Genomic DNA, 51510 nt, shown 5'->3' with positions numbered 1-51510 from the left:
GTAAGCCTGCTGTTTTTCTCGGTTAGAACGCAACATATTTAACACCCTTCCGAACGGTTTATTTACTAATATTATATAATATTAACGCGGTGTCGTGTTGAATTAAATATACAAAAAAATAGCTGTCGAGACTTTCTCGACAGCCTGAGGGACTCCTGAATCATCAGGAGTCCCTTTTTTTATACGTCATTCATGGTCGCCGCTATATCGCTTTATGTTTACTCCAAGCCATCCTGCCAATCTTGGAGCAGAGAGTTCGCATCGGTATTCAATACCGTTTTGGCTTGATCGCTGACGTTGCGTCCCATCGCCTCCTTATTCAGGTGCTTGGTGAAATTCTGCATATGCTTGACGGCATGATCCACTCTTCCCAGATCCAGTTGATGCTGTACCTGGTTAAGAACGTTGATCAGCTGAGGAATAAGCGCTCCGCTTACATCTCCTGAATCTGCGAATCGGGCGATTAATTGTTTCATGGAAGGCACGCTGGTGATGACCCGGAACTGGATTGTTTTCTGAAGTTTGTTACCGGAGCGGTCTTCAGTCGTAACCGTTGCAGTTATGTCGCCCAAATTCCCGGCCAAATCGATGTCGATAGCGTCCTTGGTCAATGGATCCAGCGTATATACTTTATCGCCGATGGTTATTTCGGCTAATTGGATGGCGGAAGTGTCGATAATTTTGAAGCTGAGAGCCATGTAATCCTCCAAAGCATCGCCATCTTCCAAGCTCTTGCCATTAACAGTCAAAGAGAAGGAAGGAGAATCGGTAACCTCGATGGTGACTCCCTGCGATACATTCCCGGACCGATCAATGGACCGGATGAAGAGCGAGTAGTCCTTGCCCGCTTCGATTCCCTGTATCACCGCTGTTTGAATTCCCCGATTTACCTCAATGACGTCGCCGACCTGCTGTCCATTAATCCGCAGCGTAATTTGCACTTTTTGAGCATCGATATCATAAGGACCATCCCAAGAGAGCGTTATGTTTCCTTCACCGCGCTTCACCTGCACGTTCTCTACCTCACCCGGGGCAACGTCATCCTCTTCGGGTATGGTAGGAGGAGCAGGCTCCGTAAATACGGCCGGATCGCCAAAAGTGAATTTATCAAAGTTGTATAACCAGTCTCCACCTTTGAAAGACATGAATACAATGTGTTTTCCCGTTACAGGGGTCGTTACATCCGTCGAGGAAACTTTGAAATTTTGCCAGCCCCCGGTTCCTGAGACGGTGGCTGTTGCAATGACCGGACCGCCCAGACTGTCCAGTCTGACCTCGATCGTCCCGCCAGCCGTGGCGCTGGCTGCGTTGACATGGAATTGGGTAGGGCTTTCGCTGCCAAAATCGACATAATTATACATAGCATAAGGGTTATTTGGACCAAACATCCCGGCTAAGTAAGTTTCCCCGCCGCCGGTTTCTCTGCCGAAACCTACCCCGTTTGTATAGTTTTCAGCTTCCAGCTTCTCGTAAGCATCTCTTGCTTTTCCTTTCATGGTGGTAAAGGTAAACCACTCCAGATTGAGAGGGTAGTCGCTGCCATTCGCTCCCTTGAAAACAAGATATACATCGTGAACGCCTACAGCGAGGGTGTCATCGATATTCGCCATGATATCGACCCAGTTATCCCAGCTTCCCAGCGCCGGAATTTGAACGACACCTGCGGTAGGCCCATCCAGACTGTCTAATTTAACCTCGATCGTGCCGCCTTGATTGCCGCTTGCCACATGCACAGTGATACCAGCCGCGCCAGTTCCGAAATCAATTCCTTCATAAGAGGCATAGGCATTGTGATGGATTGCGTCCAAATATCCAAACTCGGCATGTTTACTAAGTCCTTCGCTGCTGTCGTAATTTCCGGCCTTAAGCTTGGCATAGGCGTCGGTTTCCGTCGGGTCCGTCGTTGTGAATTTAACCCAGTTCAAATTGAATAAATAATCGTCGTTCGTCTTGGTGAAGACAAGATACACATCATGGACGCCGGTTATGGTGGTTGGCGCTCCCTGGTCATCTTTAAGGAGGGTGACGGCATCGATATATTGATTCCAGTCGCCCGTTCCCTCTACGTTCAAGGTCCCGACTTTGGGGCCATCCTTGGAATCAAGCCGGATCTCGATTTGACCTCCGCCCGTTCCGCTGGACGCTCTGGCAATGAACCCGATCGCACCGTCTGATCCGAAATCCACATTTTTGTAAGCGGCATAAGAGCCATGCTGTATTCCGCCTAATTGCAGCGAACCTTCGAACGCGCCTTCCAGAACGAAACCGGACCCGATATTGTAGCGTTCCGCTTCGATTTTATCGAAGGGGTTTTTAACGCCATAACGAATCTCCGCTTCCATCGGTTTGATACCGTTTAAAGCTTGAACGGCTGCGGCCGAGGACCAGGATTCATAGGTTCCGGACAGCAGTTGTCCCGCCCAGTTTCCATCCACGATATGATCCGGATTGCGGTGGCTCCAGGCCATTTCGACATTGAATGCAAGCCATTCGTCGAATTCAGCACTGAATTCGGGGTGCTGGCCGGTTTCATCCAGTGTCTTTTGCAGATGGGCCAGGTTGCGCATCAGGATCGTTTTGCCGCCTTTCAGATCCCCGTTGGGGCCTTCATAATTCAACACCCCGTTCGAATCCACCAGATGGTTTTTGGTGAATTTAGCGGCTTTGACCGCGTCATCGAGGTAAACGGCATTTCCGGTCGCTTTATACAATCCGACGGCCGACCCAATGTATGTACCCTGGTTGTAGTGAGTGGCATCCGGAACCGCGCCATGTTCGATTTCGATGCGGTCGAACACTTTTCCGTTTCCGTCCGTAAGCATCGTTTTGCCCCATCTGAATATTTTGGTTGCCGCGTTTAGATAATGCTCATCTTTCGTAATATCGTAAAGATAAAGTGCAGCTTCCGCTGCCGGGAAATTAATGCACGCATTCTTGGTATTATGGTCGCTGTTCAGCCACCAAATGCCGCCGCTCGCGAACTCTTCATCCCACTGTGTATCGTATACAAAATCGAAATGATCCTTTGCGGCCTCTAAATATCTTGGATTTCCGGTGATTTGATGGGCTCTGGCGCTTCCCATCGCCCACCACATAATATCGTCATTGAAGGGATTATTCGTCCAATCTTGGCCGTACTTGGCGACGGTGCCGTCATATACATCGTCGATCTGCGTTTTAAGCTCGGCTTTCAAGGCAGGATCGGATGTATGCTGATATGCATCCATGACCAATTCCCACAGCTCTGCCTCCACCCAGAAGTCTTGATGCTTTTCGCGCTTCGAGTCCTTCCAGAACATCTTGGCGTTCGGATCCCAGAATGTATCGTTAAATGCTCTCATCGCGGTATCCCCATCCGATGCGGTATAGGCGTAGGCTTTGGACGTTCCGAAGCCGGGCATGGAGCCGAGCATGAGCGCGATAGCCAGAGGCACCGCCAGAAACTTGAAAAGTTGACCTGATCTGAGTGACATGAATGTTCCTCCTTTATTTTCAAATCGAAGCCGATCCTTTCCATTCACGATCGGCTTCATAAGTTTAGCGATACCCGGGTACTACTTGCCGGTCGTAATCACTTTGTTGATTTTTTCGGCCATCACATCCAGTTCGGTGATCGGGGCTTTGCCCATCAGAATGTTTTTCCATGATGCTTCAATAAACGGGTACGCTTTGCCAGCCCATGTCGACAGGAAACGAACCGGCTGCGTATTCTGGGATTTCAGGATATGATCAAGTCCTTCGCCCACTTCAGGATGTCCGGCCGTTTTCAGCGCTTCGTAATAAGCTGCGGAAGAAGCTTGATAGGCTGCGGGAGCCACCGGGGTTGAAGGGAGGACTTCCTCGTACATTTTGGAATCCAGGTACTTGAGCACTTTCCATACGGCTTCCGGATTTTTGAGCGTTGCCGGACTGGACCAGCCGACAGCATCATAAATCTCGGTCTGGCTGTTTACCACCGGCATCGGCACGTAACCCCACTCCAATTCCTTCGGAGCCGTACGGATCAAGTCATCGGCTACCCATTGCCCCTGCAGGGTCATCGGGACTTTACCTTGCTTGAACGAACTCATGGCATTCGTTAAGTCAAAGGTAGGGGGATTCATGTAACCGTTTGCAATGGCGGATTTATATTTTTCGACTCCCTCTCTGAACGGGTCACTGATTTCCACCTTCGTTGGATTAATGATGGCATCAGCGAAGGGAGCGCCGCTTGCGGATACCGAATAGAGAGAGACGTGGAAGGGGTCAAGGGGAGCGTAATAACCAAATTGCTGCACGCCGCCCTGATTGCTCGAAAGTTTTTCCATCGCCGTGAAGAATTCATCATAGGTCCAGCCAATCTTCGGTTCCGGAAGGCCTGCATCCTGGAATGATTTTTTATTGTAAAAAATGGCGTATGTGTTCAAGAGGCCCGGCAATCCGACCAACTTGCCTTCATAGTACCAGCTGTCTACCACGCCGTCGTAAAAGCCCTCCATGAACGCTTTGTCCTGTGTTGCAAGCTCCGTCCAGTCATAGAGAAGTCCTTTGCCGGCATTATCGAGCAGCATGTCGTTGCCGGTCATGAAGATGTCGGGTGCTTTCTTCGCCGTGATCATTCCGTTAATCTTGACACCGTAATTGTCCAATGGTGTAGGGATGAGTTTCACTTTGATGTCGGGGTTTTCCTCTTCGAATTTTTTCATGGAAGTCATAATTTTTTCGTTCATGGCCGCCGACTCCCAAGTAATCATCGTGACTTCGACGGGTTTCTTGGACCCGGCGTTATCCTCTCCGGATGGCGTGTTCCCAGGGCTCGCCGAACCGGAGCCTCCGCCGCAAGCGGCTAGCAAACTTGAAAATAACAGTAAAGTGATGATTCCACTGGCCCACCTTCTAACACCCTGTCTCATTGAAAGACCTCCCCAATGGTAAATTTAATGAACTGAACATCACATGGTTTTTACTTCAGTCAAGTTAGGATCGGCATCACCTCCCATACGGTTGGAAGCTTTACTTTAAACCCGCGGAATTCATGGAGCCAAGCCCTTGCATAAAAAACTTCTGGCCAAAGAAGAAGAGCAGCAGCATCGGCAGGATATAAATTAAATCCGCGGCCATAAACAGATTCCAGGCTGTCGCATAGGTGCCCGTATAGGTTGCCATCGCCAGTGACAGCGTCCATTTGCTTGGGTCGATAATATAGAGCAGAGGTTCCAAATATTGATTCCATGCCCCTTGGAACGCAAAGATCACCATGGTCATGATGACCGGCATGGACATAGGCACCAGTACCTTGAGCAGCACATAAAGGTCCGATGCCCCGTCTATTTTGGCAGCCTCATCAAATGAAACGGAGATCGTTCTTATATACTGGACAAACAGGAACGAGAACGTGGCGTTTCCAAAAAAGGCGGGCACGATGATCGGCAGCCAGGAATCGTACCATCCGATACTGGTGTACAGGTTAAACATAGGGATCATGCCGACAAATCCGGGAAGCATAAGGCTCCCTACAAAAAGCGAGAACCACAGCTTTCGTCCCGGGAACTTTAGCCGTGCCAGCCCGTAGCCCACTAGAACTGAGCTTATAATCTGCCCGATCGTGCAGGTAATCGCGATAAACAGGGAGTTGCCAAACGTTTGCCAAAAGTTGATTTCCTTCGTACCGGTTACAAAATTGGACCAATGAAACTCCCGCGGAAACCATTCGGGCGGAATTTTGAACACGTCATTGTTGCTCTTCAGCGCAATGGTAACCATCCACAAGAGGGGGAACAGCATCGCAATGGCGCCGATAGCCAATAGGACAAAACGAAAGGCATCAATCCAATTAAACCGTACTCTTCGCTTAACGCGTATGTCCGCTGCATTCAGATTTCCTTTGGGCCGTACTTCCGTTTGCATCACTTCTTACCCCCTTATTTGTCGCTTTCGTAATAAACGAACCGGTTGGAGTACCGGTAAGAAATTACGGTAAAGATCATGATGATGACGAACAGTACCCACACTTCTGCGATGGCATAACCAAACATTCTTCCATTGAAGGCGTCGGTATAGATTTTGTAATTCAGCAGGGAGGTGGAAAAGTTCGGGCCGCCTCCGGTCAGCACCTGAACCTGGTTAAACGCCTGGAATGCGCCGATGATGCCGAGTATAAGCTGCAGGAACAGGATCGGGGTGATCATGGGCAGCGTAATGTTAAGCGACATCCGCCACCTGGAGGCGCCATCGACTTCCGCAGCTTCATACATTTCCTGGGGAACCGACTGCAGACCGCTCAGAAAAATGATGACACTGGATCCGACCTGCCATAAACCGATTAACACGATCGATGGAAGCGCTGTCGTTTCACTGGTCAACCAAGTGCCCGGTGGCAGTCCGAACTCTCTTAGCAGTGAATTTGCCAGACCGTATTGCGGCTCATAAATAAATTGCCACAACGTGAGCGTGGCGATGGAGGGAACGACAACGGGAAGATAAAAGATCGTACGGAACCATTTGATGCCTGCCAAGTTTTTGTTCAGCATCATGGCCAATAACAAGCCTAGAATCAGTGATAAAGGAACACTCAACATAACGAAGTAAAACGTTGCCCGGATCGAAGGCCAAAAAGCCGGATCCTCGGTGAACAGGTATCTAAAGTTCTCAAAGCCGACAAAACGGGGAGAATCGTAGCCGCTCCATTCTGTCATGGCGTAATACATGGAGGACAACAGGGGGTAGGCGACAAAAATGCTGAAGCCGATAATGGACGGTAAAATGAACAGATATCCGATGACCCAGCCGCGAAGCTTCCTAGTGGTTCCCATGGTGATTCCGATGACCTCCTCCGGTATCATTCGCTTTGACTCGAATGCCGCAGTAATCCATAATCAGCTCGCAAAACATCATGTTAGCCCAGGAAAACCATGGGCGGGTATACCGGGCAGGGTCGTCTACCAGAAATCCTTCATGCATCATGCCGGTGCCTGCATCGGTATCGGCCATTAGCCGCAGCAGTCGAAGTTTCTCTTCCCGATCCGTGGTCGTCAAGCCTTGAATCGCCAGCGCAATCGGCCATATATAACGATCCGGCGTGTGGGGGCTACCGACGCCTGCGGCGGCAGTGCCTTGATAATAGTACGGATTGGCGTGGCTCAGCACGAACCTACGGGTATTCTGGTAGACCGGGTCATCAGCGCTTGTATAACCCAAATACGGAATGGACAAAAGGCTGGGGACGTTGGCGTCATCCATCAGCAGATGGTTTCCCATCCCGTCTGTTTCATAGGCATATATTTTGCCATATTCGGGATGATCGAGAACGCCGTACGACTCAATGCCATGACGGATCTCAGCGGCAAGTTTCTCCGCCTCCGTTTCCAACTCGGAATCGCGCAGGACATCACGGCAAATCTTCGCCAGATAACCGAGCACAACGACGGCGAACATATTGGACGGAATGAGGTATCCGTAGACGCAGGCGTCGTCGCTCGGGCGGAAGCCGGACCAGGTCATTCCTGTGTAAGCCACTTCAGCCCCTTTTCCACCGCGCGGCAGCGTGTCGCTTGGAGGACAATCGAAGCGTTCGAAGTAATACGGCGAATCGGTTTCGTGATGCTGCTCGGTTCGCCAGATGTCCAGAATGACCCTGGCAGCTGAATGGAACTTGTGATCCAAATGCGAGGTCCTACCGGTTTCTTTCCATAACAAGTAAGCAAGCTGAAGGGGATAGCATAACGAATCGATCTCATATTTGCGCTCCCATAGCCATGGATTCATGGCGGTGCGGTCGTTCTGATGGCCTTGACCAGAAGGCGAATCATTGAATGCATTGGCGTATGGATCGAGCAGGATGAATGCCGTTTGTCTGCGTACGAGTCCCTCGATCAAATCGGCCAGCTTGTCGTCGTGGCCCGCTGGAACGAGGAAGGGCCGGATTTGCGCAGCCGAATCCCTAAGCCACATGGCTGGAATATCGCCGGTAATGACAAAGATGGTACCGTCGGGCTGTCGTTTAATGGTCGAACTCAGCGTGTTGTCCAGCATGCTCCTGAACATATGTCCGAGCTTCGGATAAGCTGAGGTGCCTTCGGTTATCGTGCGGTTCAAATCATGCAATACAGAAAAATAGTCCAATGTGTACATGGTAAGCTTCTCCCTTCCATTCTTCAGGGTGTTAATGGTTTTGTTAGGTCATTATATAAAACGCTTACATTTAATATAATTACATACCAATTTAATGTCAATATATTATATTAATAAAAATTATGGCTGTTATATTGTGTTGGTGTAATGAATGGCGTGTCGATCATTCTGTGGTCCGTCGTTTTTATATTTGCCAAAGATGCTGTCTCTCGTTATGGGGCCAGATATGTTGGATCTTGAATGATTGATTTGAGCAAAAAAGCTTGTCCTAGTTTAGGAATATACCGTTGCGACAACGCAATTTATCACTTATTACAGCTTGTATTTATAACATGATATATTGGTATGTGGTGAAAGAATGGCCTTGAGTTGCGGTTGTCCATTGCTTAGTTGAGGAACCACTAAAATATCAAATGGTGTATCATTGCGGGCCGTCTTTTATGAATGGTCGGACAGATATCGGGAATTTAACGTTTTTACGAATCACTTTCCCACGTACAGGCACTTCTGGGCCGTTGCCTACATAGAATGAGAAGACCGAGAGACCGAGCGCGATAAGGGCCGGTTGCATTGTAACTTCGCAGGAGGTGTCCTAAAGTGCCTGGATTGTTTACCGCAATTGCTTTGTTCATAAAAGAGTTGACCCTGCTCGTTTCGTACGTGAAAAACAACGCGTTTCCCCAGCCTCTGACCGAGGAAGAGGAAGCTAAACATCTGAAGCAAATGGCCGAAGGCGATCCTCAATCGCGTAATAAACTAATTGAGCATAATCTTCGGCTGGTTGCGCACATTGTCAAAAAGTTCGATAACACCGGCGAGGATTTGGAAGATTTGATTTCCATCGGGACGATAGGACTCATCAAGGCGATTGAAAGCTTCAGGCCGAATAAAGGCACGAAGCTGGCGACATTTGCTGCCCGTTGTATAGAAAATGAGATACTGATGCATCTTCGTTCCTTGAAGAAGACACGAAAAGACGTATCCCTCCATGATCCGATTGGAACGGACAAAGAGGGGAATGAAATTACATTAATTGACATTTTAGGAACGGAAGCGGATGATATCGTGGATGCCGTGCAGTTAAAGATTGAGAAGAGCAAGATCTACCGGAACCTCGATATATTGGACGACCGGGAGAAGGAAGTTGTTATTGGTCGTTTTGGACTGGAAGCTGGCGGAGAAGAACGAACGCAGCGTGAGATCGCCAAGGAACTCGGCATATCGCGCAGCTATGTATCGCGGATAGAGAAGCGGGCGCTGATGAAGCTGTATCATGAGTTTTACAAGCAGAAACGTTAGGAAGAAAACTGAAACTGTGTCAACCACTGATGACCGAAACGGGAATGTCGATATAGAGCCACTAAAGCCACTTCCTGTGATGGAAGTGGCTTTCGCTCGCTTGATTTATGTAGTGTTCAGCTCGCTCGGCTTGTTGAGTGCACGCAACCCAAACCGCATAGGACTCTCGAATTTATACTGCTGCCATTGCAGCACGCGGCGAATGGCCATCGGCGCTATGATGCTGCCAATCATGCCGAGCAGATCGGATTGAAGTGCTTTTTGAGCGATGATGAAACCGCAAGACCCGCCGATAAATTCAATGGACATGTAGCGCTTTACGCTGGATAACGTGACAACATAAATCACGAATTTATCCTGCTCCTTGATGATGGGCATGATGTACTCCCCCCACTCCTTCACGTCTCTGTAATTACGGACAACGGATTTCTACCTTTCTTGGAATCGTACGACTCTCTCGCAAGAAAACCTCCGCTAAAAGCGGTCTGTCTTCTGAGTACTACGGCGTTAGACGTTTTTCATATGCCATCTTATGTATTTTTATAGGCTATTATGCTTTCCGAGCGTGGATACAAGCCCTGTTACGACAAAAACCAACCGTCTTGGCCATAGAAAAACTGCACCTCCAAATGTTAGATGGTGTCTAACAAGTGGGGTGCAGTTCACGATGGTTGGTTTTTTAGTTCGGCTCTACTCAGGTTTCCTTTGTCCCGGGTCTGCTTGAATGCTCTCGTCTTCACCGGGATACTCCCGTTCGATGCCCATGTGCAGGTTGCGATCCTCATAATCAAACCGATTCGGAGGCCGCTGATCCATGCGCCATGGGGTGCTCTTGCCAAGGGAATCGCTGCGGAGATCGGAACCGTAAGGTCCCTCGGGAAATTCCTCGGCCACCAGATCGTTCTGCTGTGACTCAACGGTGGATAGGTCCGTAAAGTTATCCCTTTCTTCCTTCTCAAATCCGTTCATTCCTGAGACCTCCCAAAAAGGTACTTAAGCTACCGTTCCAGTGTTCCCTGAACAGATGGAATCATTCCGTTATGTGACGTGGCTTCCCCACCGCGTGACATGGAGAGTTTGCCGGTCCTGAGTATCTGCCAGTCAGTTAACCGCTCTCAGCATGCATGGAACCTCTACTATAATCCTGCAGCACCGAATACGCTGTCAAAGGCTCGCCGTGATTTAGCGATCAATTCCTCAGGAGTCCCGGTCGGCGTGGAAGGTGTCAATACTTCTTGTGTAACTGGGCCTGCATAGCCGATATCGTTCAGAGCCTGAAGGAACCCTGGAAGATTAATTACGCCTTCACCCGGATAAAGCCGATCATTATCGAGAACATCCCTCACGGGTATGTCCTTGGCATCGTTAATGTGGACATGAATGATTTGTTCGGCGCGCAGCTGCCGGATATCCGCGACCGTCATCTCATTGGTGTACCAGTGATAGGCATCATATAGCAGCCCGACATTCGGTTCCCCGATGGCATCGATCCAATCCAAAGTCTCTTGTACTGTCCAGATAAACGGGTTCTTCCATTGGGTGCGCAGATGATGCGGGCCTACGAACTCCAGGGCTAATCGAATTCCATATGCCCCCAAAATGTTGGCGCAAGCCCGCAGCCTTGTGGTGGCCAGAGCCATGAAATGAGCTGCGGGTGCATCGGTGGAAGGAAGAATGTATGTACAGCAGCGAGTGCAGCCGAGGGCCTTGGCAGCTGCCGCTGCAGCCGGCAGTTTCTCGAGTCCGCTTAGGAACTGCTCGTCCGATCCTCTCCATTCCACGGGAAGACCGATTGCCCCAACTTCCAGTTGGCGGGATTGCAGCATATCGGCTGCCGCTCCCACGCCTAGGCGATCTACAAGACCTTTGGCATCGATATCGACGCATTGGAAATCATATTTGGCCGCGAGTTCGATAAACTGTAAATCGCTTTCAAGTTTTCCGAGTCCTGCGCTTGTTAAACCTTGCAGCATATTCATCGTCTCCATTCGCTATGAGATGTCGTATTGCTAGAGGCGGGTGTTTTATATCAACCCTTTGGTTTTTCATAGTTTCTATTATGATATGTTCCACTCTATAAATCTATGATCGCTTATTATTTTTTTAGAGAAAGATAACGATTGGAGCTGCGGCCTAATCGTTAATATGAAAGGGATTTGTAATAAAGCGGCATGAATTCTACTCTTTCGAAGGGGATTACGGACGTTATGCCGAAATAACCATGTTACACGAACGTTCATTATACTCGCGAAAAGGAGATTTAACTCAGAATGAATACCATTGAGCTGCGTAAAAAAGAGCTTGGCAACTTGTATCCGGAACCCACAATCAACGAGGAGGTTTTGAATCAATTTTGGGAGGAAGTGTTGAGGGCGTATAACCAAAAGCCGCTTCACATCGTTAGTCTACTGGAAGCGACGCCATATCCTCATATGGAAGTATCCAAGGTCACCTATCATGGTTATGATGATACGCCCATCCATGCTTGGTATATAGCTCCAGCTAAACATTCTTCAGACGAAAAAAACCGACCGTGTATCGTAACCTTTCCGGGTTATTCGGGAGACCGTGGATTTCCAGAGCGGTATGCTCACTGGCTAATGCTGGGTTATGCGGTGTTTGCCGTGGATGTCAGGGGACAGGGCGGGGAGACGGGGAATCTGCTGCCGCTGGATAGCGGCGTGGTTAAGGGCTGGGTGACGCAGGGGATTACGGATATTCGTCGCTCCTATTACATGGCAGTTGTTATGGATGCTGTGCGAGCGGTGGATGCTGCATCGCAGCAGCCAGGAGTGGATCCGAAAAAAATTGCCGTGGTTGGCGGCAGTCAGGGTGGCGGACTGTCTCTGCTTGCAGGGGCCTTGAATCCGAAGGTTGCGGCCATTGTGGCCGACATTCCCAACATGTGCAGGATGGATTACGGGATTCTGCATTCGGTCAGCTCGCTGAACGAAATCGCCCAATACATCAAGCGCTACCCGGAGCAATTGGATCAAATCCTGGAGCATCTCTCGTATTTTGACATGCTGAATCTGGCGCCGCGAATCCAGGTGCCGGTCATGGTATCCGTCGGCTGGAAGGATACGGTCTGCATGCCTGAAACCATATATGCAGCATACAACCGAATGAAATCGGCAAAAGAAATAAGAGACTATCCGTTCTCCGGCCATGAAGTCAATGAGCACCAGAAGCGGGAGGGCGTCTTGTTCTTGGAACGGATTTTTAACGGGGAATAGAACAAGGTGATAGATTTAGGGCGTGGGCACGGGGCCCGACGCTCGCTCAGGATTACTCTTTATTTAGGAAGAGGGCAGAAGTAAACGGAACCACACTCAAAAAAATGTTATGTTAATGTTATATAAACTAACACCGATTAAGTGTTTGTTATCTTTTTTGACGTAAATGTATTGACAACTACCCGAAATCACCTATAATTATACCCAAGGACAGAAAAACTCGATAAACACCCTATACCTACCCCGGTAAATGTGATATTAATTCACACAAATGGATGTTGAACCATGATGACAGCAGGCGAACTCAAACAGGATCTTTTGAGGGTTTACAACGCGATAAATAAGAAAATATTTAACGTGGGTGTAAAGCAGCAAAAAGTCGATTTCGTTGGCAACAAAATCATCATTGTATCGAGAAATAGTAGAGTCCCCGTCCTCAAACTGCTGGATGAGAATTACCCCCTCTCTACCCGGCAGTTGGACCACCTTTTATTCCAGGTGTTCAAGCAGGAGATTAAAGCTTCCCTGGAACAGCAGTTTCAATTTAAAATCATCTCCATTCTTAAAGACTATGATGCAGAGACCGAGTTTTCCGGTACCATCGTGTTTTTGGAGAAAGATGTAGAAGCATATCTGAACGACATGCCGGAACTCTTGTAGTAAGGGTTCAAAAAGTCAGGTTTTCAGCACCGAAGCTTATGCTTCCGATGTGCGTTTTTTCAAAACGCTTTAGTTGGATGAAGCTAGGGACTGAGGAGCGGAGCGTAGGCAAAACCTACGTGAGCACCGGAAGGCCCGGCTGAATTCAAGATTCGATGTCGATTAAGCTTCATGTGCTGCTACGTGATCAAAAGATGACTTTTTGAACAACCTCGAGTAGAGAGCGGGCCGATCGTCAGTTTGGTACCAAGGCACATACATGTGTGCGACTTGGGGCTGGACTGGCGATTTTTTGTTACATCCGCTTTTGAAAATACATGTTTGATGTATCATGAAATCAAAAAAGAGGAGGAAGGGGCATGACTCACAAAATTGAAATTTCTGGCGTCAGCAAATGGTTCCGCAGAAACGGGGAAGAGATTGCGGTCATGCGGGAGACAAGCTTGGCGATCGAGGAGGGATCGAGACCCTGATCATGACGGGAGCAGCACCAATGTATGCGTGGAATCAACGGCCCGCGACGGGTTTATGCTGGATTATTATATCGTGCTTGTAGCGGATGCTTGCGCATCGTATTCGCAAGCGGGCTCATGACATGACGCTTGAGAATATTGAAGGCTATTTCGGGAAAGTTAGTGAAGTGGCGCAGATTATCGATATTTGGATGGATCAAATGCCTGAGGAACGGCTGCGGTCGATGTCGACCGCTCAGCCGGGGTCGATGTCGACCGCTCAGCCGGCTATCGGCTAGCTTGTCAGAACGTGGTTCAACCAGGGGAAGCTCTCCGCATGCGGGGGCTTTTTCTATGAACGGCACAGAAATTAATGAATAAAGCGGGTGAGTCCTGCATGAATAACAAATCAAGGATGATCGTCCAATATACCATTTGTTTAGGGGCATTTCTGTCCAATCTGTCGGCTGGCATGTTCAACATTGCGCTTGTTGATATAGCCAGAACATTCGATTCCACCATCCCTACGGCACAGTGGATTGTCACCGCCTATTTGCTCGTCATCTCCATACTACTTCCGGTCATGGGAAAGCTGGGGGATATGCTGGGCAGGCGGAAAATCCACAATATCGGCTATTTTGTGTTTATGGCAGGGGCGCTCTGCTGCGCCTTGTCACCTTCATTAAACGGACTGATATCTTCGCGAATTCTGCAAGGCGTAGGAGCGGCCATGTATCAAGCCACCAATATGGCGCTGATCGTCTCGGTATTTCCGAAGGAGCAGCGAGGTAAAGCGCTCGGGCTCATCAGCACGTTTGTCGCTGCAGGCTCGATGGTCGGACCGAGCCTTGGCGGAATACTGATTCAGTGGTTTTCGTGGCGGAGCAATTTCTGGCTGCTGACGGCCATTTCTCTTATTGCATGGTTGTTCGCTCAGCGATTCATTCCGAAGGACGAACCGGAAAAAGGCGTAAGCCGATTGGATGTGCCGGGGGCTGCCTTGTTTGCGATATCCCTAACCGGACTGGTTACGGCCGTGAATATGGGGGCTCAGTGGGGTTGGGGTTCCTGGCAAGTTACGCTGTTGTTCATCGTATTCGGAGCGGGAGCTGCTGCATTCATCAAGTGGTGTCTATCTTCGCGGTGGGAACGAGGAGGGAAGGGGAAACTCCCGTTTATGAAGGTGGATCTGTTTCGGGATGCAGGCGTTAGCGTGGGAATCATCATCACCATCATTACCTATATGGCGGCTTTCTCCGCTCAGCTTGTGCTGCCCGTGTTTTTGCTGAGCGAGCTGGGCGTTGAACCTGCCACGGCAGGGCTGATCATGATGGGATATCCGTTGTCGCTGATCATATTCTCGCCACTGAGCGGGAGCCTGTCGGACAAGTTGGGGACATTTCCGTTATTGTCAGCCGGGCTGCTACTCATGACAGCAGCGTTAATTGTGCTTGGTTTTGTATCGCCGGCATATCCGATCTTCTTCCTGATTCTGCTTATCGTCCTGCTCGGCGGTTCCATGGGCATCATTACGCCGCCGAACAATTCCCTCGTGATGGGCAGGACATCCAAAACGGACCTCGGCCTGATCAGCAGCATTTTGGCACTGTCACGAAATCTGGGGATGATGTTTGGTACGGCGGCGGGGGGTGTCATGCTGGCGCTCCCGAGCCAATTGGCAGGGGGGCTTTTAGGATTTCGCATGATATTTGTGCTGAATACGGTTCTGGTTGTTATTGTCTATTTAACGATGATCCTATCCTTTCGGTTCGCACGACATAAGGAGACATTATCTTCATAGGAATTAGCCGAAAAAAAGGGTATCCTACGGTCTTTTTGAGACCTGCAGGGTACCCTTTTCCTTCCTTATTAGCTTACGCCCGGTCCAGAATCGTCTGGAGTGTCGTGCGATCCAAACCTTTTACGAGCTTGATCAGAAGTTCTTTAGCAGCTTCATAGTCGTCCGTGTGGATGATGGACGAAGATGTGTGAATATAGCGGGAGCAAATCCCGATGATGGTGGACGGAACGCCGATGCCGCTAAGATGCACTTGGCCTGCGTCCGTGCCGCCCGGTGAGACAAAGTATTGGTATTTGATTTTGTTGGTCTCCGCCGTATCTTGAACGTATTCTACCATTCCGCGGTGAGTCAGCATCGTCGGATCGAAGATGCGAAGCAGTGCGCCTTGACCCAATTGGCCGAACTGGCTCTTGTCCCCCATCATGTCGTTCGCCGCGCTGGCATCCAATCCGAAGAAAATATCCGGTTGAATCAGGTTGGCCGAAGTACGTGCTCCACGCAGTCCGAGCTCTTCCTGGACGGTTGCACCGGCGTAAACGGTGTTAGGCAGCTTCTCGCCATGGAGCGCCTGGACTAGCTCGATCGCCAGGCCGACGCCATAGCGGTTATCCCATGCTTTGGCCATGATTTTTTTCGGATTGGCGAGCGGCGTAAATTCACAGATCGGAACCACCTGCAATCCGGGACGAATGCCGAACGCTTCGGCTTCCGCCTTGTTGTCGGCACCGATATCGATATACATGGTCTTGATGTCGACCGGCTTGCTGCGCTGCGCTTCATCCAGCAGGTGTGTAGGGATGGAGCCGACAACCCCGACGACAGGACCGTTGTCTGTAATAATTTGCAGGCGCTGAGCAAGCACGGCCTGACTCCACCAGCCGCCGAGCGGCTGGAAACGGACCATACCCGCTTCGGTAATGCCGGTTACCATGAATCCGACTTCATCCATGTGACCGGCCACCATGACTTTTGGACCTTCATCGTTACCGCGAAGAACGGCGAACAGACTGCCCAGCCGATCCTGCACGAACTCATCTGTATATGGAGAGAGGGTATTCTTCAACCAGGAACGAAGTTCCCTCTCAAAGCCCGGTGCAGCCGGGAATTCCGTCAAAGTACGAAATAATTCCAGTGTTGATTCATTCATTACGAAATCGCTCCTTTAGAAAAGGTATGTAAGAGTTTTTCCTTTTCTAGTATGCCCCTATATATCTGAAAAGTCTACAAACCCGTGCCGCTAAGGCTACGTGATTTAAAAGCAAATGGAACAAGCACCCTGCATCCGGGAAAGGAATACGATGTTGAAACGAAGTGGAATTTTTGTTGTCCGAGGGAAGGAGCAGAGTATGAAGCACCATGGGATTGAGGTAAACGTCTATCATGCCGAAGTCAGAGAACTTCTGCTCATTATGGTTCTGTTCATCCTCCTCGTCATTTTGCTGAAATACATTCTTATATAATGACCGGCTCCAGCAATGATGGCAGGCGAATCTTATTTCAGCTTTCAGGGATACTCCTGGAGGCTGATTTTCGTGTGGGGAAATCTTGACGTTAGGACAAGCTGTGATTGCAAGTAAGAAGGATGATTTTCCAAACATAAAGGGAGTTCAATCAAAGCATAATGATATCGAGTGATATCCATAGTGGCTCTTTAGCGTTTATAGAGGATTCCATACTTAAATAAAAGCGGAGGTGTATTGAAATGTCAGGCTCTAACCAAAAGCCTAAGTCTGATATCACCACAATGAGCTCAGGGGAATATCAGGCGATTGCCAAAAAGCATGAACCTCCCCGCCCCATACTTAAAAATTGCCTGCGTGCGTTTTTGGTGGGAGGTCTCATCTGTTTGATCGGCCAATGCATTCAGAAGTTTTTTATGTCCGTATTCGACATGAGCACCACCGAAGCGAGCAATCCGACGGTAGCCGTGCTGATTATACTCTCCGTCATTCTGACCAGCTTCGGCGTGTATGACAAAATCGCGCAATGGGCGGGAGCAGGCAGCGCCGTGCCGGTTACGGGGTTTGCGAATTCCATGTGCTCCGCAGCGCTCGAGCACCGCGCGGAGGGTTTGGTACTGGGGGTCGGGGCCAGCATGTTTAAGCTGGCAGGATCAGTCATTGTATTTGGTACCGTCGCTGCGTTTATCATCGGTATCATTTACGCTATTTTTGGCATCGAGGGGAGGTAACGAGAGATGAAGGTGATCGGCCAAACCTGGCAGTTCGAGAACAAACCCGTCATTATCGGCACGGGGACGATTGTAGGACCTGAGGAAGGCGAAGGGCCACTCGCCGATGATTTCGACTATGTCTACGACAATATTGAGATCAACGAAAAAACATGGGAAAAGGCGGAGCGAAAACTGCTGGAGGATGCTTCAAGTAAGGCGGTCGAAAAGGCTGGCATCAAGGAAGACCAGCTGCAGTTTTTTGTGGGCGGGGACTTGATGAACCAGATCATCAGCAGTTCCTTTGCTGCAAGACAGTTGGGTGTGCCTTACATCGGCGTATTCGGTGCCTGCTCTACTTCAATGGAGAGCCTCGCGGTGGCCTCCATGCTCGTGGATTCAGGAGGGGCCAAGTATGTCATGGCCGGTACAGCAAGCCATAACTGTACGGTCGAGAAGCAGTTTCGTTATCCTACGGAGTACGGATCGCAGAAACCGCCGTATGCACAATATACGATAACGGGAGCAGGCTGCTCCGTCATTTCGGACAAGGGAGACGGTCCTGCTGTCACGTATGCCACTATTGGCAAGGTGGTCGATCTGGGCATCAAGGACCCGTTCAATATGGGGACGGCGATGGCTCCGGCGGCAGCCGATACAATAACCCAGCACTTTAAAGACACAGGCCGGCAAGCGAAGGATTATGACCTGATCGTGACCGGTGACCTGGCCTCGGTTGGACTTCCGATCGCCAAGGATCTCTTGAAACAGAATGATGTCATCATGGACGGCACGGTATTTGCCGATTGCGGCTTAATGATCTACGACATGGAAAAGCAGAAATACGTCAATGCAGGGGGCAGCGGCTGCGGCTGCTCGGCTGTTGTCACTTATGGCCATATTTTGAAACGGATGCTTAAAGGCGAATTGAAAAAGGTGCTGGTCGTTGCTACCGGAGCCTTGCTTTCGCCTCTTTCTTACCAGCAGGGTGAGAGCATTCCGTGCATCGCTCACGCTGTAGCTTTAGAGATGGGAGGATAACGCAATGCAGTTTTTATGGGCGTTTATTATTGGCGGTCTGATTTGCGTCATTGGGCAAATTATGATGGACGTTATTAAATTGACACCGGCACATACGATGAGTACGTTAGTGGTCGCCGGAGCCATCGCCGACGGGTTCGGATTGTATGAGCCGCTGGTCAAATTCGCGGGAGCGGGAGCCTCGGTGCCGATCACCAGCTTTGGTAATTCGCTTGTGCACGGCGCCTTGACGGAGCTGGGGAGGGACGGCTGGATCGGGGTCGTGACGGGGATATTCGAAGTCACCAGTGCAGGGATATCCTCGGCCATCATTTTCTCGTTCCTGGCCGCTCTGTTTGTTCGTCCGAAGGGATAAAACTAAAATCATCAAGAAGGAGAGGATCCAGGCATCATGCCGGGGTCTTTTCCTGTTTATAGGGACGATAAGAAGGCGAATAGGCAAAATATCTCTTCGAATGTACTCCGGGACCTCGATCATGTACAATAGTACTAAAATAAGTATTTATTCCCTTACAGGAGGTTAGTCATACATGCCCGTAAGCCAAGAATCCATGAAAATCATTACCTCGGTGCGAACCAATCTGGAGTCGTGCCTATTAGGCAAAGAATTTGAGATCCAATTGCTCCTTACGGCGCTGCTCGCTGGCGGACATGTACTGATCGAGGATGTGCCCGGCACAGGAAAGACCCAACTGATCAAAGCATTAGCGAAATCCATGCAGGGAGACTACCGCCGCATTCAGTGTAACCCGGATATTCTCCCGAGTGATATAACGGGCGTTTCGGTATTCCACCCGAGAGACGAAATGTTTTACTTCCGTCCTGGCCCAGTCATGACCAACATTTTGCTGGCGGATGAAATCAATCGAGCGACAACCAAGACGCAATCGGCCCTGCTTGAGGTAATGGAGGAGCGCAGCGTAACAGTGGATGGAGCTACCCACGAGCTTCCGCATCCCTTCATGCTGTGCGCGACCCAGAACCCGATCGATTTTGAAGGCACCTATATGCTCCCGGAAGCACAGCTGGACCGGTTTATGCTGAAGCTGAGCCTGGGTTACCCTGATGCTGCTACGGAGAAGCAGTTGATGTACCGTTCGCGGGACGGACAACTGGCGGACAAGCTTCAGCCGGTGACGCATATGGATACCATTTCGGCTATTCAACGTGAGATTCGCGAGGTATTCATCGGTGACCCCGTCGCCGATTACTTGCTGAATATTACCCGGTCGACCCGCGAGCACCCTTCCGTTATGCTGGGCGCAAGTCCCCGGGCAACGCTGTCATTCATGAATGCTGTTAAAGCTTATGCCTTCTTGCAAGAGAGGGATTACGTCCTGCCAGATGATGTGAAGACGCTGGCTCCATACGTACTTTCGCACCGGATCATGCTGCGTCCGGAAGCAAGGCTCGACAATGCGAGTCCCGAATCGGTGCTCGAGTTTATACTGCGTCAGGTCAAAGTGCCTGTTCAGATGGGGAGATAGGCATGCGCCGCGCTGTTTCGTTATTTTTGAATGGCATGCAGCCGTCTAGACTGGCAGCGGTATTGGCGGTATGGTGCCTATGTCTTTTGTATGTATTATTTCAGGGGGGCAAAACCTCGCTCATGCTTTTCTCCATGGTCAGCCTTCTGACGATCTATTTGATCGGTGCAGGCTTTGGTGGGGTCAATCGTGTGAAAGCCCAGCGAAGAGTGCTGGGACGATCGGAGCAAGAAGGAGAACTTCTACATGCCGGTGAACAGGTTCGCGTGAAGTTGGAGGTCCATGTTCCGGGATTGCTTCCGATGCCCTATATGATCGTGCGTGAAGTATTGCAAAGGCACAACGGCGACTCCTGGTCTTTTGAAGATAGCGTCATTCCGAACCTCCGCGGAGCGGGCAAACTTGTATTTCAGACCCCTCCGCTTGAACGGGGGCGGTACGCTTTTTCAAAGACGGAATGTATTAGCGAGGATATTTTCGGATTAATGGAGCACAAGGGACGGATTGAAGTTCAGACCGATTTCCGCGTCCTGCCAAGAACTATATATATTCCTAAATGGCAGCGAAACATACGGAATTCAAGATTGGGCGGTACGCATACCACGGTTTCGGCTTCAAGACGGGAAACAACGCAGATTAACGGAGTTCGCGATTATGTATATGGCGACCGTATCTCCCGGATTCACTGGAATGCAACGGCGAAGACGGGCTCGTGGAAGTCGAAGGAATTTGAGCATGAATCGTTTCCCAGAACGATGATCGTGCTGGACTGCACTGCGGACGGATATGATCATGCCCAGCAATTCGAGCTCGCCGTATCGGCCGCCGCATCGCTGATCGAGTATGGGGCCAAGGAGCATGCGGGTACAGGCTTGTTCACGGCTACCCGAGAAGCTCAAATATTCGCTCCCGCCGATCACGCCGGAGAGCGGATGCGCATGATTCAGCATTTGGTTGACGTGGATTATAACCGCAAAACCAAATTGATTGCTTCCCTGGAGAAATCCTATCGCCATTTTCCAAAAGGAGCCCTGTTCCTGCTGATCAGCCCGATGAGCGGCAAGGACGCTTCAGAGATCATGCGCTGGGTAGAAACCAGGGGAATGAACCCTTGCTTCTTGCAAATAAACAATTCCAATGAAACAAAAAAACGCGATGAATCCATATCGCTTCTGCAATCCCGGGGGATTTCAAGCTATTCGGTTTCTTCCCTTGATGAGCTTCCGGCTGCGCTGGGAGGTGGTGCATGATGAAGTTATGGCTGGACAAACTATCTACTACCTTCTTTAGTACCTTAACGATGCTATGGATCTGGATCATCGGGATGCAGTGGGTCTCCTTTACGGAGACGATATGGCTCTCGGAAACGACAGCCATGGTTATCGCAGCATTAACCATTACGGCGGTTACCGAAGCGCTGCTGCCGATCAAGCAAGGTTACCGGGTGCTTATCCAGTTTGTTTTGATCTTGTATTGTGTGTACAGTTTGCTGAAAACTTACGGTAATCCGGTTCCCGCCTTCGGAGCTGAAGGCGTTCTGACCGAGGAAATCATGTATCTTTTTCCTTATTTGTGGTTTGCTATCGCCGCATGGGCCGCTTTCCTGTTCCTTACGCGGTGGGCCAAAACCAAGGGGCGCGTGCTTTTTGCAGTCGGGATCAACGTCATCGGTTTTGCCGTGCTGGATTCCTTTACGAAAATCGTGCTGTGGGATGAGATCGCCTGGGTGGTCGGTGCAGGGATGGGCTGGCTCGTATCCAGCCATTTTAACCGGTTCCGCAGGCGTTTTCCGCAGGGTTGGGTCAATTTATCGAAATATCCGTTTAAGATTATCGCCAACATTCTGGTCATCTTCTCTTTGATCATTGTGGCCGGCGTGAATATGCCGCATGTGAAGCCGACATTAACCGATCCTTACACGGCGTGGAGAGAGTGGAACGGAGTGCCGTTATCCGGCAGCAGTACAACCGGGACCGGAACCCTTATCGAGTCACCGTCTGAAAGCATGTCCGGGTATGGACGAGAGGATAATGACCTTGGCGGAGGTTTTAATTTTGACTATTCACCGGTGATGTCGATTACCTCGGATGAACGCAGCTATTGGCGAGGGGAGACCAGAGCCGTATACTCGGGAACTGGTTGGGCGGACGGAGCCAGCAGCCGGCGTTCCGGTACGGGCGTGGGCATCGGTGAGGAATTGCCGGGAGAAGCCAGTGCATCCGTACCTACCAAAACGCTGGAGCAATCGGTAACGATGCTGAGTGATACGGTGTATCCGGTATTGTTCGGTGCCTACACCGTTCGTCAGTTGGAGAATTTGGATGAGGATATCGATCCGGATCGGCTCAGCTGGGTGACCGAAGGCGCGGAGATGCATCTGGACGACGTTCGTAATGCGGACTACCCGAAGAGTTATACCTTAACGTCGCAAGTGCCGGTGATTCCAATCGATGAGCTGAGCACCAGGACTTATGATGAACTATATTCCAGCTCGATTGACGATGCTTATATCCAGATGCCGAGAAACTTTCCTGACCGCGTTTCCGATCTGGCCGAAGAAATTACCGCGGACGGAGATACGCCGTATGAGAAGGTCATGCTCTTGCAACAATATTTAACGAGCAACTTTACTTATACCAACACGCCGGATCTTACGCGCAAGAAGAGCGATGATTTTGTGGATGCGTTTCTGTTTGAAATCCAGGAAGGGTATTGTGATTATTTCTCTACATCCTTGGTGATGATGACACGGTCGCTGGATATCCCCGCGCGCTGGGTCAAAGGCTACGCGCCGGGAAGAATGACGGCTTCGGAGTACGTTCCGGCCGATGGTCAGACCACGATTGAACCCGGAAACTATACCGTTACGAATGCTGACGCTCATTCCTGGGTTGAAGTATACTTCGGTGAGTACGGCTGGGTTCCGATTGAAGCGACACCGGGCTTCAGCATGCCGATTCTGACGGCCGACACAGACGCTAAGCCTGTCATTGAGGAAGAAGTTGAAGAAGAAGAGAAGGCAGAGGACAAGGATACGCCAGCCGCAGCTTCTGATCATCAGCAACCTGTCTGGGTTAAAGTTGTTGTCACGGCAGCCGTGGTTGTTATCGTATTGTGGATTCTGTACATCGTGTGGAGAATGCGCATCAGCCTGCGTTTTGCCGGGGCACGCATTCGGGCGGGCAAGCCGCTGACGGCAGCGGATAAAGTCATTGCCGAAACCGAACGATGGATTCGTTCCGTGCAGCACCGAGGCTTAGTGAGGCAGGAACATGAAACTCTCCGTGAATCGGTTGGCCGCTGGGTAAGTGCACACCCTGAGCTTGGAGCGGAGCTGAGACCGCTGCTGCAGCAATTTGAAGCGGCTCGGTACAGTCCGGCTGAAGTGAAGGAGGAGCAATGGCGCTCAGTCCAACATGATGCTCAGAAGCTGAAGAAGTCCATCAAGAAGGTCCGCATTGTATCCGAGAAACGTCTATCAACCTAATCCAAGAAGACAGATTCGCGTGATGGGTGGTTGTTGTTGCGTGTATCAGGATAACTCGATATGAATACGTTCTGATATCCGGTCATTTCAAGACCGCCCGATCTGCTTCCAATTAGCCGCCGGGTGGTCTTTTGCTAGTAAAGTCAGCGGTGCGGTATAAGGGAAGAAAAAGGCTCGTGATTATTTTTACTAAGGAACCGGAATATGGTATAGTTTTTCGTATGAAATTGAGGTGACGAACTTGTTTGAAATGTTAATTCCAAAGCTCCGTGTCAATACGGTTTTTGATATTAACCTAGAGGAATTATATGAGCAGGGGTATCGGGGGATCATTACCGATTTAGATAATACTCTTGTAGGGGCGAAGGCACCGGTTGCCACGCCGGAACTGGTCGTTTGGTTCAAAAGGGTGAAGGAGATCGGTTTCCAGCTCATCATCGTCTCGAATAACCAGCTTGAACGCGTGTCTAAATTTGCGACGCCGCTGGATATCCAGTATGTGCATGAAGCCCGTAAACCAAGCAATACCCCGTTTCGCAAAGCGATGAAGATGATGGATCTTACGCCGGAGAAAACGGTAGTTGTCGGCGACCAGATGCTGACCGACGTATATGGCGGGAATCGGCTGGGTCTGTATACGGTACTGGTTATGCCCATCGCCATCAACGATGAGGGATGGTTTACGCGCCTGGTCAATCGCCGGGTGGAGCGCATCGCATTGACCCGTTTGCGCAAAAAAGGATTATGGATGGAGGAGGAACCGAAATCATGACGTTGCCTACTGGCGGAGAAGACATCAAGAAGTGCAGCGGCTGCGGCATACAGCTTCAGAGTGCAGCACAGGACAAGCCGGGCTATTTGCCGGACAAGGCTTGGGACCGCGATCCGGTTATTTGCCAACGATGTTTCCGGATTAAGAATTATAATGAAGCGTCCTCGGTTGCCGTAGACCAGGATGAGTTTTTACGGCTGCTGGGACAGATCGGCGGCAAGAATGCGCTTGTCATTCATATCGTGGATCTCTTCGATTTTGAAGGCAGCCTTATTTCGGGGCTGCAGCGGTTTGTGGGCAACAACCCGGTTATTCTGGCCGTTAACAAGACGGATCTTCTGCCGAAGGTCACCAATTGGAACAAGGTTCTCAATTGGGTACAGAAGCAGTGCAAGGAGCATGGTCTGAGAACCGAAGACATCGTGCTCTGCAGCGCGAAGAAGAATCAAGGCTTTGAGCGGTTGCTGGAGACGGTAGCGCATTACCGAGGCGACCGGGACGTCTACGTGGTTGGCGCCACGAATGTGGGTAAATCCAGCTTGATCAATCGCCTGATCCGCGACTATAGCGATTTAGATCAGGAGCTGACCGTTTCCCGTTATCCGGGAACGACGCTGGATATGGTCAATATTCCACTGGACGACGGCCGATATATTATTGATACGCCGGGCATCGTGTACCCTTGGCGCTACAGCGAGCTTGTGAGCCGTGAGGATTTGGGGACGGTTATGCCGGAAAATCCGCTGAAGCCGATGGTTTACCAGTTGAACGAAGGACAGACGCTATTCTTCGGAGGTTTCGGCCGTTTTGATTTTATCCAAGGAGAGCACCAATCCTTTACTTGCTTTATTAGCGGCAGATTAGGGATTCATCGGACCAAACTGGAGCGAGCGGATTCGTTATTTGCTGAGCATGCCGGAGAGCTGCTCTCACCGCCGACCAAAGAACGGATTGAAGAACTACCGGAATGGACAAGACATGAAATCCGTATTCCTAAGGGAACCCGCCAAGACGTGTTTATCTCAGGGCTCGGCTGGATCAAGATCAATGGTGAACAGGGAGCGCTTGTTGCGGTTCATGTCCCTAAAGGAATCAAAGTTCTGTCGCGTCCATCCTTGATATAATTGATGAATCGCTCTGGTATACCGTCCGGTTTATCATGGGAGAGATAGGGGAGAAATGAAAGTGAATCCAATGATCGAGCGTGATTATTTGCTCCTTGGCGTAATGGGGGACCCGATCGGTCACTCGAAATCACCGGCCATGCATCATGCGGCGATCACCGTCCTGGGATTGTCAGGGGCCTATGTGCCTCTTCATATACGTCCGGAAGGGCTTAGTGACGCCATCCAGGCTGTCAAAGCGCTGGAATTCCGGGGGGTGAACGTAACGATCCCGCACAAGGTGGAGGTTATGAAGTATCTGGATGTCGTCGATGAAGGGGCGCGGCGCATCGGTGCCGTGAATACCATCGTCAACGACAATGGCCATTTGACGGGTTATAATACGGATGGGATCGGATATGTTCGTTCATTAAAGGATGAAGCCTGTCCCGATCTTAAGGGGAAGCGCATCGTCGTCATCGGCGCTGGCGGAGCGGCCAGGGGGATCATCTATGCCCTTACCGGAGAAGGGCCTGAGAAGATATCCATTGTGAATCGGACATCCGCCAAAGCGCTGGCGTTGGCCGAGGAGTGGAGCTCGCTTGCCGACTTGAGGGGATACGGAGAGGATCATGCCAGAGAGGCGTTGTCGGATGCCGATGTTGTGATCAACACCACTTCGGTGGGCATGTTTCCCCGGGTTTCCGAGCTTCCCATTCCAATGGAGTATATACCGGAAGGGATCGTTGTCAGCGATCTGATCTATAATCCGTTGAAGACCGAGCTGTTACGGGTAAGTGAGCTTCGGCAATGCACGGTGCATGGCGGACTTGGGATGTTCATCAACCAAGGGGCGTATGCATTCGAGTATTGGACAGGTCTGACGGCGCCTGTACAGGCGATGAAGGAAGCGGTTCTGACCAGCTTCTAAGTCGAGGTTTAATATCTTGTTTATTGATTAATGCTTATGCAAAAGCTACAATATAGCTTTCGATAAGCAGCAAGCTTTAATAATTGAATATTTAAGGAGTAATGACCAAGCATGTTAACAGGAAAGCAAAAACGACATTTACGTTCGCTTGCGCATCATCTGGATCCGCTGTTCCAGGTAGGCAAGGGAGGCAGCAACGAGCATCTGATCCGGCATATTTCCGAGGCGATTGAGAAACGGGAACTCATGAAAGTATCCGTTCTCAACAACTGTCTTGAAGACCCGCGCGAAATCGCCGAGGAGCTTGCTGAAGGTGCCGGAGCCGAACTGGTACAGGTTATCGGCAAGACGATTGTGCTTTATAAAGAATCGAAAGACCACAAAACCATCGAATTGCCGTAAGGGAGCCCTAATAGCTCCAGTTTAGCGGATATAGAATAACTCTCTTATTAGGGGAGGTGAACCCGAATGAAGGTAGGGATAATGGGCGGAACCTTCGATCCCATTCATATCGGGCATATGCTAGCAGCCGAGTGCGCGCGGGACGCTTACGATCTGGAAGAAGTATGGTTTATGCCAAGCCATATCCCCCCGCACAAGGAAGATGCTGGCGTAACCGGTCTGATGAGGCTGGAGATGACCGCTGAGGCAGTAGCCGACCATCCATCTTTTCGTACATTGGATTGGGAAGTGAAGCGCGGCGGCGTATCCTATACGGTAGACACGGTTAGAGAACTGCGGGATACGTATCCCGAGCATGATTTCTCGTTCATTATCGGAGCGGATATGGTAGCGTATCTCCCCAAGTGGAATCGGATCGGGGAGCTGGCGGACATGCTGACGTTTATTGGGCTTAACCGTCCCGGATCCAAGCTATCGGTGGATGATCTGCCTGATTTCCTGCAAAAGGTGGTAGTGACAGCGGAGATGCCGTTGATCGAAATATCCTCCACCATGATTCGGAGCAGAGCCGCATCAGGTTCGTCCATCCGTTATATGGTGCCGGACCGTGTATACGATTATATTGTTAGGAGCGGTATTTATGGAGTACAGCCGTGATGAACTCATTGAAGCGGTATCCTCCCAGATGCCGGCCAAGCGCTGGGATCACACAAAAGGCGTAATGGAAACCGCGGTCATCCTTGCAAAGAGGTTCGGGGCCGATCCGGTTAAGGCGGAATTGGCTGCCATCCTGCATGATGTGGCCAAATACTGGCCCGTGCAAAAGCTTCATCAAATGATGGTGGAGCATGCGCTCTCCGAAGAGCTGCTCCATTACGACAAGCAGCTTTGGCATGCTGAGGTAGGCGCATTCGTAGCGGAGCAAGAGTATGGCGTGACGGATGCTGAGGTGCTTGACGCCATCCGCTACCATACGTCGGGGCGCATAGGCATGACGCTGCTTGACAAGGTGGTCTGTCTTGCGGATTATATGGAGCCGGGACGGGATTTCCCCGGCGTGAATAATATTCGCGAACTGGCCAACCATAGCCTTGAAGAGGCGCTTGCAGCCGGTTTTGATTCGACGATCGGACATCTGCTTTCGCGCAGACAAATCATTTTTCCGTTGACGGTACTAGCCCGCAACGATCTAATTAAGCAATTGGAGGCGAATTCATGACGTTGAAACCGAATGAATTATTAAATGTGGCAGTGACTGCCGCAGAAGATAAAAAAGCGATGGATATCGTGGTTCTGGATCTTAGAGGAATCTCCCTGATCGCAGACTATTTTGTCATTTGCCATGGTAACTCGGATACACAAGTGCAAGCGATCGCAACCGAAATTCGTAAACAGGCTCATGATGCAGGAGTGGCTTTGCGCGGACTGGAGGGAATGGATGCAGCCCGCTGGGTGCTGATGGATCTCGGAGACGTGATCGTTCATATCTTCCATCGCGATGAGCGCGAATATTACAACATCGAACGACTGTGGTCAGATGCTAAAGTGGTGGAGAACGTATGAGTCTGATTGCCGGCACATTAACGAAACTCGTCGTTTCCAGAGAAGTGTCCCCTTATGGTTATTTTCTGGATGGCGGAGATCGGGATGTGCTTCTTCATTATTCGGAGCTCACGGGTAAGATTGAGCCGGGGGATACGGTAGAGGTCTTTATATTCTTTGATACGGAAGACCGCCTGGCCGCTACGATGAAGAAGCCTTACCTTACGTTGGGTGAAACCGCTAAGCTTGAGGTGGCGGACGTCCATCCGCGCCTCGGCTGTTTCCTCGAGATGGGGCTTGGCAGGCAACTTCTGCTTCCAATCCGAGAATTGCCGGAGTTGCGGGAGCTTCACCCCCAAGTGGGAGATCATGTGTTTGTCATCATGGAGCATGATAAGCAAGGACGACTTCGCGCGAAACTCGCCGGAGAACAAGAGCTTGCTCCGCTTGCGTTCCATGCGCCTGAATCGTGGAAGGGCCAATGGTTCACTGCTCTGGTGTACAAGCCGCTCCAGATGGGCACGTTTGTCATCATCGATGGCGGTGTGATCGGTTTCGGCGCGATCGGTATGATCCATTCCTCGGAACGGACGCGTATGCTGCGGCTTGGTGAAGAGGTGAAGGTCCGGGTCAGCCATATTCGGGAAGATGGCAGGGTCAACCTGTCCATGGTTCCGCAAAAAGAGATCGGCCGGACGGATGATGCAGACCGGCTGCTTGCTTTTCTGAAGGAGCGTCCGGGCCATGGGATGCCGTATTCGGATGAAACGCCGCCCGACATCATTAAGCAGCGGTTCGGCATTAGCAAATCCGCCTTTAAACGCGCGCTTGGCAAGCTGATGAAGGACGGTTTGGTTACGCAAAAGGACAGCTGGACGTATATGGTCAATCAAGAGGAGAACTCCGGATCAAACGAATAACCCGGCAAGGTAGGGGAAGCTTCTAAGGAAAGTGGTGTCATCATGTTGTCTTACCGCAAGTTTGCTTACGTATATGATCAACTCATGGAAGACATGCCGTACCCGGATTGGATTCGTTTTGCAAGAACCGCCTGGGATAAGCACGGAATGCCAAAAAGCGTCGTTGAGCTCGGGTGCGGGACAGGCAGCATTACCATTCCGCTCGTGAACTCCGGTTTCGAGGTAACAGGAATTGATCTGTCGGCAGATATGCTCTCAGTTGCTAGACGCAAGCTGGAGGGTACACCCCAGGGGCATCGATTGTTCCGGGAAGGCAGCGTCCGCTGGGTACAACAGGACATGCGTTCGTGGGAGCTGCCCGAGCAGGTGGATTCCGTCATTTCATTTTGTGATTGTGTGAACTACCTGCTGGAGGAAAAGGACATCCGCTCTGCATTTACAAGGACCTACAACGGTCTCAAGGAAGGCGGCACGTTCCTGTTTGATGTGCATCACCCGAACACACTGCTTCGATACGACGAAGAACAGCCCTTTGTGCTGGACGAACGGGAAGTGTCCTACATTTGGACATGCGACCTGGATGAACGACGGATGGAGATTGAGCATCATCTCTCCATCTTTGCACGTGACGGCCAAGACCCTACGGTCTACCGTCGCTTTGAGGAAACGCATGTGCAGCGGGGATATGACCCCGAATGGATGAAGGTCGAGCTGATTAAGGCCGGATTCCGGGATGTGAAATGTTATGCCGATTTTGAGTGGATGGAAGCGGGCCAGGATGCATCCCGGCTGTTCTACGTTGCCGTAAAATAAACGAAAAAATCCTTTTATGAGAAGCACTTCTCTCGTCTGTAGCGACGAAAGAAAGTGCTTCTTTTTTCGTTATGCATGGATTCATTATATTCAAAGACATTTCTTTTCCGCTTTATTTGACTGTAGTTAAGGTTCGGTAGCAGGGATATGGGTTTGCTTCCGGGACTGTGCTACGATGAGGGGTAGATAGGATGAACAGAAATGAGAGCGCTATCTCAAGAGATGTTTCAATGCATCCGATGTGCTCTGAATGACCGTATTTGAGTTCAATGATGATCAAATGATGCATAAGCTAATCTATTGGGTCTAGAGAGGATGAATGAGCATGAAACTGTCCGTATTTACAGTCGCAACTCCTGACTTACAGCCTGAGGAGTTGGCAAAAGCCGCGGCGGATGCCGGTATTGAAGGAATCGAATGGCGTTTCAAGGAGATTCCGGAAGAAGCTGCGGGGGAGAAGCCCTCCTTCTGGCGGCATAATCGCTGCTCCATGGATCCAAACGGCACGCAGGAGGATTGGCTCAGGTTTCAGCAAGCAGCCAACAAGCATGGCCGGCGGAGTCTTGCGGTCGTCCCTTATCTGACATGCGGCGACGTGGAAGCAACGGAGAAGGTCATGCAAGCGGCCAAGCTGATCGGAGCCTCCTTTATTCGCGTGGGTATTCCGGGATATGACAGAAAGCGAAATTACAATGAACTGTACGACCAGGCGGTCCGTTATCTGCATGAGGTACAGGATCTCGCTGCGGCATACGGGGTCAAGGGAGTAGTGGAAACACATCATCTTACGATCACTCCGAGCGCGGGATTGACGCACCGGCTTGTATCTCACTTCAATCCGCAGCATATCGGCGTGCTGTATGATCCGGGCAACATGGTCCATGAAGGTTACGAGAACTACCGGATGGGCTTGGAGCTTCTTGGTCCCTTCCTGGCTCATGTCCATGTGAAAAACGGAGGCTACCGCAAAACGCCTTCCGAGGATGGCACCTCGGCGACGTGGTCTGGGGAATGGGTCCCGCTTGCCCAGGGGGCCGTGCCATGGAAGCAGGTTATACAGGATCTGCAGTCGGTTGGTTACGAAGGCTATTACGGGATCGAGGATTTTAGCGGAACGTTCCAGTCCAGGGAATTGCTTGTTCGTTTTGCCGAGCAGATGAAGTTGTGGTCAGATCAGAAACAAAACGCGTAGGTCACTTTTGAAGGAGGCTATAGATATGGAACAGGTAAGAGTAGGGGTAATCGGACTGGGGATGGGTTTTTCGCATGCCAGATCGCTGGCGTCCGGGCGGATCAAAGGCGCGCGGCTTAGCGCTATATGCGATCTGAATCCAGCCAAGCAGGAAGAAGCGAGGGCAACGCTGCCTTCGGACGTAAAAATTTGGAGTGATACGGACGCTATGATCTCATCGGGGGAGATAGATGCGGTAATTATTGCTACGCCCCATTATGCCCATCCTCAAGTGGCGATCGAGTGCCTGAATCATGGACTCCATGTCCTGATCGAGAAACCGGCAGGCGTTTACACGAAGCAGGTACGGGAAATGAATCGCGCGGCAGAAGCCAGTGACAAAGTGTTCTCAATTATGTACAACCAGCGCTGTAATCCGCTATATAAGAAGCTGAGAGAGCTTATTGCCGACGGCGAACTCGGCGAAGTCCGGAGGATGAACTGGATCGTAACGAATTGGTACCGGTCCCAGAGCTATTATGATTCAGGCGGATGGCGAGCTACCTGGGCAGGAGAAGGCGGAGGGGTGCTGATTAACCAGTCCCCGCATCAGCTGGACCTCTGGCAGTGGACGACCGGCATGATGCCAAAGAGAATTCGTGCATTTTGCGCTTTCGGTAAGTACCGGAACATCGAAGTCGAAGATGACGTGACGGCTTATGCGGAATACGAGAATGGTGCTACGGCCGTCTTTATTACGACAACGGGTGAAGCCCCGGGCACTAACCGATATGAAGTGACGGGAGACCGCGGAAAAATTGTTATCGAGGACGGCAAGCTCACCTTCTGGCGCCTCCGTGTGCCAGAGCCGGAATTCAATCGGGAGTATACCGGGGGCTTCGGCGAACCGGAATGCTGGAAATGCGAGGTGCCGATCTCGGGGGATAATCCGCAGCATAGCGGCATTATCCAGAACTTTGCGGATGCTATTTTGCATGGAACGCCATTGATTGCCCCGGGTGAAGAGGGAATTCATGGATTGACGCTGTCCAATGCCATGCATCTGTCCACCTGGACCGACAATTGGGTTGATCTGCCTCTTAACGAAGAGCTGTATTACGAAATGCTGCAGGAACGGATCACACATTCTTCCGCTCAGAAAACGGTCAAGGAGATCGGGTCGGTGGATATGAGCAAGACGTTTGGAACCTATTAAATCACAATCAGGAGGCACGTGGTATGGACCGCAGTAATGGAATGCTCTACGCGCCGGTGGGCAAGGCCCAGCCGGTGTGCAAGCCCGGAGAGTTTATGTTTGCTGCCATGTCGCTGGAGCATGGGCATATATACGGCATGTGTAACGGATTGATCGAGGCCGGGGCGACGCTGAAGTGGGTGTATGACCCAGACCCCGCGAAGGTTGCGGCTTTTTGCAAGGCTTATCCAAGTGTAACCGTCGCTTCGTCGGAGGCACAGGTGCTAGAGGATGCGGAGGTTCATCTGGTAGCGGCTGCGGCCATCCCTTCGGAACGATGCGAACTTGGCCTGAAGGTCATGTCGCATGGGAAGGATTATTTTACGGATAAGACGCCTTTCACCACGCTGGAGCAGGTGAACGCTGCTCGCGCGAAGGCGGCGGAGACAGGCAGGAAGTACATGGTCTATTACAGTGAACGGCTGCATGTGGAGAGTGCCGTCCATGCAGGAAGGCTGATCCAGGACGGAGCGATAGGGCGAGTGGTGCAAGTGATGGGAACAGGTCCGCACCGTTTAAATGCGCCTTCCCGTCCGGACTGGTTTTTCCGTCATCAACAGTATGGTGGCATTCTGTGTGATATCGGCTCCCACCAGATTGAACAATTTTTGTTTTTTGCGGGCTGCCGCGATGCCAAAGTGCTCAGCAGCAAGGTGGGAAATTATGCGAATCCGGATTATCCGGAGCTGGAGGATTTTGGAGATGCAACGCTTGTAGGAGACAACGGGGCCACGAATTATTTCCGTGTCGACTGGCTGACACCTGGAGGCCTTGGCACCTGGGGCGACGGAAGAACCTTTATTCTGGGGACGGAAGGATACATCGAGCTTCGCAAATACATCGATATCGCAAGGCATCCGCAAGGCGATCATCTGTACCTGGTTAATGGCGAGGGAGAGTTTCATATGGAGCTTCAAGGCAAGGTGGGCTATCCATTCTTCGGGGAACTTATCCTGGATTGTCTGGAACGTACGGAGCATGCCATGTCCCAGGAGCACGCCTTCAAAGCCGGAGAATTGTGCGTCATCGCCCAAAATGAGGCCGTGCGCATTCCATAAAATCATTTATAATAGAGAAAACCCCGTTTTGTTGAGGGTTGAGGATTAGACAACTCCAAAATCGCTAAAGGGGCGATTCTCTAGATGACCTCATCTGCCGATATGATGCCCGGCTTTGACCGCATGCAGCTGCAGGCGCCGTTCGATCTGACCTATTACAATGAACAGCCGTTGTCCGGAGGACAGTTTCACTCGCATGCTTTTTATGAAATTTATTATTTCCATGAAGGACGCTGCACTTATTTGATCGGCGATTCCGTTTTCACGCTGAAGCCGGGGGATCTGCTCTTGATGAACGGGCTTACGCTTCACTGTCCGAATGTAGAGCCTGATTCCAGATATGTCAGAAGCATTCTGCATTTTGATCCGGCCTGGATTTGCAAGGGGCTTTCGGAGACGGCCAGATCGATACTGCTGGACCCCTTCGAAACGCTGCGAAATCATCGCATGACACTGACAGGGGCGAACCGGGACGAATTTGAAGGCATGCTGGCCGATATGCATCGCCTCTCGGTATCCACGGCCGGTTTTCGTCAGGAACGGATGACCTTGCGTATTCAAGAGATGATGTACGTCATCGCGGACTGGTGCCAGGGTGCTGTGCAGGATCAGGACTCCATCTCCGAGAAAGAACGGCATGTCCAGCATGTCGTGTCGTTTGTCGAGGAAAATTATATGCAGGATCTGACGCTGGAGCAAATCGCCCGCGATATGCATATTACGAAGCACTATTTATCCTCCTTGTTTAAGGAGGTTACTGGAACGACGGTGTTTAAATATTTGTATCACCGGCGGATTAACCAAGCTAAAATTTTGCTCAGGCTGCATCCTCATCTCAGCATCACGGAGATCAGCCAGGCGGCAGGCTTCAAGCATTTGGCTCATTTCAGCAGGATGTTCAAGGCCATGGTCGGGACGACACCGGAATATTATCGCAGAAGCGGAGAAGAGCTTTCGTTGACTTGATCGGACTTTTTGGGTATAATAGCCACATTAAAACGGTAATATGAACGCGATGATGAGGATCAATCGTTCCACTTTCGATCATGCAGAGAGCCGGTGTCTGGTGAAAACCGGTTGACGATAGGAATGAACTCGCCTCGGAGCAATGGTGTTAACCCGGCCGTCGGAGGGCTGTATTCCGGCAGATTCGGCCGCTGAAGCATCGTCGTCTCATCCGCGATAAGGATGCAAAGGGAGTGAAAGGCAAAGCATGCCTTTGGCTAACTAGGGTGGTACCACGGGAATCAAACCTCTCGTCCCTAGCGATCAGCGCTATGGATGATGAGGTTTTTTTGTTTTTTTGGGCAATGGCATAGGCCTTGTCTCTCGACTGTGAAGGAGGAGCAATGAAGTATGACGGACAATCAACCAACGGGCCACGGCTATCAGCCGCAGGCCATCGAACCGAAGTGGCAGCAATACTGGGATGAGAATAAAACCTTTAAAACGGAAGATACCTCATCCAAACCGAAATTTTATGCGCTGGATATGTTTCCATATCCATCAGGCGCAGGCTTGCACGTAGGGCATCCGGAGGGGTACACGGCGACTGACATCGTGTCCCGTTACAAGCGGATGCGCGGATACAATGTGCTTCATCCTATGGGATGGGATGCCTTCGGTCTGCCAGCGGAGCAGTATGCAATGGACACAGGCAAACATCCTCGCGAGTTTACCGTGCAAAATATTGATACATTCCGCCGCCAGATCAAATCTCTCGGCTTCTCGTATGACTGGGACCGCGAGATCAGCACCACCGATCCGGAATATTATAAATGGACCCAGTGGATCTTTATCCAGCTCTATAAGCGCGGCCTCGCCTATGTGGCTGAAGTACCGGTGAACTGGTGCGAAGCGCTCGGTACCGTGCTTGCGAACGAAGAGGTCATCGACGGCAAGAGTGAACGCGGAGGCCATCCGGTCGTACGTAAACCGATGCGCCAATGGATTCTGCGTATTACCGAATATGCGGATCGTCTGCTTGAGGATCTGGATGAATTGGACTGGAGCGAGAGCCTGAAGGATATGCAGCGCAACTGGATTGGCAAATCCACAGGCGCTGAGGTTCGTTTTGACATCGAAGGGTACGATGGTCATCTGGAGGTGTTCACAACCCGTCCAGATACGCTGTTCGGGGCAAGCTACTGTGTCCTGGCGCCGGAGCATGACCTCGTGGATAAGATTACGTCAGCCGATCAGCGTGAAGCCATCAAGGCTTATCAAGATCAAGCAGCTCGTAAAAGCGACCTGGAGCGGACGGATCTGGCCAAGGATAAAACTGGTGTATTTACGGGTGCGTACGCTATCAATCCGGTAAACGGCGCTAAAGTGCCGATCTGGATCGCGGATTACGTGCTTGCTGGCTATGGAACGGGAGCCATTATGGCGGTTCCGGGTCATGACAGCCGCGACTGGGAGTTTGCGAAGCAATTCGGTCTTCCGATTATTGAAGTTGTTCAGGGTGGAAATGTCGAGGAGGAAGCATACAGCGGCAGTGGCGCGCATGTGAATTCCGGCTTCCTGAATGGGTTGGATAATGAAGAGGCTATCCAGGCGATGAATGAATGGCTGGAGCAAGAGGGCAAGGGCAAGAAGAAGGTAACTTACCGTCTGCGCGACTGGCTGTTCAGCCGCCAACGCTATTGGGGTGAGCCGATTCCGATTCTGCATCTGGAAGACGGAACGATGAAGACCGTGCCGGAGGATCAGCTTCCATTGCTGCTGCCGGATGTGGATCAGATTAAACCGTCCGGTACCGGCGAATCGCCGCTGGCTAACGTTACGGAGTGGGTGGAAACGGTAGATCCCGAAACGGGCATGAAAGCCCGCCGCGAGACCAATACGATGCCGCAATGGGCTGGCAGCTGCTGGTACTACCTGCGTTATATCGATCCGCGTAATAATGAGGAATTGTGCTCCAAGGAGAAGCAGAAGGAATGGCTGCCGGTTGACCTGTACATCGGTGGTGTGGAGCATGCGGTGCTTCATTTGCTGTATGCACGCTTCTGGCACAAAGTATTGTATGACCTGGGTGTTGTCGATACGAAGGAGCCTTTCCAGAAACTGGTCAATCAGGGTATGATCCTGGGCAACAATAATGAAAAAATGAGTAAATCCCGCGGCAATGTCATCAATCCGGATGATATTGTTAACGAATACGGTGCCGACACGCTGCGCGTGTACGAGATGTTCATGGGGCCGCTGGAAGCGACCAAGCCATGGAACACCAACGGGGTTGAAGGAACGCATCGTTTCCTCTCCCGCGTGTGGCGCCTGTTCATCGGAGACGACGGTCAATTGAACCCTAAAATCGCGGAAGGCGAGGGTGCGGACGAATTCAAACGTACGCTGCACAAAACGATTAAGAAAGTAACCGAAGACTTTGAACATATGCGCTTTAACACAGCGATCAGCCAGCTGATGGTATTCATCAACGAGGGATACAAGACGGAAAAGCTTCCGCGCAAAGCGATGGAGAACTTCGTTCAGCTGCTTTCCCCGCTGGCCCCTCACCTGGCTGAAGAGCTGTGGAGCCGTTTAGGCTACACGGAGAGCGTAACCTACGTGCCATGGCCGGAGTATGATGAGGCTTGGACTGTAGAGGCCGAAGTTGAGATTGTTGTTCAAGTTAACGGCAAAATCGTAGAACGTGCCAAAATCTCGAAAGACATGGACCAAGAAGCCATGCAACAACATAGCCTCTCCCTTCCGAATGTCAAGCAGGCGCTGGAAGGAAAGAGTATTCGCAAAATTATTGCCGTACCGGGTAAACTGGTCAATATCGTGGCCGGTTAATCGTAAAACCGAAGGCAGCATCCAGTTTGGCCAAATCCTCCTCATACTTGTCGTGTGTGGTTTTGATCAATTGGTAGAACAATCCGTTCAGGTTTGAATCGAGCAGTGCCAAAGCCTGAGCTGTGATGCCTCCGGGAACCGCAACCCGCTCTTGCAGCTGTTCGGGGGAGAAGCCCTCCTCCGTTAGCAGCTTGCCGGTGCCAAGCAGCATTTCACCGGCTAATGCATTAAGGGTACTGCGGTCGATTCCGGTCATTTCAACGGCAGCGTCGATCCATTTTTCCATGAATAAACTTAAAAAAGCAGGTCCGCAGCTGGAGAAATCGGAAGTGATTCGTGTGTGCGATTCCAGTATCTCGAGCGGCCTGCTGATATAAGACAGGAGGCTTTCTATAAGCTGCCTGTCTTCTTCTTTTATTCGGGAACCATACATGCATAACGATGCTCCGCCTCCGGTTAAGTTGGTGATGCTCGGTATGATTTTCGCCACCTTGCAGGGCAGCGTTGATTCCAGATGGATCAATTGGACCGGGCTCGTGATAGATATCGCGATTTGCCGGGCTTCAAGCCTGTCTTTGATTTCGCTGATGACCGATTTGAATTCAAGCGGCTTGATACATAGGAATAGCAGGTCGCTCTGAGAAGCCGTCTCCATGTTACAGTTGCATACCGTCAGACCGGGATGACGTTTTGCCAGCTGCAGCGGCTTTTCAGGGCTTCGGTTGCTGACCCGAATCTGCTCAGGCAGGAGTGCGCCCGATTGAATGAAGGCATCGATCAACAGACTACCCATGCTGCCCGTACCGATAAAACCGACCTTCATGTGTATGTTCCCTCCTTTCGCGCTTTACGGCAGAAATGTACCGTCCTTACGTTTAATGTATGCGGGGAAGATGCCGATTCATGACGGTTTTTCATGCGATTTCGGTAGGGAAACCGAAGAATATTCATGGGTTTGTACCAAATGAACTTTGATGTTAAGGAGAGATCATAGATGAGACGAGTATCTTTAGGTTGGAGTCTTGCCGCAACGATTGCGGGCTGCGGGTTCATCTTGTTTGCTGGCGGTACGAATCAGGGGATCGAGGGCTGGCAGCCGCTAAACGATCAGCTGGAGCAGGTGGTTGCTGCCGAAGAGAATGCGGGTGTGAAGACATCTGGGGCTGATTCCCGGCATAAGGACGTGGAACCGGCTCGAGCATCTGCTGAGCCCGAAGCGGACGTGAAAAATGCTGCAAAGACCGCTCAGGCTGGGCAGATCGAGCCTGCACATAACGCGAAGGAGCCCATGCCAAACCAAGACCAAGGAGCGGCAGAGAGCAGTACAGCAGATTATATGGCCCCATCTTCAACCTCTGGCCAATCTACTTCGGCCTCGGTTCCGCCTCAGGCTGAAGTTGTCGGTCAGCAGTTACAGCAGCAAGCCCCTGTTAACAGTGTAGCGCAGCAACCAGCAGCTCCGGATTCATCCGGGTTGATTAATGTCAACACGGCGGATGCCGCAACGCTCATGGAGCTGCCTGGCATTGGCGAGGCGAAGGCCAAGGCGATTATCGATTATCGAAATCAGTTTGGTCCATTTCGAAGTCAGGCGGACTTGATGAACGTAAAGGGCATCGGTCCCAAAATGCTGGAGAAGATGAAGCCTTACGTTGGACTTTAGCTATGTGCTACAATAAAGGGGATATTGATAAGGAACAGGTGACAGATGATGAGTGCAGATCAACGTAAAGATTGGGATACTTATTTCATGGATATTGCCTTTATGGTTTCTACCCGCTCTCAATGCCCGCGGCGTCATGTCGGAGCGGTGCTGGTGCAGGGGAAGAAGCTGCTCGGAACGGCATATAACGGCGCGCCGATGGGAGTGCCTGATTGCTCGGAAGCTGGCTGTATGATCGCTGAGGATTATGAATTGGTCGTACAGGACGGCAAGGAGAGCATGGTGAAGAAACAGCGCTGCATCCGGACGATTCATGCTGAGCAGAATCTGCTGTTATTCACGGACCGGATTGATCGTGAAGGCAGCACGGTGTACGTGACGGATGAGCCCTGCTGGACCTGTGCGAATATGCTTGCCAACAGCGGCATTGTCGAGGTTGTGTTCCACCGTCCTTATCCGAAGGATTCGGGCAAGGTGTCCCGCATGATGGAACAGAAGGGTATTTTGTTCCGGCAGCTTGAAGTGTATGAGCCGCCGCGCGAAACCTTGATGACGGTAGCGGAATGATTTATGAATATGGTTGCTGAAGAATGTAAATAGGAAGACACAGAGGAAGGACCTTTGACTGCGATCTGCAGGCGAGGGTTCTTTTTTTATTTAATGATGAAGGGATTGTTCAAATCATGAGGCGAAGGCCGTTACTTGTGTTTACCGTGTTATGGGTAATCGGCAGCAGTGCTGCATGCCTGTACGATGGATGGGGGCTGGCTTTGATTGCAGCCGGGCTGATTCTCATACTGCTTGCTGTATGTCATTGGGCGGGGGCAGGGCGTCTTTTTACACTCTGCATGTTGTTCTCCTTGTGCGTGTCGGGCACTTACTGGGAATGGCATGATGGGGCAAATGTAAGTGATTTCGAGTCGTTTCTCTCCGGGGAGTCATCGACGGACACCGTTCCGGTTACAGCGTTTGGTGTAATCACATCCCCTATAGAAGTGGACGGTGACCGCGCGGATTTTAATGTTGTCCTGCATGAAGCTGATCTCACGCTAGCAAAGCCTCCAGCGCCTCAAAAACAAGCGAATCCGGATAACGGGACCATGCTGAAGACAGATGATATCGTTAGGGTTCAAGTAAAACTGCTGGACAAAAGGGAGTTGGAGAGGGTTAACCGATGGCAGCGCGGGGACCGCATACAACTGAAGGGAGAGTTGCAAAAACCTGGAGAAGCCCGTAATTTTGACGGATTTGATTATGCTCAATATTTGCGAACCCAGAAAATTCATTGGATGATTAAAGTGAAAGGTTCTGAACAAGCGGGGGTCACTCCGCCTGACAGCTGGAATTTAAGTCATATTCTAAGATGGACGGATGCCGTTCGCCATAAGCTTGGGGGCAAGCTGGATGAATTGTACGGCGGAATCCACGCGGGTTATATGAAGGGACTTGTCATTGGCAATCGGGATGATCTGGATCCCGATACATTTATGGAGTTCTCGCGGCTGGGATTGACTCATATTCTTGCGATATCGGGCATGCATGTGGCTGTTGTCGTAGGATGTCTTTTATTCATATGCAACACCCTTCGAATGACGAGGGAGACCTCGCTGACGGTGGTCATGTGGCTGATTCCCGTCTACGTCCTGCTTACCGGGGCAAGCCCTTCTATCGTCCGTGCCGGCATCATGGGGATGATCGGTTTGTATGCCGCACGGCGTCGGCTTTTGAAGGATGGACTGCATATTCTGAGTGTTGCCGTGCTCGCCATGCTGCTGTGGAACCCGTATTTTCTCGTTAACGTCAGCTTTCAATTGTCATTCATCGTGACTGCGGGCTTGATGATATTCGTGCCGAAGCTGATGCCGCTGCTGACATTTTTGCCCCGCTGGCTTGCGGGAACCGTTGGAGTCACGGTCGTAGCGCAGCTGATCTCCTTTCCTCTTACCATTTATTATTTCAACCAGGTGTCGCTGATTTCTGTTTTCGCCAACATGCTCCTGGTTCCAGTCATTAGCCTTGTCGTTCTTCCGCTAGGAATGGTGTCTTTGCTGATGGGGTGGGTGTGGATGCGAGGAGCCGGCTGGCTGGCAGCTGTAACGGAATGGTTAAACCAAATGACGTTCCGAATCGTTGAATGGATGAATGGTTCATCCGTGTTTATGACATTGTGGCCATCCCCGTCGATAGCCTGGATTCTGTGTTATTTTGTTCTTCTGTATGCATTGCTGTCCATTTTGAAAAAGAGTTCCGAAAATCGCGAAGGAGAGCGAAGCGGGTCCGATGATACAGTTCCGTTGGAAGGACGGATACCCTTGGATCGTAGAGGAAGCTCGTCTAGAGCGACCGGCATGTTTCCGCTTGTGGATCGATGGGCCGGTGCGTTACGATGGAGAGGTTTTCTTCGCGCCAGTGATTATATCGAACGCTATGCAACGAGATCCGCGACCGTCCTGCTGTCTGGGGCTTTGGGTCTTTTACTGTACGGCGGCTATCAATCTCCGTCCATGCACGGAGCGGGACTGGTGCAATTCCTGGATGTAGGACAAGGAGATTCGATACTGGTAACAACACCTGAGGGCAAGCATATTCTCATTGACGGTGGTGGCACGGTGAATTTTCGTAAGGAAAAGGATACTTGGAAAGAACGAAAGTCTCCGTATGAGGTGGGAGCGAAAGTGGTGGTTCCATTGCTGAAAAAACGGGGCGTGCACCAGCTTGAGGCTGTCATCATGTCCCATGGAGACCAGGATCATATCGGCGGCTTCCAGGCTGTTTTGCAGGAAATCCCCGTAAAATCGGTTGTATTCAACGGGACCTTGACCGACTCCGCTTCCTTCCGGAAACTGATGTTAACCGCCGTTCAGCAGCGCATTCCCATTTACGAGGCTGGAGTGGATCGGGAAGTATGGAAGCTTGACAGTCATACGCAAATCCAATTTTTAGCGCCTATCTTCCCAGAAAGTGGAGAAATCATAAAACCATTACCGTTGATTAAGGAGCAGAATCATGCTTCACTAGTATTTGTCCTTCAGATGAACGGCAGCCGGTTCTTATTTACGGGTGACACGGACCAAGCTGCCGAACATAATATATTGCTGCACCTGGAGGAACGTTCTTCACAGGATGATTTCGTTTCACGGAGCGCTGCTGCCGAAAACCGGATCGATGTCATGAAAGTTGCCCATCATGGAAGCAAAACCTCGACATCCGCGCTATGGCTGAATGCATGGAAGCCGAAGGCAGCGGTTATTTCCGCTGGCGTCAACAATATGTACGGCCACCCTCATCCGGATGTGGTCGGACGGTTGGAACGTTCCTCGACGCTCATCTATCAGACCAACCTTCACGGTGAAATCCAGATGAGGATCAAGGATGGACATATTGAAACGCGTACGAAGCTTCCATGAAAAAACAGCCAGCTGTCCTTTGGACATAGATTCGTAGTATGATCTTTTATAGGAAAATGCAGCGGTGACTATAATCTTTATATTTGGTATAGTTAGATGAAGTTTCCTAAAAAAATAATAGGTTACATACTGCAACATTTTTTTAATTCTATCCGTCTGTATGTATGCAGGGAGAGGGGGATCCACTGTGGTGGAGCAGGGACTCATAAGAGCCGCTCAATCGGGCGATCGCGACGCTCTAATCACCCTATTGCGAGAAATTGAGCAACATGTTTACCGAACTGCTTATTACATTTTAAACAATGAACAGGATGCTATGGATGCAGCCCAGGAAGCACTTATACGTGTATATACGAAGATTAACTCCTACGAGGAGAAGGCTCAGTTCAAAACTTGGGTCCAGCGGATTGTCACCAACATATGCATTGATAAATTCCGCAGGACCAAGCCGACGGTTTCCATCGATGAACATGATCTGGTGTTTCGGGATAATCTCGATGTAGAACGGGAAGTGATGTCGGGATATCTGGCTCAGGATATTCAGGAAGCCATTAATCAACTGCCGGATCATCATCGCACGGTCATTGTCTTAAGGTATTTGCAGGATCTATCCTACAACGAAATTGCTGATTGTCTGAACCTCCCGCTCAATACGGTGAAATCCTATTTGTTCAGGGCCAGGCAGCAGCTGCAGAATATGCTCCAAGAGCATCAGAAAGGTGGTGTATCAGGATGAATTGCCAAGAGGTGGTGGAACGTATGCACCGGTATTTGGACCGGGATCTCACTTCGGAGGAGACGGCCGAAATGTATCAGCATATTGCCGTGTGCCCCATGTGTGCGGAGACCTTTAATATATTGAAATCATTGAACAGAGAGCTTGAGGATCTCCCGGCCGTAACCCCGCCTGTCAGTCTGGTAGACGCTATCATGCCTAGACTGGATGCCATTGACCGTGAACGCCAGAACCTTGTCGTACCTCCAGCCGTGAAAAGCCAGGAGCCCGCCGAAATGATGCCGGAAATGCGGCGTCCGCGACGTGCGGGAAGCTGGTGGAGCACGGTTGGCGGAAGAACGGCTATCGGTGCCGCTGCCGCTGTACTTATTTTTAGCGTAGCTATTTTAAATAATGAACCGAAGATGCTATCCGATGCGGAGATTCCATACGAAGAGGCAAGCACGACCAGTGCCGGGGCGAATGACGACTCGGCAGCAACGCAGAGTCAGGAAATCGCTCAGCCGTTTGCCGCCGAAGGCGGCACGGAGACGGGTGGCGCATCGGATGAGGGAAGCGATCCATCCGCAAATCTGCGGAGTTCGCCTTCGGAATCGTCATCGGAAGCCAATTCTAAGTCTGCTCCGAATGAAACGAAGGCAACGCCGGAACCATCGGATGGGGCTAACGGCACCAAGAAAGATGTTACAGCACCCGATAATTCGGTCCAGAAGAAGGATGAAGGGGAACCTCAAACATCAGACCAACCTGCAAAGAGCAACAATGAGGGATCAAACAACGATACTATAAGTCCGTCTGACCCTCCGGCCAGTGAACCTGAGCAGAAATCCGAAACCATGGATATCCAGACTTCACCTACGGATTCGGCGGATGCCACGTCAGAGATGCTGCCTCCAATTAGCGATCCTTCCGGTGATGCAGGCACGGGAAGCACCGAATCATCCGACAGGTCAACCGGATCGTACCAAGGACTGGTGAAGGTACCGGAACAGTGGTCGTCCCCGGACGGCCTCTACCGAGCTTCGCTGGAGGCCGACCATCTGATTATCTATCGCCTGCCATCGGGAAGCCAAACCTCGCCTGAGGCGGTTGAAACGGTTGAGACGATTCCGCTCGGCGGAAGCTGGGTATCCGGTCAATGGTCAGAGGACGGCTTAACGTTTAAGTACAAGGTGCAGACGAATAACGAATTGGTTGAATCCGTCTATTCCATTGAGAAGTCTCAGCCTCCGGCGACTACGGGGCAGAAGCAGCCTAAACAATAGAAATATTCAGAGATATATACAATCGGTGCACCAATGCCGGGAGATATGAATACACTATATATTAGAGAGAGCATTATACCAACTACCGTCGTATGACCGACGGCGAGGTGTTTCTAGAGCATACTTGCCGGCGTTTATATAGATGTGTTGGGACGAAGGGACCTTGCCGCTGCCAAGCCGAGGTCTCTTTGTTTTCGTGTGGATGATTTCATTTTTATGCTTGTCGTCTATCGCATTCAGGCACTCTTTTTTGGTATAGTGTACAGAGTAGAAAGGGGGGACGCCGATGGATGCCAAAGCGGCGGCCAAGGCGGTTAAGCAGGGAGATGTGTCTGCCGTCTATTTGTTGTATGGCAGCGAGAAATTTCAAATGAAGGAATTCGCTGAATTTCTGGAAGCCCAGCTGATCCCAAAAGAAGACCGTGATTTTGCGCTTGTTCATATGGATTTAGGGGAGGTTCCGATTCAAACCGTCATTGAAGAAGCGGAGACGGTTCCATTTATGGTTCAGAAAAAATTGATCATGGTCAGGGACACGGCTTTTTTTACCGCAGCAAAAGATAACGGGAAAGTGGATCATCGTCCAGAGGCTTTGCTGGATTATTTGACCAATCCCGCTGATTATAGTGTGATTGTCTTTATGGTTGGACAAGAAAAGCTGGATGAACGCAAAAAGGTAGTCAGGGCAGTTAAGAAATCAGGGGTTGCCTTGTCCTTTATGCCTTTGGGCGGGGAGGATCTGCTTCGCTGGGTGGACAAGCAGGTGAAGAACGGAAACTGCACGCTGCGAGAAGGTGCGGCGGAAGCGATCGTGCGAAATGCGGGAACCAGTCTTCAGGCATTATCAGGTGAGATCGAAAAGCTGTGTTTATATGCTGGTGCCGGCGGAGTGATTGATGTCGCAACCGTGGATATGCTGGTGGCGCGCAGCACGGAACAGAATGTGTTTGCGCTTGTAGAGGATATTGCGAATCTCCGATTGGACAAGGCGCTCGGAATCTATTATGAGCTGCTGAAGCAGCGCGAGGAGCCGATCAAGATTGCGGCGCTCATCACCAGACAGTTCCGGATTATTCTGCAGGTGAAGACTCTATCTACCCAGAGCTACTCGCAGCAGCAAATTGCTTCCCAGATCGGATTGCATCCCTATGCGGTGAAGATTGCGGGCGAGCAAGCCCGCAAGTTTGAGACAGCACGCCTTGAAGGCATTCTGAACCATCTGGCGAATCTGGATTACCAGATGAAGACCGGGGCCGTGGATAAGGTGCTCGGCATCGAATTGTTTTTGCTGCGGCTTGGGGCTTAACACACCCGCAACAAGTTAAGAGCGTACGGCCGCGGGAGCAGTCGTACGCTCTTTTTGTTTAGAGATCAGAAAGCATGAACTTCAGAGGCTTACCCACCTGATCTTGCAAAAAAAAATCCGTTATATGTGGTTGACTGCCGAGAAGAGCACGTTGATCAACGTGCTACAAAAAGCCCTGAGCAGTGTGAACTGTTCAGGGCTTTTTCCATGTCGTATTCAACAAACGTTACTTACGCTTGCGACGTAAGAGCGTTCAGTCTTTTCGCCAGACGGGACTTCTTGCGGGCAGCTGCGTTCTTATGGATCAGGCCCTTTGTTACAGCTTTATCAAGCTTCTTGGAAGCAGCCTGGAAAGCAACTTTAGCAGCTTCGATTTCTGTACCGTTCAACGCTATGTCAGCAGTTTTAACAGCTGTGCGAAGCGCGGATTTTTGAGAAATGTTAAGCGCGTGGCGTTTATCATTTGTCTTTACACGTTTAATCGCGGATTTAATGTTTGGCATTACATTCACCTCCTGTAAGGCATTTCAATAGAGCGAAATGATTCACAACTTAAAATATTTTAGCATGGGGGTGGACAAAAAGCAATACTCATTCGGACTTCTGCATAATCTCTCCCATACTCTCGCACACTACTAGCAATATGAGGAGGAGTGTGAATTTCTATGGATCTGGATCTGCAAAAATACTCGGTCCGAACGGACCTGGCGGTGGAATCAAGAGAACTGGCGGGAGGCAAAGGGGGCGCGCCCATTCCTGGTGTGATGGAGGATGTGGTGCAGGAGGACGGAATCAAGATTACAAGGCTGGACGTGGAGAACGATGCAGCCTCTAAGCAAATTGGAAGAGTACAGGGCCATTACGTCACGTTGGAGGTACCCGATCTTCGCAAGGGGGATACGGGGCTTCAGGATCAAGTATCTGTTGTCTTCGCTCGTGAGTTTGAGGCATTCATGTCCCGGATCGGGATCGGACCCAATGCAAGCGTGCTCATTGTCGGGCTCGGCAACTGGAACGTGACGCCGGATTCCCTGGGACCGCTGGTGGTGGAGAACGTGATGGTAACCCGACAGTTTTTCGAGCTTATGCCGGATCGGGTGGCGCCAGGCTATCGACAGGTTAGTGCCGTAGCGCCAGGCGTTCTCGGTCTGACAGGCATTGAATCGAGCGAAACGGTTCAGGGCATCGTGGAGCAAACCCGTCCCGAACTGATCATCGCTATTGACGCTCTGGCTTCGCGCTCGCTGGAACGGGTGAATACGACCATCCAGATTGCGGATATCGGAATCCACCCCGGTTCTGGCGTTGGCAATAAGCGCAAGGGATTGACGCAGGAAATTCTCGGGGTCCCCTGCATTGCGATCGGAGTTCCGACCGTCTGCTATGCTTCCACCATCGTTAATAACGCCATTGAGCTCATGAAATCTCATTTTGGCGAAGGTGCGCCGGAGACGGGCAAAATTATGGGCATGCTCCATGATATACCCGAAGGTGATCGCCTCGCACTGGTGAAGGAGGTTCTGGAGCCGCTGGGCCATGACCTTATCGTAACGCCCAAGGAGATTGACGAATTTATAGAGGACATCGCCAATATCGTGGCAACCGGCCTGAACGCAGCGCTGCATGAGGCTGTGGATCCCGGCAATGTAGGTGCGTACACGCACTAACCCAGCATGAAAGCTCCGAATCTATCGGAGCTTTTATATTTTTCATGGATCTAGTTCTATCGATTCTCCCCGGTTCATAGATTTGAAATATAAGAGATTACACAAGTCGCGGGAACGGCGGAATGATGGCCGAAATAGCTCCCGGCGAACCGAGGAGGGCATCGTTATGAACAATCGCAAGTTTCGCATCTGGAATATTGCCAGACTGAAACGGAAGGTTATGGAAGGTCTGAGCATGGGTCGAACGCTCATTATACTAATGCTAGGTTCTCTTATATTTTTTATTTTACTAGGGCTCGGAGGGATGGCGGAACAGCGGATGAATTCCTCGCCCGTATCATCAATGAAAGGATTGGCCGCTTCGTTATCCAGCCATTTTTTCATTGATATGATCGGCATGGAGATGCCGCATATGACGGCTTCCAAAGAGACCTCAAGCTTCTCCGGCGAGAAAATGTCGACCTTCGTCTTTGAACTGCTGACGAGTGTGAACCCGAGGGATCCAAAAAGCCTTCTTGCAGGGGAACTGCCTGGCATGAAAGCAAATCAACCGGTACAGCTGTCTCATGGGTCCGGTAACGAGGATGGGGAGGCACCGGCGGATTACCGGCCGGATCCCGCGGAGGGGCAGGCAGAGAGCGATCCTGCTGATGCCGGAGAAGAGCCGCCGCAAGGCGGTCGGGGAGATATCGGCAATGAGGATAATGGTGAGGATGTCCCGGGTCAGGGCACGGAGGACGAGCCCGGCAGTAAGAACGATCCTGGAAGCACCTCCAAGGATGGAAAGTCTACGAATGGAAAGAAAGCCGTTCTCATCTATCATTCACACCCGCAGGAAGCATATAACCCGCTGCTGACACATCCTTCCGATAATCCGGGGGCGGTATCCCCGAGCAAGAACGTCATGCTGGTAGGCAGTTTGCTGAGCAAAAGACTTGAAGCCAACGGGATTGGCACCCTGCATGATCAAAGTGACTATCAATCTACCATTGAAGGGTATAATTACAACTTTTCTTATAAATACTCGCGTCAGATGGTCATGGAGGCCATGTCCCAGAACGACGGCATTAACTATCTGATCGATATCCATCGGGATTCGCAGCGGTATAACAAAACGACAGCAACCGTAAACGGCGTCAACTATGCCAAGGTTTACTTCATCATCGGACATGCGAACGAGAATTGGAGACAGAACGAGGCGTTTGCAAGCAAAATCAATGCCAAGCTGGAACAGTCCTATCCCGGGGTGTCTCGGGGAGTGTGGGGTAAATCAGCGGATCAAGGGAACGGGGAATATAATCAATCCCTGTCGCCGAACAGCATCCTGATCGAAATCGGCGGCATCGATAATACGAAGGAAGAATTGCAGCGGACAGCTGAAGCGTTGGCGGACATTATTGCAGATGTGTACTGGCAGGAGCAAGAGGTGGAGAAAGCCAGTGTGAAAAAAGACAATGATCAAACGAAGAAGCAGTCCGTTTCCGCGGAAACCAAGGGCGGAAGCAAAAAAGGCACAGCAGCCAAAGCAGGCTAACATTTCGGCGGCAACGATGGAGCAAGAGTGAGCAGGTAAATCAGGGAGGGACTCTGTGATGTCAAGAATGGGAAAACGGTTTGTGGCTCTTATCATATGGACAGGCATCGGCATATTGGTCGGCATGCAGCTTGGCGGGGCAAAGGCGCCCGTATCGACAGACGGTACAGGCGCCGTGCAAACTGTGCAGCAAGACCATGCTCAGAATCCGCAAGGCGGAGCTGCCCAAGGGAATGGATGGGGAGGGACACGCAAGACCCCTCCCTTATCAGAGTCCGTTGTTCTAGAACAAGATGCTCGTAAGACACTACCTGAATATGAGCCTACGCCTAGCGACATCCTGCTTCCCGAACGCTCGCAACCGCCTGCCGATGTCCTTGCAGACAAGACGGCAGGACTGCTCCAACAGCTGTCTGACAAAAGCATACGCTGGGTCGTGTCGATGTTCGGATCGATCGCGGAATAAATTCACCTTTATTCTCAGCATTGCTGTGCATCCCCTCAACTGGTATAATAAGTTGATTCAAACATCTGGTGGTTGTTGGGGGTTAGGCATGACAGACGTACAAGCAAGACAACAAAAAATTCGTAATTTCTGTATCATTGCACATATAGACCATGGGAAATCGACGCTTGCTGACCGTATATTGGAATTTACGGGTGCATTAACTTCGCGTGAAATGCAAGAGCAGGTACTGGATCAGATGGATCTGGAGAGAGAGCGCGGGATTACCATCAAGCTGCAGGCGGTTCGCCTGAATTACAAAGCCGATGACGGTGAGGAGTATATATTGAACCTGATTGATACTCCAGGGCACGTCGACTTTACGTATGAGGTATCTCGAAGCCTGGCTGCTTGTGAAGGCGCGCTGCTCGTCGTTGATGCTGCACAGGGAATTGAAGCGCAGACGTTGGCCAACGTATATTTGGCACTGGATAACAATCTTGAAATTCTGCCTGTCATTAACAAAATTGACCTGCCAAGCGCCGATCCCGAGCGGGTGAAGCAGGAAGTTGAGGATGTCATCGGACTGGATGCCAGCGATGCCGTATTAGCTTCCGCCAAGGCGGGTATCGGAATCAAGGAAATTCTGGAGCAGGTGGTCCAGAAAGTACCTGCTCCAACAGGCGATTCGGAAGCACCCCTGAAAGCGCTGATTTTCGACTCCCATTATGATCCTTACAAAGGTGTCATCGTATATGTGCGCGTTCTTGACGGAAGTATCAAAGCCGGTTCCAAGATCAAGATGATGGCTACCGGCAAAACCTTCGAGGTTATTGAGGTGGGGGCGTTTAAGCCGCGCATGTCCATCGTGGACGAGCTTAATGTTGGCGATGTCGGTTTCATCGTGGCTGGCATGAAGAGTGTTGGCGATACGCAGGTCGGTGATACGGTAACGGATGCCAAGCGTCCGACGGCCGAGCCGCTTCCGGGTTACCGCAAAATCAACCCGATGGTATTCTGTGGTCTGTATCCAATCGAGACGTCAGACTACAATGATCTGCGCGAAGCGCTCGAGAAGCTGCAGCTTAATGATGCATCGCTCAGTTTTGAGCCAGAGACATCCAGCGCGCTCGGATTCGGTTTCCGTTGCGGATTCCTAGGCCTGCTGCACATGGATGTCATCCAGGAGCGGATTGAACGCGAGTTTAATATACCGCTGATTACAACGGCACCGAGCGTTATTTACCGCATTACGCTGACAAACGGGGAGCAGATCCAGATCGATAACCCGTCTCATTATCCTGAGGTCGGCAAGGTCGATTATGTTGAAGAGCCTTATGTTAAAGCAGGTATTATCGTTCCGAACGATTATGTTGGAGCGATCATGGAACTCTGCCAAAATAAACGCGGCGAATTCGTGAATATGGAATACCTGGACACAACGCGCGTCACCATTACCTATGAAATTCCGTTGTCGGAAATCGTGTATGATTTCTTCGACCAGTTGAAATCGAGCACCAAAGGATATGCTTCATTTGATTACGAGCTATCCGGGTACCGTCGATCCAACCTGGTCAAAATGGATATTTTGCTTAATGCCGAGCAAGTGGATGCCTTGTCCTTTATCGTGCACAAGGACCGTGCCTATCACCGCGGACGGTTGATTTGCGAGAAGCTGCGCGAGCTGATTCCTCGTCAAATGTTCGAAGTGCCGATTCAAGCTTCCGTTGGGACCAAGGTTGTGGCCCGTGAAACGGTTAAAGCGATGCGTAAAAACGTTCTTGCCAAGTGTTACGGCGGTGACATCTCCCGTAAACGGAAACTCCTTGAGAAGCAGAAGGAAGGTAAGAAACGGATGAAACAAGTCGGCAGCGTTGAAGTGCCGCAGGAAGCTTTCATGGCGGTATTGAAAATTGACGACAAGTAATTTTGCATAGGAATGGCAGGCCCACTAGTTAATGGGCTGGACTGGTCCTACGT

At 50.8% G+C, this 51510-nt stretch carries 48 protein-coding genes and 1 other annotated feature; of the genes, 37 read left to right on the top strand and 11 right to left on the bottom strand.

The genetic code is table 11. From position 1 onward, the window contains the following. Positions 1–218: 218 nt before the first annotated feature. The 5 genes from AB4124_RS12255 to AB4124_RS12235 all read right to left on the bottom strand — a co-directional run bounded on the left by AB4124_RS12255 (position 219) and on the right by AB4124_RS12235 (position 8109). On the bottom strand, positions 219–3473 hold the full coding sequence (locus AB4124_RS12255; protein ID WP_441973029.1) for a carbohydrate-binding protein: 3255 nt from the start codon (positions 3471–3473) through the stop codon (positions 219–221). 81 nt (positions 3474–3554) lie between these two features. After that, complete coding sequence (locus tag AB4124_RS12250) at positions 3555–4892, bottom strand: ABC transporter substrate-binding protein (protein WP_441973028.1); 1338 nt, start codon at positions 4890–4892, stop codon at positions 3555–3557. A gap of 100 nt (positions 4893–4992) precedes the next feature. Beyond that, positions 4993–5886 (bottom strand): carbohydrate ABC transporter permease, encoded by an 894-nt coding sequence (locus tag AB4124_RS12245; protein WP_379415822.1) that lies wholly within the window; start codon positions 5884–5886, stop codon positions 4993–4995. 14 nt (positions 5887–5900) lie between these two features. Further along, positions 5901–6791, bottom strand: coding sequence for a carbohydrate ABC transporter permease (locus tag AB4124_RS12240; RefSeq protein ID WP_339271881.1), 891 nt, complete (start codon positions 6789–6791; stop codon positions 5901–5903). Further along, positions 6778–8109 (bottom strand): glycoside hydrolase family 125 protein, encoded by a 1332-nt coding sequence (locus tag AB4124_RS12235; RefSeq protein WP_441973027.1) that lies wholly within the window; start codon positions 8107–8109, stop codon positions 6778–6780. The genes AB4124_RS12240 and AB4124_RS12235 overlap by 14 nt, the downstream gene beginning before the upstream one ends. 597 nt (positions 8110–8706) lie before the next feature. Between AB4124_RS12235 and sigK the strand changes: the two genes are divergently transcribed. Beyond that, positions 8707–9408, top strand: a complete 702-nt coding sequence (gene sigK / locus AB4124_RS12230; protein ID WP_076320533.1) for an RNA polymerase sporulation sigma factor SigK — start codon at positions 8707–8709, stop codon at positions 9406–9408. A 105-nt stretch (positions 9409–9513) separates the two neighbouring features. On the opposite strand, the gene AB4124_RS12225 is transcribed toward sigK, so the two are convergent. From AB4124_RS12225 to AB4124_RS12215, 3 genes are all read right to left on the bottom strand, one after another. After that, entirely contained in the window at positions 9514–9786 is a 273-nt protein-coding gene (locus tag AB4124_RS12225; protein WP_076320534.1) for a hypothetical protein, read from the bottom strand. 312 nt (positions 9787–10098) lie between these two features. Next, entirely contained in the window at positions 10099–10377 is a 279-nt protein-coding gene (locus AB4124_RS12220; protein WP_441973026.1) for a hypothetical protein, read from the bottom strand. Positions 10378–10544: 167 nt separating this feature from the next. After that, positions 10545–11381 carry a sugar phosphate isomerase/epimerase family protein gene (locus AB4124_RS12215; protein ID WP_076320536.1) on the bottom strand — a complete coding sequence of 279 codons (837 nt, stop codon included), beginning with the start codon at positions 11379–11381 and terminating at the stop codon, positions 10545–10547. A gap of 297 nt (positions 11382–11678) precedes the next feature. Between AB4124_RS12215 and AB4124_RS12210 the strand changes: the two genes are divergently transcribed. From AB4124_RS12210 to AB4124_RS12190, 5 genes are all read left to right on the top strand, one after another. After that, entirely contained in the window at positions 11679–12644 is a 966-nt protein-coding gene (locus tag AB4124_RS12210; protein WP_076320537.1) for an acetylxylan esterase, read from the top strand. 285 nt (positions 12645–12929) lie between these two features. Next, on the top strand, positions 12930–13304 hold the full coding sequence (locus AB4124_RS12205; RefSeq protein ID WP_441973025.1) for a DUF2294 domain-containing protein: 375 nt from the start codon (positions 12930–12932) through the stop codon (positions 13302–13304). Between the two features lie 528 nt (positions 13305–13832). Further along, positions 13833–13898: a hypothetical protein gene (locus AB4124_RS12200; protein WP_441973040.1), complete on the top strand. Its 66-nt coding sequence runs from the start codon at positions 13833–13835 to the stop codon at positions 13896–13898. A gap of 1 nt (position 13899) precedes the next feature. Next, on the top strand, positions 13900–14055 hold the full coding sequence (locus AB4124_RS12195) for a hypothetical protein (protein WP_441973024.1): 156 nt from the start codon (positions 13900–13902) through the stop codon (positions 14053–14055). A gap of 98 nt (positions 14056–14153) precedes the next feature. Further along, complete coding sequence (locus tag AB4124_RS12190; protein ID WP_441973023.1) at positions 14154–15557, top strand: MFS transporter; 1404 nt, start codon at positions 14154–14156, stop codon at positions 15555–15557. Positions 15558–15630: 73 nt separating this feature from the next. On the opposite strand, the gene AB4124_RS12185 is transcribed toward AB4124_RS12190, so the two are convergent. Further along, positions 15631–16704, bottom strand: coding sequence for a M42 family metallopeptidase (locus tag AB4124_RS12185; RefSeq protein WP_339271888.1), 1074 nt, complete (start codon positions 16702–16704; stop codon positions 15631–15633). Positions 16705–16855: 151 nt separating this feature from the next. On the opposite strand from AB4124_RS12185, the gene AB4124_RS12180 reads away from it, so the two are divergent. From AB4124_RS12180 to leuS, 21 genes are all read left to right on the top strand, one after another. Next, the gene (locus tag AB4124_RS12180; protein ID WP_179090563.1) at positions 16856–17017 is read left to right on the top strand and encodes a hypothetical protein; all 162 of its coding nucleotides are present in this window, start codon (positions 16856–16858) and stop codon (positions 17015–17017) included. Between the two features lie 242 nt (positions 17018–17259). Beyond that, a complete protein-coding gene (gene spoVAC, locus AB4124_RS12175; RefSeq protein WP_076320540.1) occupies positions 17260–17748 on the top strand; it encodes a stage V sporulation protein AC in 489 nt (162 codons plus the stop codon). A gap of 6 nt (positions 17749–17754) precedes the next feature. Then, positions 17755–18768, top strand: a complete 1014-nt coding sequence (spoVAD, locus tag AB4124_RS12170) for a stage V sporulation protein AD (RefSeq protein ID WP_076320541.1) — start codon at positions 17755–17757, stop codon at positions 18766–18768. A gap of 4 nt (positions 18769–18772) precedes the next feature. After that, on the top strand, positions 18773–19123 hold the full coding sequence (spoVAE, locus tag AB4124_RS12165) for a stage V sporulation protein AE (RefSeq protein ID WP_015734153.1): 351 nt from the start codon (positions 18773–18775) through the stop codon (positions 19121–19123). Between the two features lie 175 nt (positions 19124–19298). Continuing rightward, complete coding sequence (locus tag AB4124_RS12160; RefSeq protein WP_076320542.1) at positions 19299–20255, top strand: AAA family ATPase; 957 nt, start codon at positions 19299–19301, stop codon at positions 20253–20255. A gap of 2 nt (positions 20256–20257) precedes the next feature. Then, positions 20258–21505 (top strand): DUF58 domain-containing protein, encoded by a 1248-nt coding sequence (locus AB4124_RS12155; RefSeq protein WP_339271891.1) that lies wholly within the window; start codon positions 20258–20260, stop codon positions 21503–21505. Then, positions 21502–23742 (top strand): DUF4129 domain-containing transglutaminase family protein, encoded by a 2241-nt coding sequence (locus AB4124_RS12150; RefSeq protein ID WP_441973022.1) that lies wholly within the window; start codon positions 21502–21504, stop codon positions 23740–23742. The genes AB4124_RS12155 and AB4124_RS12150 overlap by 4 nt, the downstream gene beginning before the upstream one ends. Before the next feature lie 241 nt (positions 23743–23983). Further along, positions 23984–24514, top strand: a complete 531-nt coding sequence (locus AB4124_RS12145) for a YqeG family HAD IIIA-type phosphatase (protein ID WP_430112629.1) — start codon at positions 23984–23986, stop codon at positions 24512–24514. After that, on the top strand, positions 24511–25638 hold the full coding sequence (gene yqeH, locus AB4124_RS12140) for a ribosome biogenesis GTPase YqeH (RefSeq protein WP_441973020.1): 1128 nt from the start codon (positions 24511–24513) through the stop codon (positions 25636–25638). Before AB4124_RS12145 ends, yqeH begins: the two co-directional genes overlap by 4 nt. Before the next feature lie 55 nt (positions 25639–25693). Further along, positions 25694–26548 (top strand): shikimate dehydrogenase, encoded by an 855-nt coding sequence (locus tag AB4124_RS12135; protein WP_441973018.1) that lies wholly within the window; start codon positions 25694–25696, stop codon positions 26546–26548. A gap of 111 nt (positions 26549–26659) precedes the next feature. After that, the gene (gene yhbY / locus AB4124_RS12130; protein WP_076320548.1) at positions 26660–26950 is read left to right on the top strand and encodes a ribosome assembly RNA-binding protein YhbY; all 291 of its coding nucleotides are present in this window, start codon (positions 26660–26662) and stop codon (positions 26948–26950) included. Between the two features lie 66 nt (positions 26951–27016). Further along, positions 27017–27607, top strand: coding sequence for a nicotinate-nucleotide adenylyltransferase (gene nadD / locus AB4124_RS12125; RefSeq protein ID WP_076320549.1), 591 nt, complete (start codon positions 27017–27019; stop codon positions 27605–27607). Then, complete coding sequence (gene yqeK, locus AB4124_RS12120; RefSeq protein WP_076320550.1) at positions 27591–28169, top strand: bis(5'-nucleosyl)-tetraphosphatase (symmetrical) YqeK; 579 nt, start codon at positions 27591–27593, stop codon at positions 28167–28169. The genes nadD and yqeK overlap by 17 nt, the downstream gene beginning before the upstream one ends. Further along, on the top strand, positions 28166–28513 hold the full coding sequence (gene rsfS / locus AB4124_RS12115; protein WP_071222884.1) for a ribosome silencing factor: 348 nt from the start codon (positions 28166–28168) through the stop codon (positions 28511–28513). Before yqeK ends, rsfS begins: the two co-directional genes overlap by 4 nt. Then, the gene (locus AB4124_RS12110) at positions 28510–29412 is read left to right on the top strand and encodes a CvfB family protein (RefSeq protein WP_076320551.1); all 903 of its coding nucleotides are present in this window, start codon (positions 28510–28512) and stop codon (positions 29410–29412) included. The genes rsfS and AB4124_RS12110 overlap by 4 nt, the downstream gene beginning before the upstream one ends. A 42-nt stretch (positions 29413–29454) precedes the next feature. Then, complete coding sequence (locus AB4124_RS12105; protein ID WP_076320552.1) at positions 29455–30225, top strand: class I SAM-dependent DNA methyltransferase; 771 nt, start codon at positions 29455–29457, stop codon at positions 30223–30225. 325 nt (positions 30226–30550) lie between these two features. After that, a complete protein-coding gene (locus AB4124_RS12100; RefSeq protein ID WP_441973014.1) occupies positions 30551–31417 on the top strand; it encodes a sugar phosphate isomerase/epimerase family protein in 867 nt (288 codons plus the stop codon). A gap of 25 nt (positions 31418–31442) precedes the next feature. Further along, positions 31443–32612: a Gfo/Idh/MocA family protein gene (locus AB4124_RS12095; protein WP_339292815.1), complete on the top strand. Its 1170-nt coding sequence runs from the start codon at positions 31443–31445 to the stop codon at positions 32610–32612. Positions 32613–32635: 23 nt separating this feature from the next. Beyond that, complete coding sequence (locus AB4124_RS12090; protein WP_441973012.1) at positions 32636–33709, top strand: Gfo/Idh/MocA family protein; 1074 nt, start codon at positions 32636–32638, stop codon at positions 33707–33709. An 84-nt stretch (positions 33710–33793) separates the two neighbouring features. Then, positions 33794–34675, top strand: a complete 882-nt coding sequence (locus AB4124_RS12085) for an AraC family transcriptional regulator (RefSeq protein ID WP_441973010.1) — start codon at positions 33794–33796, stop codon at positions 34673–34675. 40 nt (positions 34676–34715) lie between these two features. Then, positions 34716–34976: a binding site (T-box leader), on the top strand. Positions 34977–35065: 89 nt separating this feature from the next. Beyond that, positions 35066–37507, top strand: coding sequence for a leucine--tRNA ligase (gene leuS / locus AB4124_RS12080; RefSeq protein WP_441973008.1), 2442 nt, complete (start codon positions 35066–35068; stop codon positions 37505–37507). Here leuS and comER read toward each other — a convergent pair. Further along, positions 37488–38330 (bottom strand): late competence protein ComER, encoded by an 843-nt coding sequence (gene comER / locus AB4124_RS12075; protein ID WP_076320557.1) that lies wholly within the window; start codon positions 38328–38330, stop codon positions 37488–37490. The two genes, leuS and comER, sit on opposite strands and share 20 nt — an antisense overlap. A gap of 171 nt (positions 38331–38501) precedes the next feature. Between comER and AB4124_RS12070 the strand changes: the two genes are divergently transcribed. From AB4124_RS12070 to holA, 6 genes are all read left to right on the top strand, one after another. Then, complete coding sequence (locus tag AB4124_RS12070) at positions 38502–39170, top strand: helix-hairpin-helix domain-containing protein (protein ID WP_441973005.1); 669 nt, start codon at positions 38502–38504, stop codon at positions 39168–39170. 48 nt (positions 39171–39218) lie between these two features. Then, positions 39219–39737, top strand: a complete 519-nt coding sequence (locus AB4124_RS12065; RefSeq protein ID WP_076320559.1) for a deoxycytidylate deaminase — start codon at positions 39219–39221, stop codon at positions 39735–39737. Positions 39738–39853: 116 nt separating this feature from the next. Further along, on the top strand, positions 39854–42577 hold the full coding sequence (locus tag AB4124_RS12060) for a ComEC/Rec2 family competence protein (RefSeq protein ID WP_441973003.1): 2724 nt from the start codon (positions 39854–39856) through the stop codon (positions 42575–42577). 187 nt (positions 42578–42764) lie between these two features. Further along, a complete protein-coding gene (locus AB4124_RS12055; RefSeq protein ID WP_036644490.1) occupies positions 42765–43313 on the top strand; it encodes an RNA polymerase sigma factor in 549 nt (182 codons plus the stop codon). Further along, positions 43310–44578 (top strand): zf-HC2 domain-containing protein, encoded by a 1269-nt coding sequence (locus AB4124_RS12050; protein WP_441973001.1) that lies wholly within the window; start codon positions 43310–43312, stop codon positions 44576–44578. Before AB4124_RS12055 ends, AB4124_RS12050 begins: the two co-directional genes overlap by 4 nt. Positions 44579–44864: 286 nt before the next feature. Next, on the top strand, positions 44865–45884 hold the full coding sequence (gene holA / locus AB4124_RS12045) for a DNA polymerase III subunit delta (protein WP_441972999.1): 1020 nt from the start codon (positions 44865–44867) through the stop codon (positions 45882–45884). 230 nt (positions 45885–46114) lie between these two features. On the opposite strand, the gene rpsT is transcribed toward holA, so the two are convergent. Beyond that, a complete protein-coding gene (gene rpsT, locus AB4124_RS12040) occupies positions 46115–46387 on the bottom strand; it encodes a 30S ribosomal protein S20 (RefSeq protein WP_441972997.1) in 273 nt (90 codons plus the stop codon). A gap of 162 nt (positions 46388–46549) precedes the next feature. Here rpsT and gpr point away from each other — a divergent pair, with 162 nt between their 5' ends. From gpr to lepA, 4 genes are all read left to right on the top strand, one after another. Continuing rightward, positions 46550–47551 (top strand): GPR endopeptidase, encoded by a 1002-nt coding sequence (gpr, locus tag AB4124_RS12035; RefSeq protein ID WP_441972995.1) that lies wholly within the window; start codon positions 46550–46552, stop codon positions 47549–47551. 166 nt (positions 47552–47717) lie between these two features. Beyond that, positions 47718–49085 carry a stage II sporulation protein P gene (locus tag AB4124_RS12030; protein WP_441972993.1) on the top strand — a complete coding sequence of 456 codons (1368 nt, stop codon included), beginning with the start codon at positions 47718–47720 and terminating at the stop codon, positions 49083–49085. Between the two features lie 58 nt (positions 49086–49143). After that, a complete protein-coding gene (locus AB4124_RS12025; protein ID WP_372238773.1) occupies positions 49144–49551 on the top strand; it encodes a hypothetical protein in 408 nt (135 codons plus the stop codon). An 88-nt stretch (positions 49552–49639) separates the two neighbouring features. Next, positions 49640–51457, top strand: a complete 1818-nt coding sequence (lepA, locus tag AB4124_RS12020; RefSeq protein WP_076320566.1) for a translation elongation factor 4 — start codon at positions 49640–49642, stop codon at positions 51455–51457. The last annotated feature ends 53 nt before the right edge of the window (positions 51458–51510 follow it).

Source organism: Paenibacillus sp. 2KB_20 (assembly GCF_052115765.1).
GTDB lineage: Bacteria > Bacillota > Bacilli > Paenibacillales > Paenibacillaceae > Paenibacillus_AQ.
This window is presented reverse-complemented; position numbering and strand designations above follow the sequence as displayed.

Coding starts and splice junctions, on each gene's coding strand:
- AB4124_RS12255 (WP_441973029.1), bottom strand. CDS start 3,473: ATGTCACTCAGATCAGGTCAACTTTTCAAGTTTCTGGCGGTGCCTCTG.
- AB4124_RS12250 (WP_441973028.1), bottom strand. CDS start 4,892: ATGAGACAGGGTGTTAGAAGGTGGGCCAGTGGAATCATCACTTTACTG.
- AB4124_RS12245 (WP_379415822.1), bottom strand. CDS start 5,886: ATGCAAACGGAAGTACGGCCCAAAGGAAATCTGAATGCAGCGGACATA.
- AB4124_RS12240 (WP_339271881.1), bottom strand. CDS start 6,791: ATGGGAACCACTAGGAAGCTTCGCGGCTGGGTCATCGGATATCTGTTC.
- AB4124_RS12235 (WP_441973027.1), bottom strand. CDS start 8,109: ATGTACACATTGGACTATTTTTCTGTATTGCATGATTTGAACCGCACG.
- AB4124_RS12225 (WP_076320534.1), bottom strand. CDS start 9,786: ATGCCCATCATCAAGGAGCAGGATAAATTCGTGATTTATGTTGTCACG.
- AB4124_RS12220 (WP_441973026.1), bottom strand. CDS start 10,377: ATGAACGGATTTGAGAAGGAAGAAAGGGATAACTTTACGGACCTATCC.
- AB4124_RS12215 (WP_076320536.1), bottom strand. CDS start 11,381: ATGCTGCAAGGTTTAACAAGCGCAGGACTCGGAAAACTTGAAAGCGAT.
- AB4124_RS12210 (WP_076320537.1), top strand. CDS start 11,679: ATGAATACCATTGAGCTGCGTAAAAAAGAGCTTGGCAACTTGTATCCG.
- AB4124_RS12205 (WP_441973025.1), top strand. CDS start 12,930: ATGATGACAGCAGGCGAACTCAAACAGGATCTTTTGAGGGTTTACAAC.
- AB4124_RS12195 (WP_441973024.1), top strand. CDS start 13,900: ATGACGCTTGAGAATATTGAAGGCTATTTCGGGAAAGTTAGTGAAGTG.
- AB4124_RS12190 (WP_441973023.1), top strand. CDS start 14,154: ATGAATAACAAATCAAGGATGATCGTCCAATATACCATTTGTTTAGGG.
- AB4124_RS12185 (WP_339271888.1), bottom strand. CDS start 16,704: ATGAATGAATCAACACTGGAATTATTTCGTACTTTGACGGAATTCCCG.
- AB4124_RS12180 (WP_179090563.1), top strand. CDS start 16,856: ATGTTGAAACGAAGTGGAATTTTTGTTGTCCGAGGGAAGGAGCAGAGT.
- spoVAC (WP_076320540.1), top strand. CDS start 17,260: ATGTCAGGCTCTAACCAAAAGCCTAAGTCTGATATCACCACAATGAGC.
- spoVAD (WP_076320541.1), top strand. CDS start 17,755: ATGAAGGTGATCGGCCAAACCTGGCAGTTCGAGAACAAACCCGTCATT.
- spoVAE (WP_015734153.1), top strand. CDS start 18,773: ATGCAGTTTTTATGGGCGTTTATTATTGGCGGTCTGATTTGCGTCATT.
- AB4124_RS12160 (WP_076320542.1), top strand. CDS start 19,299: ATGCCCGTAAGCCAAGAATCCATGAAAATCATTACCTCGGTGCGAACC.
- AB4124_RS12155 (WP_339271891.1), top strand. CDS start 20,258: ATGCGCCGCGCTGTTTCGTTATTTTTGAATGGCATGCAGCCGTCTAGA.
- AB4124_RS12150 (WP_441973022.1), top strand. CDS start 21,502: ATGATGAAGTTATGGCTGGACAAACTATCTACTACCTTCTTTAGTACC.
- yqeH (WP_441973020.1), top strand. CDS start 24,511: ATGACGTTGCCTACTGGCGGAGAAGACATCAAGAAGTGCAGCGGCTGC.
- AB4124_RS12135 (WP_441973018.1), top strand. CDS start 25,694: ATGAAAGTGAATCCAATGATCGAGCGTGATTATTTGCTCCTTGGCGTA.
- yhbY (WP_076320548.1), top strand. CDS start 26,660: ATGTTAACAGGAAAGCAAAAACGACATTTACGTTCGCTTGCGCATCAT.
- nadD (WP_076320549.1), top strand. CDS start 27,017: ATGAAGGTAGGGATAATGGGCGGAACCTTCGATCCCATTCATATCGGG.
- yqeK (WP_076320550.1), top strand. CDS start 27,591: ATGGAGTACAGCCGTGATGAACTCATTGAAGCGGTATCCTCCCAGATG.
- rsfS (WP_071222884.1), top strand. CDS start 28,166: ATGACGTTGAAACCGAATGAATTATTAAATGTGGCAGTGACTGCCGCA.
- AB4124_RS12110 (WP_076320551.1), top strand. CDS start 28,510: ATGAGTCTGATTGCCGGCACATTAACGAAACTCGTCGTTTCCAGAGAA.
- AB4124_RS12105 (WP_076320552.1), top strand. CDS start 29,455: ATGTTGTCTTACCGCAAGTTTGCTTACGTATATGATCAACTCATGGAA.
- AB4124_RS12100 (WP_441973014.1), top strand. CDS start 30,551: ATGAAACTGTCCGTATTTACAGTCGCAACTCCTGACTTACAGCCTGAG.
- AB4124_RS12095 (WP_339292815.1), top strand. CDS start 31,443: ATGGAACAGGTAAGAGTAGGGGTAATCGGACTGGGGATGGGTTTTTCG.
- AB4124_RS12090 (WP_441973012.1), top strand. CDS start 32,636: ATGGACCGCAGTAATGGAATGCTCTACGCGCCGGTGGGCAAGGCCCAG.
- AB4124_RS12085 (WP_441973010.1), top strand. CDS start 33,794: ATGACCTCATCTGCCGATATGATGCCCGGCTTTGACCGCATGCAGCTG.
- leuS (WP_441973008.1), top strand. CDS start 35,066: ATGACGGACAATCAACCAACGGGCCACGGCTATCAGCCGCAGGCCATC.
- comER (WP_076320557.1), bottom strand. CDS start 38,330: ATGAAGGTCGGTTTTATCGGTACGGGCAGCATGGGTAGTCTGTTGATC.
- AB4124_RS12070 (WP_441973005.1), top strand. CDS start 38,502: ATGAGACGAGTATCTTTAGGTTGGAGTCTTGCCGCAACGATTGCGGGC.
- AB4124_RS12065 (WP_076320559.1), top strand. CDS start 39,219: ATGAGTGCAGATCAACGTAAAGATTGGGATACTTATTTCATGGATATT.
- AB4124_RS12060 (WP_441973003.1), top strand. CDS start 39,854: ATGAGGCGAAGGCCGTTACTTGTGTTTACCGTGTTATGGGTAATCGGC.
- AB4124_RS12050 (WP_441973001.1), top strand. CDS start 43,310: ATGAATTGCCAAGAGGTGGTGGAACGTATGCACCGGTATTTGGACCGG.
- holA (WP_441972999.1), top strand. CDS start 44,865: ATGGATGCCAAAGCGGCGGCCAAGGCGGTTAAGCAGGGAGATGTGTCT.
- rpsT (WP_441972997.1), bottom strand. CDS start 46,387: ATGCCAAACATTAAATCCGCGATTAAACGTGTAAAGACAAATGATAAA.
- gpr (WP_441972995.1), top strand. CDS start 46,550: ATGGATCTGGATCTGCAAAAATACTCGGTCCGAACGGACCTGGCGGTG.
- AB4124_RS12030 (WP_441972993.1), top strand. CDS start 47,718: ATGAACAATCGCAAGTTTCGCATCTGGAATATTGCCAGACTGAAACGG.
- AB4124_RS12025 (WP_372238773.1), top strand. CDS start 49,144: ATGTCAAGAATGGGAAAACGGTTTGTGGCTCTTATCATATGGACAGGC.
- lepA (WP_076320566.1), top strand. CDS start 49,640: ATGACAGACGTACAAGCAAGACAACAAAAAATTCGTAATTTCTGTATC.